The 57,002-nt window shown below is 52.1% G+C and carries 54 protein-coding genes and 1 riboswitch (2 of these 55 cut by a window edge); of the genes, 22 read left to right on the top strand and 32 right to left on the bottom strand.

Going from position 1 to position 57,002, the window contains the following annotated elements; genetic code table 11:
• A protein-coding gene (yegS, locus tag WFK85_RS04840) for a lipid kinase YegS (RefSeq protein ID WP_166991182.1) crosses the window boundary here: on the top strand, positions 1 to 206 show its 3' portion. Its footprint begins 694 nt before the window's first position; the window shows 206 of its 900 coding nt (coding positions 695–900); its start codon lies beyond the left edge, outside the window; the stop codon is at positions 204 to 206.
• A gap of 133 nt (positions 207 to 339) precedes the next feature.
• Here yegS and fbaB read toward each other — a convergent pair whose 3' ends face one another.
• Positions 340 to 1,392, bottom strand: a complete 1,053-nt coding sequence (gene fbaB, locus WFK85_RS04835; RefSeq protein WP_166991180.1) for a class I fructose-bisphosphate aldolase — start codon at positions 1,390 to 1,392, stop codon at positions 340 to 342.
• Between the two features lie 259 nt (positions 1,393 to 1,651).
• On the opposite strand from fbaB, the gene WFK85_RS04830 reads away from it, so the two are divergent.
• The 3 genes from WFK85_RS04830 to WFK85_RS04820 are packed head-to-tail and all read left to right on the top strand — an operon-like array spanning position 1,652 to position 4,927.
• On the top strand, positions 1,652 to 2,944 hold the full coding sequence (locus tag WFK85_RS04830) for a nucleoside permease (protein ID WP_166992893.1): 1,293 nt from the start codon (positions 1,652 to 1,654) through the stop codon (positions 2,942 to 2,944).
• A gap of 2 nt (positions 2,945 to 2,946) precedes the next feature.
• Positions 2,947 to 3,960: an ADP-ribosylglycohydrolase family protein gene (locus WFK85_RS04825; protein ID WP_166991177.1), complete on the top strand. Its 1,014-nt coding sequence runs from the start codon at positions 2,947 to 2,949 to the stop codon at positions 3,958 to 3,960.
• Complete coding sequence (locus WFK85_RS04820; RefSeq protein ID WP_166991174.1) at positions 3,947 to 4,927, top strand: PfkB family carbohydrate kinase; 981 nt, start codon at positions 3,947 to 3,949, stop codon at positions 4,925 to 4,927. Before WFK85_RS04825 ends, WFK85_RS04820 begins: the two co-directional genes overlap by 14 nt.
• Here WFK85_RS04820 and WFK85_RS04815 read toward each other — a convergent pair.
• The 4 genes from WFK85_RS04815 to WFK85_RS04800 all read right to left on the bottom strand — a co-directional run bounded on the left by WFK85_RS04815 (position 4,901) and on the right by WFK85_RS04800 (position 7,612).
• Entirely contained in the window at positions 4,901 to 5,647 is a 747-nt protein-coding gene (locus tag WFK85_RS04815; protein ID WP_336707462.1) for a GntR family transcriptional regulator, read from the bottom strand. The genes WFK85_RS04820 and WFK85_RS04815 overlap by 27 nt on opposite strands.
• An 86-nt stretch (positions 5,648 to 5,733) precedes the next feature.
• On the bottom strand, positions 5,734 to 6,534 hold the full coding sequence (gene thiD / locus WFK85_RS04810; RefSeq protein WP_166991168.1) for a bifunctional hydroxymethylpyrimidine kinase/phosphomethylpyrimidine kinase: 801 nt from the start codon (positions 6,532 to 6,534) through the stop codon (positions 5,734 to 5,736).
• On the bottom strand, positions 6,531 to 7,319 hold the full coding sequence (thiM, locus tag WFK85_RS04805; protein ID WP_166991164.1) for a hydroxyethylthiazole kinase: 789 nt from the start codon (positions 7,317 to 7,319) through the stop codon (positions 6,531 to 6,533). The genes thiD and thiM overlap by 4 nt, the downstream gene beginning before the upstream one ends.
• A 38-nt stretch (positions 7,320 to 7,357) precedes the next feature.
• Positions 7,358 to 7,454: riboswitch (TPP riboswitch) on the bottom strand.
• Positions 7,451 to 7,612 (bottom strand): hypothetical protein, encoded by a 162-nt coding sequence (locus WFK85_RS04800; protein WP_166991161.1) that lies wholly within the window; start codon positions 7,610 to 7,612, stop codon positions 7,451 to 7,453. (Overlaps the previous riboswitch by 4 nt.)
• A 235-nt stretch (positions 7,613 to 7,847) precedes the next feature.
• Here WFK85_RS04800 and WFK85_RS04795 point away from each other — a divergent pair, with 235 nt between their 5' ends.
• Entirely contained in the window at positions 7,848 to 8,783 is a 936-nt protein-coding gene (locus WFK85_RS04795) for a YadA C-terminal domain-containing protein (RefSeq protein ID WP_336707460.1), read from the top strand.
• A 137-nt stretch (positions 8,784 to 8,920) separates the two neighbouring features.
• Complete coding sequence (gene lpxO / locus WFK85_RS04790) at positions 8,921 to 9,823, top strand: lipid A hydroxylase LpxO (RefSeq protein ID WP_336707459.1); 903 nt, start codon at positions 8,921 to 8,923, stop codon at positions 9,821 to 9,823.
• Between the two features lie 65 nt (positions 9,824 to 9,888).
• On the opposite strand, the gene WFK85_RS04785 is transcribed toward lpxO, so the two are convergent.
• On the bottom strand, positions 9,889 to 10,500 hold the full coding sequence (locus WFK85_RS04785) for an FMN-dependent NADH-azoreductase (RefSeq protein ID WP_336707458.1): 612 nt from the start codon (positions 10,498 to 10,500) through the stop codon (positions 9,889 to 9,891).
• A gap of 254 nt (positions 10,501 to 10,754) precedes the next feature.
• Between WFK85_RS04785 and WFK85_RS04780 the strand changes: the two genes are divergently transcribed.
• The gene (locus WFK85_RS04780) at positions 10,755 to 11,690 is read left to right on the top strand and encodes a LysR substrate-binding domain-containing protein (protein ID WP_166991152.1); all 936 of its coding nucleotides are present in this window, start codon (positions 10,755 to 10,757) and stop codon (positions 11,688 to 11,690) included.
• Here WFK85_RS04780 and WFK85_RS04775 read toward each other — a convergent pair.
• Together WFK85_RS04775 and hopBF1 are read right to left on the bottom strand one after the other, a co-directional pair.
• The gene (locus tag WFK85_RS04775) at positions 11,677 to 12,132 is read right to left on the bottom strand and encodes a GNAT family N-acetyltransferase (protein ID WP_442892259.1); all 456 of its coding nucleotides are present in this window, start codon (positions 12,130 to 12,132) and stop codon (positions 11,677 to 11,679) included. The genes WFK85_RS04780 and WFK85_RS04775 overlap by 14 nt on opposite strands.
• An 11-nt stretch (positions 12,133 to 12,143) precedes the next feature.
• Entirely contained in the window at positions 12,144 to 12,755 is a 612-nt protein-coding gene (gene hopBF1 / locus WFK85_RS04770) for a T3SS effector protein kinase HopBF1 (RefSeq protein WP_336707457.1), read from the bottom strand.
• Positions 12,756 to 12,944: 189 nt separating this feature from the next.
• Between hopBF1 and WFK85_RS04765 the strand changes: the two genes are divergently transcribed.
• A complete protein-coding gene (locus tag WFK85_RS04765) occupies positions 12,945 to 14,075 on the top strand; it encodes an ABC transporter substrate-binding protein (RefSeq protein WP_336707456.1) in 1,131 nt (376 codons plus the stop codon).
• A gap of 190 nt (positions 14,076 to 14,265) precedes the next feature.
• Entirely contained in the window at positions 14,266 to 16,398 is a 2,133-nt protein-coding gene (locus tag WFK85_RS04760; protein ID WP_336707455.1) for a TonB-dependent receptor family protein, read from the top strand.
• A gap of 83 nt (positions 16,399 to 16,481) precedes the next feature.
• Here the strand turns inward: WFK85_RS04760 and WFK85_RS04755 are convergent, their stop codons facing one another.
• Positions 16,482 to 17,912 (bottom strand): 6-phospho-beta-glucosidase, encoded by a 1,431-nt coding sequence (locus WFK85_RS04755; RefSeq protein ID WP_336707454.1) that lies wholly within the window; start codon positions 17,910 to 17,912, stop codon positions 16,482 to 16,484.
• A 12-nt stretch (positions 17,913 to 17,924) separates the two neighbouring features.
• Complete coding sequence (gene ascF, locus WFK85_RS04750; protein ID WP_336707453.1) at positions 17,925 to 19,382, bottom strand: PTS cellobiose/arbutin/salicin transporter subunit IIBC; 1,458 nt, start codon at positions 19,380 to 19,382, stop codon at positions 17,925 to 17,927.
• A 201-nt stretch (positions 19,383 to 19,583) separates the two neighbouring features.
• Between ascF and WFK85_RS04745 the strand changes: the two genes are divergently transcribed.
• Positions 19,584 to 20,597: a LacI family DNA-binding transcriptional regulator gene (locus WFK85_RS04745; RefSeq protein ID WP_442892262.1), complete on the top strand. Its 1,014-nt coding sequence runs from the start codon at positions 19,584 to 19,586 to the stop codon at positions 20,595 to 20,597.
• A 40-nt stretch (positions 20,598 to 20,637) separates the two neighbouring features.
• On the opposite strand, the gene WFK85_RS04740 is transcribed toward WFK85_RS04745, so the two are convergent.
• From WFK85_RS04740 to WFK85_RS04730, 3 genes are read right to left on the bottom strand one after another with little or no spacing between them, the layout of a single operon-like run.
• Entirely contained in the window at positions 20,638 to 21,054 is a 417-nt protein-coding gene (locus tag WFK85_RS04740) for a GlcG/HbpS family heme-binding protein (RefSeq protein WP_336707451.1), read from the bottom strand.
• 10 nt (positions 21,055 to 21,064) lie between these two features.
• Positions 21,065 to 22,288 carry an MFS transporter gene (locus tag WFK85_RS04735; protein ID WP_336707450.1) on the bottom strand — a complete coding sequence of 408 codons (1,224 nt, stop codon included), beginning with the start codon at positions 22,286 to 22,288 and terminating at the stop codon, positions 21,065 to 21,067.
• Entirely contained in the window at positions 22,276 to 23,361 is a 1,086-nt protein-coding gene (locus tag WFK85_RS04730; protein ID WP_336707449.1) for an aldo/keto reductase, read from the bottom strand. The genes WFK85_RS04735 and WFK85_RS04730 overlap by 13 nt, the downstream gene beginning before the upstream one ends.
• A gap of 71 nt (positions 23,362 to 23,432) precedes the next feature.
• Between WFK85_RS04730 and WFK85_RS04725 the strand changes: the two genes are divergently transcribed.
• The gene (locus WFK85_RS04725; RefSeq protein WP_008455185.1) at positions 23,433 to 24,362 is read left to right on the top strand and encodes a LysR family transcriptional regulator; all 930 of its coding nucleotides are present in this window, start codon (positions 23,433 to 23,435) and stop codon (positions 24,360 to 24,362) included.
• A 68-nt stretch (positions 24,363 to 24,430) separates the two neighbouring features.
• Here the strand turns inward: WFK85_RS04725 and WFK85_RS04720 are convergent, their stop codons facing one another.
• Entirely contained in the window at positions 24,431 to 24,904 is a 474-nt protein-coding gene (locus WFK85_RS04720) for a DUF1456 family protein (RefSeq protein WP_166991130.1), read from the bottom strand.
• 168 nt (positions 24,905 to 25,072) lie between these two features.
• On the opposite strand from WFK85_RS04720, the gene WFK85_RS04715 reads away from it, so the two are divergent.
• Positions 25,073 to 25,498 (top strand): GNAT family N-acetyltransferase, encoded by a 426-nt coding sequence (locus WFK85_RS04715; protein WP_336707446.1) that lies wholly within the window; start codon positions 25,073 to 25,075, stop codon positions 25,496 to 25,498.
• Positions 25,499 to 25,564: 66 nt separating this feature from the next.
• On the opposite strand, the gene apbC is transcribed toward WFK85_RS04715, so the two are convergent.
• On the bottom strand, positions 25,565 to 26,677 hold the full coding sequence (gene apbC, locus WFK85_RS04710; RefSeq protein ID WP_336707444.1) for an iron-sulfur cluster carrier protein ApbC: 1,113 nt from the start codon (positions 26,675 to 26,677) through the stop codon (positions 25,565 to 25,567).
• A 163-nt stretch (positions 26,678 to 26,840) separates the two neighbouring features.
• Here apbC and metG point away from each other — a divergent pair, with 163 nt between their 5' ends.
• Positions 26,841 to 28,877 carry a methionine--tRNA ligase gene (gene metG / locus WFK85_RS04705; RefSeq protein ID WP_336707443.1) on the top strand — a complete coding sequence of 679 codons (2,037 nt, stop codon included), beginning with the start codon at positions 26,841 to 26,843 and terminating at the stop codon, positions 28,875 to 28,877.
• Between the two features lie 37 nt (positions 28,878 to 28,914).
• Here metG and WFK85_RS04700 read toward each other — a convergent pair whose 3' ends face one another.
• The gene (locus tag WFK85_RS04700; protein ID WP_166872413.1) at positions 28,915 to 30,147 is read right to left on the bottom strand and encodes an MFS transporter; all 1,233 of its coding nucleotides are present in this window, start codon (positions 30,145 to 30,147) and stop codon (positions 28,915 to 28,917) included.
• A 193-nt stretch (positions 30,148 to 30,340) separates the two neighbouring features.
• Between WFK85_RS04700 and WFK85_RS04695 the strand changes: the two genes are divergently transcribed.
• The 3 genes from WFK85_RS04695 to deoR all read left to right on the top strand — a co-directional run bounded on the left by WFK85_RS04695 (position 30,341) and on the right by deoR (position 32,506).
• A complete protein-coding gene (locus tag WFK85_RS04695) occupies positions 30,341 to 31,063 on the top strand; it encodes a phosphatase PAP2 family protein (RefSeq protein ID WP_336707441.1) in 723 nt (240 codons plus the stop codon).
• On the top strand, positions 31,060 to 31,668 hold the full coding sequence (ybjG, locus tag WFK85_RS04690) for an undecaprenyl-diphosphate phosphatase (protein ID WP_166992884.1): 609 nt from the start codon (positions 31,060 to 31,062) through the stop codon (positions 31,666 to 31,668). Before WFK85_RS04695 ends, ybjG begins: the two co-directional genes overlap by 4 nt.
• A 73-nt stretch (positions 31,669 to 31,741) precedes the next feature.
• The gene (gene deoR, locus WFK85_RS04685) at positions 31,742 to 32,506 is read left to right on the top strand and encodes a DNA-binding transcriptional repressor DeoR (protein ID WP_008455203.1); all 765 of its coding nucleotides are present in this window, start codon (positions 31,742 to 31,744) and stop codon (positions 32,504 to 32,506) included.
• A gap of 4 nt (positions 32,507 to 32,510) precedes the next feature.
• On the opposite strand, the gene dacC is transcribed toward deoR, so the two are convergent.
• Complete coding sequence (gene dacC, locus WFK85_RS04680; protein ID WP_442892260.1) at positions 32,511 to 33,716, bottom strand: serine-type D-Ala-D-Ala carboxypeptidase; 1,206 nt, start codon at positions 33,714 to 33,716, stop codon at positions 32,511 to 32,513.
• A gap of 248 nt (positions 33,717 to 33,964) precedes the next feature.
• On the opposite strand from dacC, the gene WFK85_RS04675 reads away from it, so the two are divergent.
• Complete coding sequence (locus WFK85_RS04675; protein WP_166991115.1) at positions 33,965 to 34,591, top strand: glutathione S-transferase N-terminal domain-containing protein; 627 nt, start codon at positions 33,965 to 33,967, stop codon at positions 34,589 to 34,591.
• Position 34,592: 1 nt separating this feature from the next.
• On the opposite strand, the gene WFK85_RS04670 is transcribed toward WFK85_RS04675, so the two are convergent.
• The 3 genes from WFK85_RS04670 to WFK85_RS04660 form a co-directional block, all read right to left on the bottom strand.
• The gene (locus tag WFK85_RS04670; RefSeq protein ID WP_336707438.1) at positions 34,593 to 35,714 is read right to left on the bottom strand and encodes a PQQ-dependent sugar dehydrogenase; all 1,122 of its coding nucleotides are present in this window, start codon (positions 35,712 to 35,714) and stop codon (positions 34,593 to 34,595) included.
• Between the two features lie 111 nt (positions 35,715 to 35,825).
• Entirely contained in the window at positions 35,826 to 36,209 is a 384-nt protein-coding gene (locus tag WFK85_RS04665) for a biofilm formation regulator BssR (RefSeq protein WP_336707436.1), read from the bottom strand.
• Positions 36,210 to 36,609: 400 nt separating this feature from the next.
• Positions 36,610 to 36,831, bottom strand: coding sequence for a DUF2188 domain-containing protein (locus tag WFK85_RS04660; RefSeq protein ID WP_336707434.1), 222 nt, complete (start codon positions 36,829 to 36,831; stop codon positions 36,610 to 36,612).
• Positions 36,832 to 37,099: 268 nt separating this feature from the next.
• On the opposite strand from WFK85_RS04660, the gene WFK85_RS04655 reads away from it, so the two are divergent.
• A complete protein-coding gene (locus WFK85_RS04655) occupies positions 37,100 to 37,315 on the top strand; it encodes a hypothetical protein (RefSeq protein ID WP_152680137.1) in 216 nt (71 codons plus the stop codon).
• 192 nt (positions 37,316 to 37,507) lie between these two features.
• On the opposite strand, the gene WFK85_RS04650 is transcribed toward WFK85_RS04655, so the two are convergent.
• Complete coding sequence (locus WFK85_RS04650) at positions 37,508 to 38,308, bottom strand: abortive infection system antitoxin AbiGi family protein (RefSeq protein WP_048979669.1); 801 nt, start codon at positions 38,306 to 38,308, stop codon at positions 37,508 to 37,510.
• 130 nt (positions 38,309 to 38,438) lie between these two features.
• Positions 38,439 to 39,014, bottom strand: a complete 576-nt coding sequence (locus WFK85_RS04645) for a recombinase family protein (protein WP_048979667.1) — start codon at positions 39,012 to 39,014, stop codon at positions 38,439 to 38,441.
• A gap of 387 nt (positions 39,015 to 39,401) precedes the next feature.
• Between WFK85_RS04645 and WFK85_RS04640 the strand changes: the two genes are divergently transcribed.
• The 3 genes from WFK85_RS04640 to WFK85_RS04630 are packed head-to-tail and all read left to right on the top strand — an operon-like array spanning position 39,402 to position 42,810.
• The gene (locus WFK85_RS04640) at positions 39,402 to 40,586 is read left to right on the top strand and encodes a dsDNA nuclease domain-containing protein (RefSeq protein WP_336707428.1); all 1,185 of its coding nucleotides are present in this window, start codon (positions 39,402 to 39,404) and stop codon (positions 40,584 to 40,586) included.
• Positions 40,583 to 41,062 carry a hypothetical protein gene (locus WFK85_RS04635; protein WP_047664452.1) on the top strand — a complete coding sequence of 160 codons (480 nt, stop codon included), beginning with the start codon at positions 40,583 to 40,585 and terminating at the stop codon, positions 41,060 to 41,062. Before WFK85_RS04640 ends, WFK85_RS04635 begins: the two co-directional genes overlap by 4 nt.
• Positions 41,059 to 42,810 carry a hypothetical protein gene (locus tag WFK85_RS04630; protein ID WP_336707424.1) on the top strand — a complete coding sequence of 584 codons (1,752 nt, stop codon included), beginning with the start codon at positions 41,059 to 41,061 and terminating at the stop codon, positions 42,808 to 42,810. Before WFK85_RS04635 ends, WFK85_RS04630 begins: the two co-directional genes overlap by 4 nt.
• A gap of 398 nt (positions 42,811 to 43,208) precedes the next feature.
• Here the strand turns inward: WFK85_RS04630 and WFK85_RS04625 are convergent, their stop codons facing one another.
• From WFK85_RS04625 to WFK85_RS04605, 5 genes are all read right to left on the bottom strand, one after another.
• The gene (locus WFK85_RS04625) at positions 43,209 to 43,565 is read right to left on the bottom strand and encodes a hypothetical protein (RefSeq protein WP_336707422.1); all 357 of its coding nucleotides are present in this window, start codon (positions 43,563 to 43,565) and stop codon (positions 43,209 to 43,211) included.
• A 22-nt stretch (positions 43,566 to 43,587) separates the two neighbouring features.
• On the bottom strand, positions 43,588 to 44,148 hold the full coding sequence (locus WFK85_RS04620; RefSeq protein ID WP_336707420.1) for a hypothetical protein: 561 nt from the start codon (positions 44,146 to 44,148) through the stop codon (positions 43,588 to 43,590).
• A 728-nt stretch (positions 44,149 to 44,876) separates the two neighbouring features.
• Complete coding sequence (locus WFK85_RS04615; protein WP_336707418.1) at positions 44,877 to 46,433, bottom strand: type III restriction endonuclease subunit R; 1,557 nt, start codon at positions 46,431 to 46,433, stop codon at positions 44,877 to 44,879.
• A gap of 31 nt (positions 46,434 to 46,464) precedes the next feature.
• Positions 46,465 to 46,839, bottom strand: a complete 375-nt coding sequence (locus tag WFK85_RS04610) for a hypothetical protein (RefSeq protein WP_336707416.1) — start codon at positions 46,837 to 46,839, stop codon at positions 46,465 to 46,467.
• Positions 46,840 to 47,183: 344 nt separating this feature from the next.
• Positions 47,184 to 49,073 carry a recombinase family protein gene (locus tag WFK85_RS04605; RefSeq protein ID WP_336707414.1) on the bottom strand — a complete coding sequence of 630 codons (1,890 nt, stop codon included), beginning with the start codon at positions 49,071 to 49,073 and terminating at the stop codon, positions 47,184 to 47,186.
• 43 nt (positions 49,074 to 49,116) lie between these two features.
• On the opposite strand from WFK85_RS04605, the gene rimO reads away from it, so the two are divergent.
• Positions 49,117 to 50,424 carry a 30S ribosomal protein S12 methylthiotransferase RimO gene (rimO, locus tag WFK85_RS04600; RefSeq protein WP_336707412.1) on the top strand — a complete coding sequence of 436 codons (1,308 nt, stop codon included), beginning with the start codon at positions 49,117 to 49,119 and terminating at the stop codon, positions 50,422 to 50,424.
• A gap of 680 nt (positions 50,425 to 51,104) precedes the next feature.
• Here rimO and WFK85_RS04595 read toward each other — a convergent pair.
• The 5 genes from WFK85_RS04595 to gsiA all read right to left on the bottom strand — a co-directional run.
• Complete coding sequence (locus WFK85_RS04595) at positions 51,105 to 51,845, bottom strand: MipA/OmpV family protein (RefSeq protein ID WP_336706998.1); 741 nt, start codon at positions 51,843 to 51,845, stop codon at positions 51,105 to 51,107.
• A gap of 36 nt (positions 51,846 to 51,881) precedes the next feature.
• Positions 51,882 to 52,793 carry a glutathione ABC transporter permease GsiD gene (gene gsiD, locus WFK85_RS04590; RefSeq protein WP_008455211.1) on the bottom strand — a complete coding sequence of 304 codons (912 nt, stop codon included), beginning with the start codon at positions 52,791 to 52,793 and terminating at the stop codon, positions 51,882 to 51,884.
• Positions 52,794 to 52,795: 2 nt separating this feature from the next.
• Positions 52,796 to 53,716 (bottom strand): glutathione ABC transporter permease GsiC, encoded by a 921-nt coding sequence (gsiC, locus tag WFK85_RS04585; RefSeq protein WP_166991100.1) that lies wholly within the window; start codon positions 53,714 to 53,716, stop codon positions 52,796 to 52,798.
• 123 nt (positions 53,717 to 53,839) lie between these two features.
• A complete protein-coding gene (gene gsiB / locus WFK85_RS04580; protein ID WP_166991096.1) occupies positions 53,840 to 55,378 on the bottom strand; it encodes a glutathione ABC transporter substrate-binding protein GsiB in 1,539 nt (512 codons plus the stop codon).
• Between the two features lie 12 nt (positions 55,379 to 55,390).
• On the bottom strand, positions 55,391 to 57,002 hold the 3' portion of the coding sequence (gene gsiA, locus WFK85_RS04575; protein ID WP_336706995.1) for a glutathione ABC transporter ATP-binding protein GsiA. Its footprint extends 263 nt past the window's final position; 1,612 of the gene's 1,875 nt are visible here — the last part of the coding sequence; its start codon lies off the right edge, out of view; its stop codon occupies positions 55,391 to 55,393.

Here is a 57,002-nt window from a genome sequence, read left to right as displayed (position 1 = left end):
TTCCTGCGCTGTTGACTACGCTCACGCGCCCGGATGAAAACCCAAACATTATTGAAGGGAAATCGGCCTGGTTTGAGATTTCGGCCCCGCACGATATTACCTTTAACCTGGACGGGGAACCGCTGAGCGGACGGCATTTTCGCATTGAAGTGCATCCGAATGCGCTGGCCTGTCGTTTACCGCCTAATTGCCCGCTATTGGGGTAAGCCAGCACGGTGAAGCCTTTTCGCCTCTCCCTTCCAGGGAGAGGGTTAGGGTGAAGGTAATAATGCCACAGTATAAAAATCCGCATAAAAAAGCCCTCATAAAAGAGGGCCTTATAATCTTACTTAACAGAGCTTAAGCGATGGTCACTTTCTCATTCAGGTAAACATCCTGCACGGCGTTGATCAGCCTCACGCCGTCGACCATTGATTTCTTGAACGCTTTGCGCCCCAGAATCAGCCCCATACCGCCCGCACGTTTGTTGATCACCGCCGTACGCACCGCATCTGCCAGGTCAGTTTCACCGCCTGCGGCACCGCCGGAGTTGATAAGGCCGGCGCGGCCCATATAGCAGTTAGCCAGCTGGTAGCGCACCAGGTCGATAGGGTTGTCGGTGGTCAGCTTGCTGTAAACTTTTTCGTCGGTATAGCCAAAGTTTACCGCTTTATAGCCGCCGTTATTCTCCGCCATTTTTTGCTTTACGATATCGGCCCCGATAGTCGCCGCCAGGTGGTTAGCCTGCCCGGTTAAGTCGGCGCTGACGTGATAATCCACCCCGTCTTTTTTAAATGCGGAGTTACGCAGATAGGCCCAAAGCACGGTGACCAGGCCAAGTTCATGCGCACGCTCAAAGGCGGCGGAGATCTCTTCAATCTGGCGGCGGGATTCCGGTGAACCAAAGTAAATCGTGGCCCCGACAGCAACGGCGCCCATGTTGAAGGCCTGCTCTACGCTGGCGTACAGCGTCTGGTCGTAGGTGGTCGGGTAGCTCAACGTCTCATTGTGATTAAGCTTCACCAGGAACGGAATGCGGTGGGCATAGCGGCGTGAAACCGAGGCCAGTACGCCATAGGTAGAAGCCACGCAGTTACAGCCTGCCTCGATGGCCAGTTCAACGATGTTTTTCGGATCGAAGTAGAGCGGGTTCGCGGCGAAAGAAGCCCCCGCCGAGTGTTCAACGCCCTGATCGACGGGAAGAATAGAGAGGTAGCCAGTCCCAGCCAGACGCCCGGTGTTGTACAGCGTCTGCATGTTTCGCAGCACCGCAGGCGGGCGATTGTTGTCTACCATCACCCTGTCAACGTAGTCCGAGCCGGGCAGATAAAGCTGGTCTGCCGGAATAGTCATACAACGATGCTGTAACAAGCCGTCGGCATCTTTGCCAAGCAACTGCGCAATATCAGTCATAATACGCTCCCGTAAAGGCAGCGAGCCCCCTGCCCGCTGCGCATGAAGAATCCTGTTCTGCCGGGTCGAAAAAACCGGCCGCACTAATCCTGGTACCGACGGCGGGGATTTGCCAGTTCAAGCGCACTTTTGCCTCCTTTCCAGGAGTAAAGCCAGGTGGCCACCCCGGCTATTTTTGCAAAGGCGATCATAGAATCGACGCAAAGGTATTTAAAAGGTATTATTAATTGGTATGGTTAAGGCACACCCTACACCTGTCATGAAGGTCCTGAGCATGAAACGTACAACGATTAGCCTTTCGTTCATGATGTTTATGGAATGGTTTATCTGGGGCGCCTGGTTTGTGCCCCTGTGGCTGTTCCTCAACAAAAGTGGTTTTACCGCCGGTGAAATCGGCTGGTCCTACGCCTGCACCGCCATCGCTGCTATTCTGTCTCCTATTCTGGTCGGCTCGCTGACCGACCGCTTCTTTGCCGCACAAAAAGTACTGGCGCTGCTGATGTTTGTCGGCGCCGGGCTGATGTATCTGGCCGCCCAGCAAACGGAGTTTGTCTATTTCTTCCCGCTGCTGCTGGCTTACTCGCTCACCTATATGCCAACCATCGCGCTGACCAACAGCATCGCGTTTTCCAACGTCGACGACGTGGAGCGTGATTTCCCGCGTATTCGTGTGATGGGCACCATCGGCTGGATTGCCTCCGGGATCGTGTGTGGCTTCCTGCCGCAGATAATGGGCTTTAGCGATATCTCGCCAACCAACGTGCCGCTGCTGATCACCGCCATCAGCTCGGTTATGTTAGGCGTATTCGCTTTGTTCCTGCCGAACACGCCGCCGAAAAGCACCGGCAAGCTCAGCCTGAAGGTGATGCTGGGCCTGGACGCGCTGGTGCTGCTGAAGGACAAAAACTTCCTGGTCTTCTTCTTCTGTTCCTTCCTGTTTGCGATGCCGCTGGCGTTCTACTACATCTTCGCCAACGGCTATCTGACCGAAGTCGGGATGCACAACGCCACGGGCTGGATGACGCTTGGCCAGTTCTCGGAAATCTTCTTTATGCTGGCGCTGCCGTTCTTCACTAAGCGCTTTGGTATTAAAAAGGTTCTGCTGCTGGGCCTGATCACCGCCGCCATCCGCTACGGCTTCTTTGTGTACGGCGACGCATCGCACCTGTTCACTTACGGCCTGCTGTTCCTCGGCATTCTGCTGCACGGCGTGAGCTACGACTTCTACTACGTCACCGCCTACATTTACGTAGACAAGAAATCCCCGGTGTACATGCGCACCGCGGCGCAGGGGCTGATCACCCTTTGCTGCCAGGGCTTCGGCAGCCTGCTCGGCTACAGCCTTGGCGGCAAAATGATGGAAAAAATGTTTGCTTACTCCTCACCGGTGAACGGTCAGACCTTTAACTGGGCGGGGATGTGGGGCTTTGGCGCAATAATGATTGCCGTCATCGCCGTGCTGTTCATGGTCTTCTTCCGCGAGTCGGACAAAGAGATTGCTGCCATCGCCGTTGCCGGTGATGAATCTGAAAAAGTATTAAAGGAAGCGTAACAATGGAAAATCGTATTCTGGGAGCCTTTTACGGCCAGATGTTAGGTGATGCGATGGGGATGCCGTCCGAACTGTGGCCGCGCTCGCGGGTGAAGGCCTACTTCGGCTGGATAGACAAGTTCCTGCCGGGTCCGGCAGAAAACAACGCCGCCTGTTATTTTGCCCGCGCTAAGTTTACCGATGACACCTCAATGGCGCTGGCGCTGGCGGACGCCATCATCGAGCACCACGGGGTTATCAACCCGGACGCCATTGGCCGCCATATTCTGGCGTGGGCAGAAGGGTTCGACGCGTTTAACAAAAACGTGCTCGGCCCGACGTCGAAAATAGCCCTGAATGCGATTAAACAAGGCACGCTGGTAAGCGAGCTGGAAAACAACGGCGTAACCAACGGGGCGGCGATGCGTGCCTCCCCGCTTGGCTGCCTGCTGCCCACGGCCAGTCTCGATGAGTTTGTGGACGAGGTCGCGCTAGCTTCGAGCCCGACGCACAAATCAGATCTGGCCATTGCCGGGGCAGTCGTTATTGCCTGGGCCATTTCCCGCGCTATCGACGGCGCAAGCTGGGCCACAATTTGCGATGAGATGCCCTCCATCGCCCGCCACGCGCAGGAAAAACGCATCACGACATTTAGCGCGTCCCTCGCGGCACGCCTGGAATTAGCGCTGAGCGTGGCAAGAAAAGCGCGCGGCACCGAATCCGCCATGGAAGAGATTTACCAGCTGGTCGGCACCGGTACCAGCACCGTTGAGTCGGTACCAGCGGCGATTGCGATGGTCGAACTGGCGAAAACCGACCCTAACCGCTGCGCCATCCTGTGCGCCAATCTCGGCGGAGACACCGACACCATCGGCGCTATGGCCACCGCTATCTGCGGCGCGCTGAACGGCGTGGAAAGCATCGATCCGGCGCTGAAACAGGAGCTGGATGAAGAGAACCAGCTCGACTTCACGCGCTACAGCCGCATCTTTATGGCCTATCGCCAGCAAAGAGAGGCCAGCCATGAAGCCAAATGAACTGCTGAGCAAACTGCCCCAGCTGCAGGCTCAACGCCCGGTTTGCGTGCTCGGTTCGGCGGTGATTGACGTCATCGCCGACGCCTACGCCCTCCCGTGGCGCGGCTGCGATATCGAACTGCATCAGCAGGGCGTGAACATTGGCGGCTGCGCGCTGAACATCGCCATCACGCTTTCGCGCCTCGGCATTGACTCGCAGAACGCGCTGCCAATTGGCCAGGGCACCTGGGCCGACATTATTCGCAACAGCCTGGAAAAACAGCACATCCGCAGCGAGATCCACACCGATACGGGAGACAATGGCTGGTGCCTGGCGCTGGTCGAACCCGACGGCGAACGCACCTTTATGTCGTTTCGCGGCGTCGAGCATCAGTGGAATCAGGCCTGGCTTGACGGCCTGACCATCCCGCCAGGTAGCCTGCTCTCGCTCTCTGGCTACCAGCTTGCCGGGCCGTGTGCGGAACTGCTCGTTGGCTGGCTGGAGTCGCTGCAGGAAATTACCCCGTTCATCGACTTTGGCCCGCGTATCGCAGATATCCCGCAGCCGCTGCTGGCGCGGATTATGGCCTGCAAACCGATTGTTTCGCTCAACCGTCAGGAAGCGGCGATTGTTGCCGAATGGCTTGAAGTGGAAGCGGAAAATATTGAAGCGATTTGCCGTGCATGGCTCACCCGCTACGGCAGCCCGCTAATCGTTCGTTTAGATAAGGACGGCGCGTGGTTTGCGGCCGGCGATAACATAGGGATCGCTGCGCCCTTCCCGACTACCGTCGTGGATACCATCGGCGCGGGCGACAGCCATGCGGGCGGCACAATTGCGGGCCTGGCGGCAGGCTGGAGCCTGGAAGAAGCAGTCAGCCTCGGGAATGCGGTAGCCAGCTACGTGGTCGGCCACCGGGGCGGGGACTGCGCGCCAAAACTCGCGCAGCTCGAGCAAACCTTACTCCTCGCAGACGAAAACGTATAAGTCGCTGCGGCAATGGCTGATGCTGTACTCGATGGGCCGGTTGTGCGGGTCGAACGCCACCTGTTTGATGATCAAAACCGGCACCGGCGTTTCCAGTTTGATGTGTGACTGGAATTCGCTGTCCGGCATTCTGGCGCTGACCCGGCTGCGGGTGCGCTGCGGAATAATGTTCTGGCTGCGGAAGTAGTCGTACAGCGAAACGCCAATCTCATCCGGGTCGGCAATCAGCCCGGTCGGCACGTAAGACTCTTCGATAGACACCGCATCTTCATCCACGTAGCGAATGCGCTTGAGCAGGAAAACCTCGCTTTCCGCCGGGATCGCGAGTTGTTCAGCCACGTCTGCCGGGCATTTCACCACGCGTTTGTTCACCCACAGCGTATTTGGCTTTTTACCCCGAAGCACAACCTGCTGCGAAAAGCCCCTGGCCTCTTTCAGCGAATACTCAAACGTCGCATTAATTTGCGTCCCGTAGCCGCGCGAACGCGTCACCACGCCGTCATCTTCCAGCGCCTGCATCGCCTTGCGCACGGTAATGCGTGACACCCCCGTGAGCTGGCTGAGATCGCGCTCCCCCGGCAGGATATTGCCCTGCGGCAACAGGCCCGCGCGCACGGCGTTTTTCACCGTTTCGGCAAACTTGAGGTACAGAGGAGCGTTATCCGGAGCGGAAAAGCGCTGTTTGAGCTGTTCAACTAACTGGTGATGAGCCTGTTCCATGGTACGCAATTGTCCGGCAGGGAAGATGAAGCCAGTATAGTACCACTGGTATTACGCTGGCTAAAAACTTCTCTTTTAACCGACAGTTACCACCATTCGTGAAAATGATGTACCGGGCCGATACCGTGCCCGACCTCCAGCGAATCCGCCTGAGCCAGCGCCTTCGACAACCAGATTTTTGCGGCAGCCACGGTTTGCGCCCAGTCGTCATGGCGGGGGCGGAGCGCAGCCAGCGCGGCAGATAAAGTGCAGCCAGTGCCGTGGGTGTTTTTTGTTTGCACGCGCGGCGCGGTAAAGCGCTGGACATCGTGGCTAGTAAATAGCCAGTCCGGGCTTTCTGCGTCGTCGAGGTGCCCGCCTTTCATCAGCACGGCCTCGCAGCCCATTGCCAGCAGCGCTTCACCCTGTTCGCGCATCTCTTTTTCACTGCGCGCGTGGGGCGCATCCAGCAGCGCTGCCGCTTCCGGGAGATTGGGCGTGATCAACGCGACATGCGGCAATAGCTTCCGACGTAAGCTTTCTACCGCCGATGGGGCCAGCAGCGGATCGCCGCTTTTCGCCAGCATCACCGTGTCCAGCACCACGTTTGGTACCTTATAGAACGCCAGTCGCTCTGCGACGGCTTCAACGATATCGGCCTCTGCCAGCATGCCAATTTTTGTGGTGTCGATGCGCACGTCGCTCAAGACAGAATCTAACTGCGCCGCCACAAACTCAGGCTCAATACGATAAACGGACTGCACGCCACGGGTATTCTGCGCCACCAGCGCAGTGATCACGCTTGTGCCGTAAGCGCCAAGCGCGGAGAAAGTTTTCAGATCGGCCTGGATCCCCGCGCCACCGCTTGGATCGGTTCCGGCAATAGTTAATGCGTTGATGCGTTTCATGCCAGCCCCTCCGCGTTAAGCAGATAAAGGGCGTCGAGGAAGGCTGGGGTAAAACTGCCCGGCCCACGGCTGGCGGCGATGGCCTGCTCGCCGGCAAGCGACATAAAGCGGCAGGCGCCGGCGACGTTGTCCAGCCTGTCTCCCGGTAAAGCACAGCACGCAGCAACCACGGCGGAAAGCGCGCAGCCGGTGCCGACCACACGCGTCATGAGTTCTCCCCCGCCGGTCACGGCAAACGTTCGTTCGCCATCGGTGACGTAATCAGTTTCTCCGGTTACGGCAACCACTGCACCGGTTTCGCGCGCCAGCTTTTGCGCCGCCGGGATCGCCGAAAGTGCATCATCGGTGCTGTCTACGCCACGGCCTCCGGCCTGCTCCCCTGCCAACGCCATGATTTCAGACGCATTACCGCGAATGGCGGCGGGTTTCAGTTGAATAATTTCGCGAGCGAAGCGCGTGCGGAAAGCCAAACCACCCACGGCGACCGGGTCTAGTGCCCACGGCGTTTCGGCGCTATTGGCGGCGTGAATAGCAGCCAGCATCGCCGTCGCGCGTTCTGAAGTCAGGGTGCCAATGTTGATCAGCAGCGCGCTGGCAAGCCCGCTAAATTGTGCCGCTTCTTCGGCTTCAATCACCATCGCCGGGGCAGCCCCAAGCGCCAGCAGCACGTTAGCGGTAAAGGTTTGCACTACGTCATTGGTCATGCAGTGAACCAGCGGCGAATGCTGACGGAGGTGGTGTAAAACAGAGGCGGCGGTTGCGCCGGGTAGCAGGTCAGGTTGCATAACGGTAAGGCTCCTGTCCGGCGTGAAAGAAGGGACGCCGGACAGGCATCTGACTTCCCTACGCTGGCATTATCCAGATCAGGTGGTACGGGTATTTCTCAGCCTTCACAAAGAAGGGCACCCCGAGTCATTTACAGCAATATGTTGTGATTAATGCAGGTCATTAATCCGTGCAGAGGATGGTAATGCCAGCGGGAAGTCTTGTAAACGGCAAAAACGGTCATCATCCCGTCGAATTTAGCCGCTCCACGCCCTTCTGCCATCAAGCGGCCCGCGAGTAACTGCACTTTCAAACGTAAGCGCCTTACCCCTTTTCACCCCGATTGTAACAACGGTGTGAGCAGCCTGGCACCAGCGCAAATAATGAATGTGAACGGCCTGTTTTATCGCTTTTAAACACTCTCCACTAAGAATTTTCTTATGATTTAGTTCAAGGATTGCATTGTCACATTTCGGGATAGTTCATCGCCGTTATTAGTGCACTCAATAATGCATTGGAACGTTCAATTTATTTATGGTGAGAGAAAAATGAAATCCTTTAACTTTGGTCAATCAATGGCTTTGGTGTTTGGTATTTTGGTCCTTTCGACTTCAGCCAGGGCTGATGTGGTAAGCGACTTCTATAATAATATGGTGAATAAATCTATTACCTGGCAGGAAGCAAAGGCCAGTTTTGAAAGTATGGATGCGTCGCAGCAGCAGGCTGTACGGGATTACGATCGCGCCCATCAGACAAACTATACCAGCGATTTTGTGAGTGGGACGGTGACGACCCCGCATATGGACTGGAATCATTCAGAGCCCGTTCCGCCGCATCTCGATGCTCCCCACTCAATCGTCGCCAGCACGCTTACCCCTTCAACGGCGATAATTATGGGTCCGGTTGTACCGTCCACAGCCGATAAAAGTTCACACCTGGACAGCCCGGAGACAGATGCCGACCACCAGGCAGCCAAAGATAAAGCGATGATCGAATATGTCCAGTCTCAGGTTAAAAACGGCGCTGATGGTAAAAACGGAACAAATGGTATTAATGGCAAAAATGGCCTGATAACCGCCGAAACGAAACTTGATACGGCAACGCAGGCACGCGTATCCACTAACGCTAACAATATTTCTTTAAATACGGAACATGCAGAAAATAATACCCGCCTGATTCAGGCCAACAGCCTATCGATAGCCAAATTAAATAATGCATTTTCTGCATTAAAAGATGAAGTTAACAATAATCAAAAAGAGGCCAACGCGGGTATCTCTGGCGCGATGGCAATGAGCAATATACCGCAGGTGATGAATAATCAAACCGTGGCTATAGGGGCAGGGATTGGCGGCTATGAAGGTGAAAATGCTTTAGCCGTGGGCGCCTCTACACGTATCGGAAATGCTGTTGTTGTGAAAGCCACCGTCAGTGATGATACAGAAAACAATATGGGTTACGGCGCGGGGTTATCTGTAGGCTGGTAAGTTTTCCCAGGCAACATTTACTTCGTTAAAACCACTGCTATGCTCTATTTCAGCGCCTTTTCAAAGGCGCATTTTGGGCAGTCGGGGCTTTGGCCCGGCAGGGAATGAGCAAAAAAACACAGTGGTCAGATAACAATATGAAATATATTATTTTACTCATCATTATTATTTCAGTGGTCTATGTGCATTATCGCGGCAAGATTCGCTTTCGTTTCTGGCGGCAGCTGTCGGACCATTCCACGTTTACCGCCCCGCTTAACGGTTTTATGTATCTTTTCTCCAGGGTGCCGAATACGCCCTATTTAACACCGGAAACCTTTCCCGAGCTGACAACGCTGCGGGAAAACTGGGAAGAGATTCGCGACGAAGGTATGCATCTGCAACAAATGGAGCAGATAAAAGCCGCGGATAAATTTAACGACGCCGGTTTCAACTCCTTCTTTAAAACAGGCTGGAAGCGCTTTTACCTGAAATGGTATGAAAACGCCCACCCGTCGGCCAGCATACTGTGCCCGAAAACCACCGAACTGCTGCGCACCATTCCTTCCATCAAAGCTGCGATGTTCGCCACCCTGCCCGACGGCAGCCGCCTGCCGAGGCACCGGGATCCGTACGCCGGTTCGCTGCGTTTTCACCTTGGACTTGCGACCCCGAATGACGATCGCTGCTTTATTGAAGTGGACGGGAAGCGCTATAGCTGGCGGGACGGTGAAGGCGTGCTGTTCGATGAAACCTATATTCACTACGCGGAAAACACCAGCGGCGAAAATCGCCTGATTCTGTTCTGCGACGTGGAAAGACCGATGCGCTACCGCTGGGCTCAGGCGGTTAACCACTGGCTGGGGCGCAACCTGATGAGCGCCGCGTCGGCACCTAACGATGAAAACGACCGCATCGGTGGGATCAACCGCGCTTTCCGATACATCTATCAGATTCGTATCGTCGGCAAGAAGTTAAAAAGCTGGAATAAAACGGTGTATTACATCGTGAAATGGATCCTGTTTGGCGGGATTGCCGTGCTTATCTGGCGGGCGTTTTAGTTCACTTCCGCGAAATAAACGAGCCTTTGCAGTAATAGCCAGGGCTCGTTATTCGTTATCCGTAATCAGGCCAGTGACGCAATCTGGTTTTTCGCATCGGCGAGTGCGGCGCTTTTCGCTTCGTCGCCACGGCTCAGGTTTTCTGCGCGAATAATGGTCACATCGGTCAGGTCAATGAAGCCCAGTACCGCTTTCAAATAGGATTCCTGATGCTCCAGGAATGCCGCCGGGCTGTCGCCGGTGTACTGGCCGCCGCGCGAAGAAGCGATAAACACTTTTTTGCCTTTTGGCAGCAGGCCTTCCGGGCCGTTGGCGCCGTACTGGAAGGTGCGTCCAGCCACACAAACTCGGTCGATCCACGCCTTAAGCTGGGATGGAATAGAAAAGTTGTACATCGGCACGCCAATGACAATCACGTCTGCGGCGAACAGGTCGTCAATAAACGCCCCACCGGCCGCGAGATCTGCGCCCAGCTCAGCGTCGGTCACTTCCGCGCCCTGGAAAGCGGCAATGTGCTTGTCGGACAGGTGCTGAGCCGGGGACTGCACCAGGTCGCGGTAAATCACGGTGGCACCGGGGTGCAGCGTTTTCTGGCGGGCAACAATCTCCGCCGACAGCTGGCGGCTGACGGAATAACCGCCCAGAACACTGGTATCAATATGCAGGATAGTCGACATCGTTTTAGCCTCTGAAATGGAGTCTGATTTAGGGGATAAGCGCGTTAAGAGTTTTTTTAGAGCCGTTAACATAGGTGTGCTCAATCTTTAAGATTCGCGGAACATGGCAGCCACTATGCCACCGCCTCTCTCACCCGAATAGCCGTTATATTTCGATGCAATCCATCGCCATGTCCGATACATCATCGCCAATGACAAACCCATGCCGAAGGGCTATATTGCGCTTCTTCCTTAACAGCCAGGCAGGAACCACAATGCTGGACGGTATTTCGCTGGACCAACTTCGCACGTTTATTGCCGCCGTCGACGAAGGCAGCTTCTCTGCGGCTGCTCGCAAGATGTACCGCGCCCAGTCGGTGATCAGCGATTTGATTAAGGGGCTGGAAGCCCAGATCGGCGTGCAGCTGTTCGACCGTTCCGGCCGCTATCCAAAGCTAACGCCAGAAGGTGAAGTGCTGCTGATCGACGCCCGCTGCATTGTTTCTGGCGTCGATTTTATGAAGGCGAGAGCGCGCGGTATGTCGTTGGGGCTGGAATCTGAACTTTCGGTGGTGGTGGACGTTTTCTTCCCGCTGGAGGCGATGACTTCGGCGGCCAAAGCCTTCCGCGAACAGTTTCCCGGCACGCCGCTGCGTCTGTTTGTAGAGGCGCTGGGTGGGGGCTACAAACCGGTGCTTAACGGCAGCGCGGGGATTGGTATTCTGGGCTCACTGCCGGATATGCCGGCCTCGCTGACCGGGGAGCGTCTGACCGGCGTTTCGCTGGTGATGGTAGCCGCGCCCGATCACCCGCTGGCGCAGTTCGAAGGCATCATCCCAAAGTCCGAACTGACCAAACACGTTCAGCTGGTGCTGACCGACCGCTCGGAGCTTTCCAAAGGGAAAGAGTTTGGCGTGATGTCACCTTCCACCTGGCGGCTGGGCGATCTGCTGGCCAAACACGCCTTTTTGCTCGATGGCCTCGGCTGGGGCAGCATGCCGTCACACGTTGTCGAACGAGATATTCGCGAGGGGCGGCTGGTGCGGCTGAACATTGAGGATGTTCCGCCGGCAGGGCTCGCACTGCCGATGTTTGGCGTCTACCCGATTGCCTCCCCGCCCGGACCGGCCGGACGCTGGCTGCTTGAACGGCTTAAAAACCTCTGCCCGGCAAAACTGGCCGCCAGTTCGCCCAAAACTAGCGGCGAGTAAGCAACCGGTGAGTCACCCTCTCCTCACCGGAAACGGCCTGAAACCCGGCGGCTTCATAAAAGCGAAAGGCGTGTTCGGGAGCATGGGTGTTATAAAAATCAAACCAGTGGTCTCCGCCGGCAACCAGGGCCTGCAGCAGTTGCTGCCCTGCTCCTTTTCCCCGCCAGGCCGGGCTAAGGTACAGGTGTCGAATACGCCCCGCGCGTTCGTCTGCTGAAAACGGGTCGCGATTAAGCCCGCCAATGCCGACCAGTTCCTCACGGGCAAAGACACCCAGTAGTTTTTCTCCGGGCAAGTCAAAACGGTTTTCTCCGCTAAGCCAGTTGGCTTCAAGCCGGCGCAGCATATTGTACTGTTCCTCAACGCTTTGCGCTTTGAGTGAGGCAAAGCCTTTGTTATCCGGCGTCACCAACATTATCCGCAGCACGGTTATCCCTCCCATTAATCCCACTGCTAGTCGCTATCAATATCCAGCAGGTTATTTAAAGCATGAGCCCGCAGCTCGTTAACTTTACTGATGCTTTTCTCCGGCGAGGAGCGAATCACATCGCGCGGATCGTTAATCAGCACGCGGCCATGGCTGTCGACTAGGAATTGCAGATCGTCGATGTGCAATTCATGATTTTTCAGCTTGTTAATAATGGCGTTACAGTCGGCCAGGACGTTTTGATTGAATTTCTTATCGTCCGGCAGGCTTTTCTTATTATTCACGATATCTTCGGAATCAAAAGCGTTGTGAATGTAGTCTTTCTCCACGCCCACGAGACCGCCATGTTTAATCAATGCATGAGCATCCACCACGGGAAAACCGAGATGCTTAAGCTGTTTGGTCGTTTCCAGCTCTTTTAAAGCGTACTGCTCCGCTGAAATGGTGCCGGTGGTGCCGGGTCTGAACAGGCACAGGCACTTGCGCGGATCCTGTCGTGAGTGAAAAACATCTTTTTGACTGCCTGCGCCAATTTTCTGTCCCAGCGACGGTACATCCTGAAACGCCGTGGCCGGTGTCTGTACATTAGACGTATGAAAGTGCCGCCCCTGGGCTGCATTGTTTGAAACGCTATACACGATGGACTCTCCTGTGTGGTTCAACACCACGGTTCAGTAAAGCCCTTGAGTGGCCAAAGCAGACGACAGGTTCCCGTCAGCCTCGCCCTGGCACCTTTCGTAACCAGAAAAATTCCCGCGTCCCCATTCCAAACGCTATGAGATCGATTATCATTCCCTTCCTAAATTTTCCCGTTCTGAAGGTCATCCATGTTCACAGTGTTTACCGCCAAAGCTCGCTGGCTGCTCGCCGCCGTTGCCCTGCTGAGCTTCGCCACCCAGGCCGCCCCGATTGTTGTTACCGACGTAGCGGGCCGGGAAGTGACGCTGCCCCATCCGGCAAAGCGCGTGATGCTGGCCGATGCGCGCGCCCTGCTGGCGCTGAATATTATTCACCCGAAGGATCCGCTGGAAAACATCATTGCCTGGGATAACTCGCTGAAGACCAAAGCGCCCGATCTGGCGGACGCCTATGCGCGAAAATTCCCCCAGGTAAGCAAAATCACGATGTTTGAAAATCCGTACTACACGGATTTCAGCGTTGAAAAAGCGGTCACCTTACAGCCGGATCTGATTATTTTTGACATCGGCGTGCTGGCCAAACTGAAGAACAGCGGCGTGCTGAGCCAGCTGGAAAAAGTGGGTATTCCGGTGCTGATTATCGACTTCCGCCAGCAGCCGCTGACCAACACTTTGCCCAGCATTGAGTTACTCGGCAAAGTGTTTGATGAGCAGAAAAACGCAGACGCCTTTATTCAGCACTACCAGCAGAGGATGAACCTGGTGCGCGAGCGCGTGGCGACGCTGAAACCTGAGCAGCGCCCGAGCGTGTTTATTGAACGCGCGGCGGGCATTCGCGGCGACGAATGTTGCCAGACTTTCGGCAAGGGCAGCTACGGCCAGTTTATTGATACCGCCGGTGGCAACAATATTGGCAGCAAGCTGTTCCCTGAAATGAGCGGCCAGGTGAATACCGAGCAGGTGATCACCAGCAACCCGGACTTTTACCTGATGACGGGTGCCGACTGGAACCGCGGCAACCGTTCGCCAAAAGCCGTGCCGCTGGGCTATATGGCCGATAAAGCCGTGGCCGAACAGAAGCTCAAAGGGCTGATGAGCCGGACCGGCATTAACGTGCTCACGGCGGTGAAAGAGAAGCGCGTGATGGCGATTTACCATCAATTCTACGACTCTCCGCTGAACTATATTGCGGTGGAAACCATCGCTAAGTTCCTGCACCCGGATTTGTTCAAAGACATCGATCCACAGGCCGACATCGAGCAAGCTCACAAGCAGTTCACCGCCCTGGATTACAGCGGCGTGTTCTGGGTTACCCCTTAACAGCCTGAATTCCCGGTCTGTTCATCTGTACTGCCGAGCGGTCATCCAACCACTCGGTTTTTTTTGCTTACTTTTCGCCTTATCCCGAATTATTCCGCAACAAAACTATTTACTTGAAAATAATTATCATTAAGATTGTCATTTCCAAAAAAACTCATAACGACAAACCCATAATTCTATAGGAATGATGATGCGCCCCCTTTTTCGTGTCTCTCTCCTGGCAAGCGCGATAGCATTTGCGCTGCCAGCGCTCGCCGCTGATAACACACAAACAGATAAAGCTCCCGCAGATAAAAAAGCTGACGACATTACCGTCGTCGGCAACTGGCTCGATAACCCAGACACCAGCACCGTGCTGCTTAACCACCCCGGCGCACGCTCGATCGTTACAGATCAGCAGCTTCGTGAGCAAGGTTCAGAGACGCTAGCCGATGCGCTAAAAGGCATTCCGGGCGTGCAGGTGCGTGACAGCAACGGCACCGGCGGCAGCGACATTTCCCTTAACGTTGGCGTGCGCGGCCTGACTTCTCGCCTGTCCCCACGTTCAACCATCCTGATGGACGGCGTGCCGCTCGCGGTTGCCCCTTACGGCCAGCCACAGCTTTCCATGGCGCCGCTGGGCATGGGCAACATTCAGTCCGTTGACGTGGTTCGAGGCGGCGGCGCAGTGCGTTATGGGCCGCAAAACGTTGGCGGCGTGATTAACTTTGTTACTCGCGACATTCCGAAAGAGTTTGGCGGCACCGTCAGCGCGCAGACCCAGGGCGCCAGCCACGGTGGCCTGAAAACGCTGACCAGCGCGTCCGTGGGCGGCACGGCGGATAACGGCTTTGGTGCAGAACTGCTCTACTCCGGCCTGCACGGCCAGGGCTACCGTGAAAGCAACGACAATACCGACATCGACGATTTCATGCTGAAGACCAAGTACAACTTCACCGATCGCGATGAGCTGCAGGCTAACTTCCACTATTACGAAGCCCAGTCAGGTATGCCAGGCGGCCTGACGACCGCACAGTATGCAAAAGATCCGTTCCAGTCGGACCGCCGCTGGGACAGCTTTGAAGGCCGCCGCAAGGATATGTCCTTCAAATATAAGCACACAGAAGACGATAAAAAGCTGGAAGTCCTGACCTACTTTACCGACAGCTACCGCAGCAGCGATCTGGAGTATTTCAAGGGCAACAAACGTACCCTGAACTCAGCGCCTCGCAACTACTCCACCTGGGCGATTGAGCCAACCTATTCTCAGCTGTTCCGCTTCTGGGATATGTCTCATGAAGTCACCCTGGGCTACCGCTACCTGAACGAAACGTCGGACGAGAAAGGTTACCGCACGCCAAAAGCGTATGATCCTGCGACAACCTTCACCAAACCGGACATGACCGAGTACTACCAGCACAGCTCGGGCGGTACTGCAGCGAACGCTTTCTATATTGATGATGCCATCAACGTCAGCGACTGGACGATTACGCCGGGTCTGCGCTATGAAAGCATCAAAACGCACACCAGCGACTCCTTCCAGAACATCGATCGCGAGAAGACCTACAGCCAGCCGCTGCCTTCTATCAGCGTGATGTACCATATGTCTGATGCCTGGAAACTGTTCGCCAACGCCAGCACCTCCTTCGGCAGTATGCAGTACTTCCAGCTGACCCGCGGCGGCAGCGGCAATCAGCCGGCAGCCGGCCTGACCCCGGAAAAAGCGCATACCTATGAGTTCGGTACCCGTTATGACGACACCGCGCTGAAGGCTGAAGCGACGCTGTTCTACATCGACTTCGACGATCAGCTGCAGTACATCAACAACATTGTGGGCTGGACGAACCTCGGTGCAACCAAACACCAGGGCCTTGAACTGGCGCTAAATTACGATCTAAGCGAAGTCGACCGCGCACTGGACGGCGTGAGCGTTTACACCACGTACACCTACACCAAAGCCACCAGTGACAAAGGGGACTTCGCCGGGAAAGATCTGCCGTTCTACTCTCGCCAGGTGTACACCGTGGGCACCCGCTACGCGACCGGTAACTGGGTATGGAATCTGGACAGTTATGCACAGTCTAAACAGAGCTCTCCGGGTACCGGGCCGAACTACATCACCGACGAAAGCGCGGACGGGCAGTTTGGTAATATCGCAGGCTATATGGTGTGGAATATGCGCGGCGAGTACGACTTTGGGCCGTCGCTGTCTCACCTGAAGCTGGGTGCCGGGATTAAAAACCTGTTCGATCAGCGTTATTACACGCGTTCGAATGACAATAACTCCGGGAAATACGTAGGTGAGCCGCGTACCTACTTCGTACAGGCTTCGATGGCGTTCTGATAACGACCCTCACCCTCTCCCTAAAAGGGAGAGGGGATAAAACGGTATTTCTCCCCTGCCTTCTGGGGAAAGAGAGGGGAAAATTACGCCAGATCCCCGCCGTTACTGGCAATCACCTTCTTATACCAGTAGAACGACTTCTTCGGCGTGCGCGCCAGCGTTCCCTGCCCTTCATCATCACGATCGACATACACAAAGCCGTAGCGTTTGCTCATCTCGCCGGTTGACGCTGACACCAGGTCAATGCAGCCCCACGAGGTGTAGCCCATGACCGGAATACCGTCCTCAATTGCCTCACCCATAGCTTTAATGTGTTCCCGCAGATAGCTGATGCGGTAGTCATCATTGATTTCCCCGTCGGCATTCACCTCGTCCTTCGCGCCCAGCCCGTTCTCTACCAGGAACAGCGGTTTCTGGTAGCGGTCGTACATCATGTTCATGGTGATACGCAGGCCGAGCGGGTCGATGCCCCAACCCCACTGGCTGAAAGTAATGTGCGGGTTCTTGAGCGATTTAATGATGTTAGCCGGGTTGGTATTCCCCTCGTTCATGTCTGCCGAAGCGCAGCGCGAGGCGTAATAGCTGAAGGAGACAAAATCGACGGTGTTCTTCAGGATCTCGTCGTCGCCAGGCTCGGTGACAATCTCAATCCCTTTCTCACGGAACATTCGTGCCGCGTAAGCGGGATAAGCGCCGCGCGCCTGCACGTCAATAAAGAACAGATTCTCGCGGTCTTTCTCGAGCGCCGCCCAAACGTCCTCCGGCTTGCAGCTGTACGGGTAGAAGTTCCCCCCCGCCAGCATGCAACCAACCTGATTTACCGGGTTAACCTGATGGGCGATTTTAGTGACCAGCGCGCTGGCCACCAGCTCGTGGTGCGCGGCCTGGTACATCACCTGCTCTTTGTTATCGCCAGCTTCAAAGACCAGCCCCGCGCCAGAGAACGGGCTGTGCAACATGATGTTGATTTCATTGAAGGTAAGCCAGTATTTCACCAGGCCGTCAAACGCCTCAAAGCAGGTGCGCGCGTAGCGGCTGAAAAACTCCACCATTTTACGGTTGCGCCATGAGCCGTATTCCTGCACCAGGTGCATCGGCACATCGAAGTGACACAGCGTCACCAGCGGTTCGATGTTGTATTTCTTGCACTCGGCAAACAGGTCGCGGTAGAACGCGATCCCTTCCGGGTTCGGCGTCGTTTCATCCCCTTTGGGGAAGATACGGCTCCACGCAATGGAGGTTCGGAAAACGGTGAAGCCCATTTCTGCCAGCAGCGCGATGTCGTCTTTATAGCGATGGTAAAAATCTATGGCCTCGTGGCTCGGGTAAAATTCATCGTCGCGCAGCGCAAACCGCTTTTCCACCCCGAGCTTTACCCCAAGGCGGTTGTCGCCATGGGGGATCATATCGACGGTGCTTAACCCCTTGCCGCCGGCCTGGTACGCGCCCTCAGCCTGATTAGCCGCGATAGCGCCGCCCCACAAAAATCCTTTTGGAAAAACTGTCTCAGCCATGCTTACCTCTGCTTAAAGTGTTTTTACTGCATTATCTGGTCGTACAAACGCCGTGCTGCTGCCCTGCTCTTTGGCTTTCGGCTCCTCGACGGGAATATCGTCAAAGCCGAGAATAAGCGTAGTAATAAACGACAGCACCACGGCCAGAATCATCACCGCCCCCACCCAAACGATGCTCATCGGGTTGGCAGGATCGAAGAACTGCACGCTGGTGAACAGCCCCGGTGAAGCCATGGAATGGCTGGCGAGCCCGCCAATACCGGCGACGGCACCGCAAATAAAACCGCTGATAAGGCAGGCAACCAGCGGGCGTTTCAGCCGCACCGCGACGCCGTAAAGCGCAGGCTCTGAAATGCCAGCCACGATTGCTGAGGCTGCGGCAGCAAGCGCCGTCTGACGCAGTTCAGGGTTTTTCGTTCGCCAGGCGACGGCCAAAGACGACCCGCCGAGGGACAGGTTAGCGCCAATTTCCGACGGCATAACCATGCCTTCTTTGCCTGTTTCGGCGATGGTCTGGATAATCGTTGGCGTAAACACGCGGTGCATGCCGGTCATCACCAGCAGCGGCCAGATAGCCCCCATGATGGCGACGGAAAGCCAGCCCAGATAACCGTGAACGGTGTACACCAGCGAGGAGATCCCGCTGCCAATCCAGATACCTAACGGCCCAATCAGTAAAATCGCTATCGGCGCGGAAACCAGCACAATCAGCATCGGCTTGAGGAAGTTTTTGGTCACCGCTGGCGTAATGCGATCCACGCCTTTTTCGATGTACGACAGCAGCCAGGTCATCACCAGCGCGGGGATCACGGTGTAGGTGTATTTCACGGCGGTGACGGGTATGCCCATAAAATCAACCGCCTGCCCCTGGGCCGCCTTCGCCATCAGGTCAATAAAGGCCGGATGTACCAGCACCCCGGCGATAGCAATCGCCAGCGACATGTTGGTTTTAAATTTCACGGCGGCAGAAGCCGCCACCATCACCGGCAGGAAAAAGAAAGCGCCGTCGCCGATGAGGTTAAGAATGGTAAGCGTCGAGGAGGTCGTTTCAAATACTCCGGTCATCGCGAGGATCATCGCCAGCAGCTTCACCATCGAGCCGCCGATAATCGCCGGGATAAGCGGCGACATGGTGCCAATCAGCGCATCCAGGATGCCCGCGCCGATGCGTTTCAGGGTCAGTTTGCCCTTTGCCGCCTGCGGCCTGTCGCCAGCCCCTTCGGGGAGATGTTTCAGCACTTCAGCGTAGGCCTGAGACACCGTGTTACCGATAATGACCTGACATTGCTGGTCGTTTTTCACCACGCCCAGCACGCCGGAAATGGCCTTCAGCCGAGCAATGTCCACCCTTGCATCGTCCTGTAATACAAAGCGCAGCCGCGTCATGCAATGGGTTACCGCCACCACGTTTTCCGCGCCGCCTAAAGCCTCAACAATCTGTCGGGATACTGCCTCGTACTTGTTAGCCATGAGGTGAAACTCTCTTGTTATGATTTTGTAGGTAACCGGTTCCACATAATCATGTGTAGTTGAAAATTAGATAACAATGATTATTTTTATTGAGATCGATTTTTGTGATTTACATCGAAATACAGGCTACGCTGCGCCCTGGCCGCGAAAAGTGTAAAATGGTCAGAAATGACGAACTTACGAGAAGCCTTTATGTCGACGATGCAGGAAGTGGCGAAAAAAGCAGGCGTATCAAAGGCGACCGTTTCGCGCGTGTTGTCGGGCAAGGGCTACGTGAGCGAGGCCACTAAAACGCAGGTGTACCAGGCCATTCAGGAAACGGGATATCGCCCTAATCTGCTGGCACGCAATCTGGCGACCAGCAAATCAGGCTACATCGGCCTGGTGGTGACCAACACGTTGTACAGCGGGAACTATTTTAGCGAACTGCTTTCCCAGGCTGCGCTAAAGCTCGAAGCCAGCGGGCGGCAGCTGATTTTGGTCGACGGCAAACACAGCGCTCAGGAAGAGCAGGCTGCCGTGCAGTTTCTGCTCGATTTGCACTGCGACGCGGTGATCATTTACCCGCGTTTTTTAAGCGTGGATGAGATGGATGCGCTGATTGAGCAGCATAAGCAGCCGATCATGGTGATGAACCGCAAGCTGCGTAAACACCAGAGCCACTGCATTTGCTGCGATCACAAAGGCTCCAGCTTCAAGGCCACGCGCTACCTGATTGACCAGGGGCATCGGGATATCGCCTTTATCACCGGCGTCCTCGACTCTCCCACGGCGAGAGAGCGTCTGTCTGGCTACCGCGAAGCGCTGGAGCAGGCCGGGCTGCCGGTCCGGGACGAGCTTATCGCCACCGGAAAATGGACGCCTGTCAGCGGGTCGGCGGCGGTAGAAACGCTGCTCTCAGCGAAACAGGATTTTAGCGCCCTGGTCGCCAGCAACGATGACATGGCTATCGGCGCTATCAGCAGACTCGGCCAGTCGGGCCTGTCGGTGCCGCGCGATGTGTCGGTTATTGGCTTTGATAATGTCCCGACCGGGACTTTTCTCACCCCGCCGCTGTCGAGCGTGAAAGAGCCGGTGAGCGAGATGATCCATGAAGTGATTAACCGCCTGACGGCGATGCTGGACGGCGGCTATTTCTCACGGGATAACTTGTACAGTTCTGAGATGATCGTGCGCGATTCTGTGACGAAAGGACCGTATTTTCAGCCAAAATAGGGTAAAAGCAAAAGGAGCGAATTTCGCTCCTTTTCTGTCATTACGCTCGGCAGCCAAACACCGCTTCTACGGCAAAGGCAGCGATTTGCCCATCCTGCTCTTTTGTCGCACCCGACACGCCAATCGCGCCAATAACCGCGCCCTCCGCGTTGCGCAGCGGGATACCGCCGTCAATGCCCACCAGCCCACCGTTGCTGTTCTCCAGCGAATACGCCGGACCGTTCGGGTGCAAATTAGCGCCGACATCTTCGCTATTGGCCTGGAACAGCACCGCCGTACGCGCTTTGCGAATGGCGATATCAATGGTGGCCAGGAATGTCCCGTCCATGCGGGCAAAGGCCGTTAGGTGGCCGCCGCTGTCCAGCACCACCACGGAAACAGGAGGAAAGCTGTGGGCCTCCACCGCCGTTTTGACGCCGGCGATCAGCGCTTCTGCAAGCACTAAACTGACTGTCACGATGAAAACCTCAATGTGCTAACGGCGGATGTTTTTTGGCGTCAATAACCGCCCAGGTGTGGATCAGCAGGCCAAATACCGCCAGAATTGCCCCAACCCAGCCGGTGGACTCCCAGCCAAAGCCTGCGGAAATGGTCACCCCACCAAGCCAGGCGCCTAACGCGTTGGCAATGTTGAACGCCGAGTGGTTCATCGCCGCCGCCATAGTTTGCGCGTCACCGGCCACGTCCATCAGGCGAATTTGCAGCACCGAAGAAAGCGACACCATTGTGCCCACCAGCATCACGGTGACCGCGCCCAGCCACGGATAGTGCGAGGTGTAAACGTAAGCGCTGAGCACCAGAATCGCCCAAATCAGCAGCAGGCGAACGGTTTTCTCCAGCCCTCGATCCGCCAGGCGGCCGCCGACGATATTGCCGACAATCATGCCCAGGCCGAACATCGACAGGATCACCGGGATCATGCCTACCGACTGGTGCGCCAGCTCCAGCATCGTTGGCTTAACGTAGCTGAAGACGGAGAACATTCCGCCGCTGCCAATCGCGCCGATAGCCAGCGTCAGCAGCACCTGCTTGCGGGTCAACGCGGTCAGCTCACGCAGAGGGCTGGCGTCTTTATCCCCGGCATGCCACGGTACCCAGATCCACACCAGAATCAGCGTCAGCACGGCAAGCCCGCCCACGATAGCAAACGCGCTGCGCCAGCCGAATAGCTGCCCAATGGCCGCCACGGCGGGCACGCCCAGTAAGTTGGCTATCGTCAGGCCGAGCAGCACCATCGACACCGCCTGCGCCCGCTTCGAACGCTCCACAAGGCTTGCCGCCAGCAAAGCCGCGACGCCAAAGAACGTGCCGTGCGGGAAACCGGCCAGGAAGCGCGCCAGCATCATGGAGTAATAGCCTGGTGCAAAAGCGCTCAACAGGTTGCCAACGGCAAACATCGCCATCAGGGCAATCAGAAAGTCACGCCTCGCCATGCGGGCACCCAGCACCGCCAGCAGCGGAGCGCCAACCACCACGCCCAGCGCATAAATGCTGATCAGGTGGCCTGCAGAAGGTATAGAAACGTGCAGCCCGTTTGCGGCATCGGGTAGCAGTCCCATGATGACGAATTCGCCGGTACCGATGGCGAAGCCGCCCATGCCGAGCGCGAACAGCGCTTTTAGCAGCCCCGCTCGCGACAGGGAAACCGTCTCGGCCCCCTGTTTCAGGGGTTGTTCATTCAGTGATGACATAGTTTTTTTGACTTGTGCAGGTGAACAACAAAATACGCCCCGGCGCGATTCAGCGGGGCGCGGGAGAGAACTAAAGCGATGTTTTTCCGGTGCGGAGGTGCCATAAATTCGGCCCCCAGCGGGGTGCTAATATGCCTGGCTAAAATGTGATCAATATCGCATTTGTCTTCGGCGGTCAACGTCCAGCCGGACACGTCTTCCACCCCGTTGAGCTGTTCAGGACGACGAGCGCCCCACAGCGCAATGGTTGGGCCGGCATCCAGCACCCAGCGCAGTGCCAGGGCCATCACGCTCTTGCCGTAACGCTCTGCAGCAAACGCTTTCAATGTTTCGACTGCGCCCAGATACTGCGCAAAGCGCGGCGGCTGGAATTTCGGATCAAAGCTGCGCAGGTCGCCTTCGCCAAACGCGGTTTCCGGCGTCATGCGACCGGACAGCAAGCCCCGGCAAATCGCGCCGTAGGCCAGCACCACCATCTGATGGTATTTCGCATAGGGCAGAAGGTCCGTTTCTGTCGCGCCGCGTTCAAACAGGTTGAGCGGTGGCTGCATGGTTGCCAGCGGCGCGGCGCTGCGGAATCTGTCCATTTGCGCTGGGGAATAGTTGCTGACGCCGAGGGCGCGGAATTTCCCCTGCTGATGCAGCGTTTCCAGCACGCGCGCGGTTTCGTCTATCGCCACTAAATCGTCCGGCCAGTGTACCTGGTACAGGTCGATATAATCCGTTTGCAGGCGGCGAAGCGAATCTTCAATTTCCTGACGAATGCGCTGCGGCGTGGAATTACGCGTCACCCGCCCGGCGTCGTCCCAGTCCAGCGCCACTTTGGTGGCAATAATCGCCTTGTCCCGGCGGCCCACCAGCGCTTTGCCCACCACCTCTTCGGAATGCCCAAAGCCGTACACCGGCGCGGTATCAATAAGGTTGATGCCGCGCTCCAGCGCCTCGTGCAGCGTCGCTATCGACTGCCCGTCGTGGCTGCCGCCCCACATGCTGCCGCCAATGGCCCACGTGCCCAGGCCGATACGGCTGACGGGCTCAGAGATGCCCGCGATGTGAATTGTTTCGATTGCCATGATTTACCCCTGTCTGTTCTGTGAACCAATTGTAACTCATGTTAAGTTGAATTAATTTCAACGAACCCTTGATGACAGAGGCCCCTTTTATGCCGGTTCCGGTCCGTGGTGAACTCGCCGATCTCAACGTTTTTTTGACCATCTGCCGCCGGAAAAGCTTCCGCCTCGCCGCCTCTGAGCTGGGCGTGTCTACCTCTGCGCTAAGCCACACGATGCGCGGGCTGGAGGAGCGACTTGGGGTGCGCCTGCTCAACCGCACCAGCCGCTCCGTTGTGCCTACCGACGCCGGTGAAGCGCTGCTTGGGCATCTGGAAACGGGGTTTTCCCATATCCGTATGGCGCTTGATGAGCTGGATCATTACCGCGAATCCCCGGTCGGACGGCTGCGGATCAATATCCCGCGAGACGCCGCCCAGCTGCTGTTTGCGCCCGTACTGGCAAAATTTATGGCGATGTACCCCCGGCTGCAGATGGAGATTACCGTCGATAACACGCTGGTTGATATTATCGGCAGCGGCTACGACGCAGGGATTCGCTACGGGGAGAGCGTCCCTAAAGACATGATTGCGATGCCCGTGACGCGTAAGCTTAGGTGGATTGTGGTGGCCTCACCGCAGTATTTAACCTCTACCGCGCACCTCCCACTGAACCACCCGGACGATCTCTTTCAGCACCAGTGCATCCGGATGCGGCTCGGCAACGGCACGCTGTATAAATGGGAGCTTAACCGGGGCAAAGAGGCGCTGGCGCTGGATGTACCCGGCTCGCTGATCCTCAATGAAAGCGAAATGATCATTGATACCGCCCTGAACGGCTTCGGGCTGGCTTATTGCCTGGATGTGCGAGTGCGGCCGTTGCTGGAAAGCGGGCAGCTGGTGCAGGTTATTCCGGAGTGGGTGTGTGAAGATGAACCGATGGTGATGTATTACCCCAGCCGCAGGCAGCTCCATCCCGGCTTGCGGAGACTTATCGAGATGATGCGGGAGGCCACGCTGTACTGATTTTTATCGGATAGAAGAAACAACGACTAGTTATGAAGCGGGTGAGAGGCGCTCACCCGCCCAACGTCTTATTCCGCTTTCGCAGGCTTCAGGCGCTGAGTCAGACCACGCAGGAAGTAGCGCAGGAACTGATCGCCGCACTCGCGGTAGTTTTTATGATCAGGGTTACGCATCATGGCGGTAATTTCCGGCATAGAAATGCGGAACTGCTGGGCGGTCAAGATCTCCAGCACGTCGTCAGACTTCAGCTCAAAGGCGATACGCAGCTTTTTCAGAATAATGTTGTTGGTCATCCGACGCTCAAGCTTCGGCTCCGGCTTGCTTTCGTCTTTGCCGCGTTTGAAGTAGATCAAACCGTTAAGAAAGTTCGCCATGATCAGATCCGGGCAGGCTTTAAAGCCTTCTTCGTCTTCTTTCTTTAACCACGGAGCAATCTGTTCCGCAGGGACGTCGGTGCCGGTCAGGGCAAGGATCTTAACGATTCCATCGTTATTCAGGTTCAGCATGTAGCGAACGCTAAGCAGTACGTCATTATTCAACATGGGGCAATCTCAGGGCTCAAAAGCGGGCAGTATATAGAGAAGCGAACGCGTTGTAACAAAAACCGCGCGGATTTGTCCGCCGGAGCTAAATTTACCGGCGGTGAATTGGCACTCTTCAGGCTTAAGGGTAGACTCAATGGGCTAACTTTCATCCTAAAAGGCAATCATTTGATCCTACGACTTTGGCAAGAATCCGATCGTCCCTTCTTACGCACCCTTTACCTTCACGCCCGCCGCAAAGCCTGGCCCTGGCTCGACGGCAACGCCTGGCAGCTCGAAGACTTTGACAGCGCCACTCAGGATGAACGCATCTGGGTAGCCGAAGATAACGGCCACCGCATCGGCTTCGCTTCCGTCTGGGTGCAGGATAACTTCCTGCATAACCTGTTCGTCAGCCCGGAACATCAGGGAACGGGCGCGGGAAAGGCGCTGCTGAAGAAAGTGCAGAGTGAATTTACCGCAACGGGTTCGCTAAAGTGCCTGGCGAGAAATGAACACGCGATTGAGTTTTATCGGCGTAACGGCTGGCATATTGAGGCTCCGGGAGAGGGGCCGGACGGTGAATACTATTTGATGCATTTTGTGTTGAGGTAGCTCCCTCACCCCGGCCCTCTCCCTGAGGGAGAGGGAAAAACAAGAAACGGAGCTACGGCTAAGTTTTTACACCGCTCTGAAGGCGATCTCGCTAGGGATCACGTCTCCGTTCCAGTAGAGCTGGGCCGCCACGCGCCCCGCCAGGTCGCGGTACAGCGTAGTGATGTCGCTTTCCGGGCGATTAATGACCGTCGGCTTACCGCCGTCGAGGTCTTCACGCAGGGTAATGTGCAGCGGCAACTGCCCCAGCAGCGTGGTGTGATACTGCTGCGCCAGCTTCTCCGCGCCGCCGGTGCCGAAAATCGGCTCCTGGTGACCGCAGTTGCTGCAGATATGAATACTCATATTCTCGACAATGCCAACCACTGGCACCTCAACTTTCTCGAACATCACGATCCCTTTACGGGCGTCAATCAGCGCGATGTCCTGCGGCGTGGTCACGACCATCGCCCCGGTAACCGGAATGTTTTGCGCCAGCGTCAGCTGAATGTCACCGGTGCCCGGCGGCATATCGATCACCAGGTAGTCCAGATCCGGCCACAGGGTTTCCTGCAGCATTTGCATCAGCGCTTTGCTGGCCATCGGGCCGCGCCACACCATGGCGTTTTCGTCGGTAACGAGGTAACCGATCGAGTTAGTTGCCAGGCCGTGCGCCACGATCGGCGCCATGTGCTTGCCGTCCGGGGACGTTGGGCGCTCGTGTTCAGCTCCCAGCATGGTTGGGATCGACGGGCCGTAAATATCGGCATCCAGAATGCCGACTTTGGCCCCTTCGGCCGCCAGCGCCAGCGCCATGTTTACCGCGGTGGTTGATTTCCCCACCCCGCCTTTGCCGGAGCTGACGGCAATAATATTTTTAACGCCGTTAATGCCGGGCTGGTTTTTCACTCGCTTCAGCGTGGCGATGTGATGGCCTAGCTTCCAGTCTACTGCTTTCGCGCCGGTGATCCGCAGCAGGTCTGAACTGCAGGTCTCTTTCAGGGCGTCAAATCCGCTTTGCCAGGCGAACGGCATCTGCAGCTCAACGTGCAGCGTGTCGTCAAGCATGGCGACATGGTGCAGCGCTTTCAGCGCGGTGAGGTTGTGTTTCAAGGTAGGGTGCTGAAAATTAGCCAGGGTCCCGGCAACCATCGCGCGTAGCTGTTCCGGGGACTTGCTGGACGGGGATTGCGAATTCATCCCGACTCCTTATGTTTTTATCGGACATTGCAATCCGCTAAGCATACCAGAAACCACACCACCGATTCATATACGGTTATTGCGGGCTTTGGGGTTACTAAACAATTGCCAATCCGGTAATATCAAGTCCCCTTTTTTAAAATCAGAAGATGCAATTCCCACTATGACTCAACCCGCGAAGAAAATATTGGTAACGTGCGCCCTGCCGTACGCAAACGGCTCAATCCACCTCGGTCACATGCTGGAGCATATTCAGGCTGATGTCTGGGTCCGTTACCAACGAATGCGCGGCAACGAGGTTAACTTCATCTGCGCAGACGACGCCCACGGCACGCCTATCATGCTGAAAGCGCAGCAGCTGGGTATCACCCCAGAGCAGATGATCGCCGAAATGAGTCAGGAGCATCAGACTGATTTTGCAGGCTTTGACATCAGCTATGATAACTATCATTCCACCCACAGCGACGAAAACCGCGAGCTGTCGGAGCTGATTTATGGCCGCCTGAAAGAGAACGGTTTTATTAAAAACCGCACTATCTCTCAGCTCTACGATCCGGAAAAAGGCATGTTCCTGCCGGACCGTTTTGTCAAAGGCACCTGCCCGAAATGTAAAGCCCCGGATCAGTACGGCGATAACTGCGAAGTGTGCGGCTCCACCTACAGCCCAACTGAGCTTATCGATCCAAAATCCGTGGTGTCCGGCGCGACGCCTGAAATGCGTGATTCCGAGCACTTCTTCTTCGACCTGCCCTCCTTCAGCGAAATGCTGCAGGCGTGGACCCGCAGCGGCGCGCTGCAGGAGCAGGTGGCGAACAAGATGCAGGAGTGGTTCGAATCTGGCCTGCAACAGTGGGACATCTCCCGCGATGCACCATACTTCGGCTTCGAAATTCCGAACGCACCGGGCAAATATTTCTACGTCTGGCTGGATGCGCCAATCGGCTACATGGGCTCCTTTAAGAACCTGTGCGACAAGCGCGGCGACACCACCAGCTTCGACGAATACTGGAAGAAAGATTCTACGACCGAGCTGTATCATTTCATCGGCAAAGACATCGTGTACTTCCACAGCCTGTTCTGGCCGGCCATGCTCGAAGGCAGCAACTTCCGCAAGCCAACTAACCTGTTTGTTCACGGCTATGTGACGGTTAACGGCGCGAAGATGTCCAAGTCTCGCGGCACCTTTATCAAAGCCAGCACCTGGCTGAACCACTTTGACGCCGACAGCCTGCGCTACTACTACACCGCGAAGCTCTCTTCCCGCATCGACGATATCGACCTGAACCTGGAAGACTTCGTGCAGCGCGTGAACAGCGACATCGTCAACAAAGTGGTTAACCTGGCGTCCCGTAACGCCGGCTTCATCGCCAAGCGTTTTGACGGCGTGCTGGCCGCAGAGATTGCCGATGCAGAGCTGTATCAAACCTTCACCGACGCGGCAGAAAGCATCGGCGAAGCGTGGGACAGCCGCGAATTCGGCCGTGCTATTCGCGAAATCATGGCGCTGGCGGACATTGCTAACCGCTACGTGGACGAGCAGGCTCCGTGGGTGGTGGCTAAGCAGGAAGGTCGCGATGCCGATCTGCAGGCCATTTGCTCTATGGGCATCAACCTGTTCCGTGTGCTAATGACCTACCTGAAGCCGGTTCTGCCGTCGCTCACCGAGCGTACAGAAGCCTTCCTGAATGCTGAACTGAGCTGGGACAGCATCGCTACGCCGCTGCTGAACCACAAGGTAAACAGCTTCAAGGCGCTGTATAACCGCATCGAAACCAAACAGGTGGAAGCCCTGGTGGAAGCGTCTAAAGAAGAAGTGAAAGCGCTGAATGCGGCGCCGGTAACCGGCCCGCTGGCTGACGATCCGATTCAGGAGACCATCACCTTTGATGACTTCGCGAAAGTGGATATGCGTATTGCGCTGATTGAGAAAGCAGAATTCGTGGACGGCTCCGACAAGCTGCTGCGCCTGACGCTGGATCTCGGCGGCGAAAAACGCAACGTCTTCTCCGGCATTCGTCCAGCTTACCCGGATCCGTCTAAGCTGGAAGGTCGCCTGACCGTGATGGTGGCCAACCTCGCTCCACGTAAGATGCGCTTTGGCGTGTCTGAGGGGATGGTGATGGCTGCAGGTCCTGGCGGGAAAGATATCTTCCTGCTGAGCCCGGACAGCGGTGCTCAGCCCGGCATGGCGGTTAAGTAACCGAGAAAAAACCCCGGAAATCCGGGGTTTTTTCTTATTAGGCGTCTCTTGCCTGCCCGACAGTTTTATCCTTCAGGAACAACACCATCAGGCCAAGCCAAACCACCCCGCCAAGCAGGTTAAACAGGCTGAACAGACCGTTGCCGCCGAACTGGTAGGCGTGCTTGCTCAGCTCAATACCGACGGTAAAGATCAGCATTTGCAGCATGCCCATCGCCGCCGACACCGTGCCTTTACTCATCTCGCTGGCAAACAACGTCAGGCGCACCAGGCCCGCATTCGCCAGGCCGATGCCAAAGGCGTACAGACTCAGGCCAGCGGTCATCCACAAATAAGCATGAGAAGAAACCACCGTAGCCACTGCCGCCACAATCAGGCCCGGCACAATCCACCAGCCGCCCATGATGATCAGGCTGCGCACGCTGCGCCGGGACGTCAGTTTGGCCAGAACCAGGTTACCGAGGATCAGCGCGCCAAAGATGGGTACCTGCAGCAGACCGTATTCATAAGTGCTGAGATTCTCCCCGCTGATGATGATCACCGGCGACTGAGCAATCCACGCCAGCAGCGGCAGGCTTACAAAGCCCGTAGCCAGCGCGCCCGAGACAAAACGCAGGTTTTTCAGCACCAGCTTGTAGTCATGCCCAAGTTCTTTCAGCGAAAGCTTTTCGCCAAGACGCGTCGCGGTTTCCGGCATCGCCTTGTGCAGCCCAAAGAAAGAGATAGCGGCCAGCAGCGCAAACAGCACGAACATCGTTTCCCACGGAGCGACGTGGATCCACGCTGCACCCACCAGCGGCCCAAGCAGCGGCGCGATGAGCGCCACGTTAGCCATCAGCGCGGTTATCTTGATGCAAACCGACTCTTCGAACGACTCCTGAATAGCGGCGTAGCCCACCGCGCCAATAAAGCACAGGCTGACGCCCTGCAGGAAACGCAGGAAGGTGAACTGCTGAATATCCTGGGCCAGCAGCGTTGCAAGGCAGGTGACAATAAACCAGACTACGCCGGTCAGCATCACCGGGCGGCGGCCAATACGGTCAGACAGCGGCCCGAGCAGCCACTGCAGGAACATCCCGCCCGCCAGGTAAGCCGTCATTGAGGTCGGCACCCATTCCACGCCCGCCTGGAACTGATCCACCACGGCCAGCATGCCCGGCTGGATCATGTCATTGCCGATGTAAGTTGAGAATTCGTAGAGCACCAGGCAGAGCGGGAACAGCAGCGCCTGACGGCCTAACGTTTTGTTAGCTATCGTATTATGTTGCATTAGGAACTCAGAAGATAAAGAAACGCGCAGAGTGTATTCAATTGCCCGTACCAGCGGTAGTCAGCGGCTGACAAATAGCACGGGGTGTAAAGCCGCGCACATCATACCTCAATTCTATTAAGGATTTCTTAATCTGTGATGAATATTCTGCTGCCATGCATTTAAGGTCAGTACGGTCTTCGCCAACTACAAGATGAAATGTTTTCCTAAACCAACGGTAAATAAGACAAAACTGCTTTACCGACTACCGTCCCGCTTCTATCTTTTCCAGCTTTGCATCCTGATAATACTGGCTGCCGTTTTTAGCTGGCTTTCCCGGAATGAAGAGCTGGATCGCTGGCTGACCGGGTTCTGGTTTGATGCCGTCAGCCACAGTTTTCCGCTGCAAAACGATCGGCGGCTGGATTTGCTCAACCACCGCCTGTTAAAGGACCTGGTGATTGCAGGCGGGGTTATCGCGCTGCTATGGGGACTCTGGCGTCGTCAGCCGCGGCTGGTCGTAGTGGCGTTGCTCATCGGGCTTGGGGCATTAACGGTCGGCGTCCTGAAAGGGTTTAGCCACCACTCCTGCCCGTGGAGCCTGGTGGAGTACGGCGGGAATGCCGCCTCGTACCCGCTTTTCAGCCCCGCTCCGGCAGACAGCGGGCCAGGAAGATGTTTTCCCGGCGGCCATGCTTCCAGCGGCTTTGGCGTTATGGCGCTGTTTTTTTTGTTTTACCGTGAACGCCCGCGTCTGGCGTGGTTTTTCCTCGGCCTTGGCGTTTTTCTCGGCCTGGGAATGGGGTACGGCCAGGTGATGCGCGGCGCGCACTTTTTCAGCCACAACCTGTGGGCAGGTTGGTGGGTATGGTTAACCCAGGTGGTGCTTTACGGCGCGATATCCACCTGGTCAGTTAAAGCACAGGACAAGTCATAATGGAAACGCTCAACCAGAATCTGTTTTTGCTCATAAATGCCACCCCGTCATCACCGGAGTGGATGATAAAACTGGCGATCTTCTTCGCCCGGGATCTGATCAGCATCGTCCCGCTGCTGATCGTCGCGCTCTGGCTGTGGGGCCAGCGTAAGCAAATGCCGGCCCAGCGCAAGGTGGTGATCAAAACCGGCATGGCGCTGGTGATTAGCGTGGCGCTGTCGTGGATCATCGGTCATGCGTTCCCGCACCCTCGCCCTTTTGTGGTCGGGCTGGGCTACAACTTCCTGCATCATGCGCCGGATGATTCTTTCCCGAGCGACCACGGCACGGTAATCTTCACCTTCGCCCTGGCATTTTTGTGCTGGCACCGCATCTGGTCGGGCGTGATGCTGTTTGCGATCGGCTGCGCGATTGCCTGGTCCCGCGTCTATCTCGGCGTGCACTGGCCGCTGGACATGCTCGGCGGCCTGCTGGTCGGCATGAGCGCCTGTCTGCTGTCGCAGATCGTCTGGAACCTGCGCGGGCCGCAAATCCACCAGCGTCTGCATCAGATTTACCGCTACTGTTTCGCGCTCCCCATCCGTAAAGGCTGGGTGCGTGACTAAGCTGTGCGCCACAGGTAATATGCATTAACTAAAGCCCTGCCTTAGCGGGGCTTTTTAATGTTCAGAGGCCGCTATGGAAACCCGCCGTGAAGAGCGCATTAACCGCCTGCTACAGGCGCTGAAGCGCAGCGATAAAATTCATCTCAAAGAAGCCGCTCAGCTGTTGGGCGTCTCCGAAATGACCATCCGCCGCGACATTAACAGCGAACCGGGTCAGGTTGTTCTGCTGGGGGGATACGTGGTGCTGGAGCCTCGCAGCGCCGGGGCCAGCTACTATCTGCTTAGCGATGAAAAAACGCGCCAGGTTGAAGAGAAACGCCACGCCGCCAGGCTCGCCGCGCAGCGTGTTCGCCCGCGCCAGACCGTGTTCTTCGACTGCGGCACCACCACGCCTTACATTATTGACGCCCTTGACGACGATCTGCCTTTCACTGGCCTGTGCTATTCCCTCAACACTTTTCTGGCGCTGCAGGAGAAGCCGAACTGCCGGGTGATTTTAAGCGGCGGCGAGTTTCACGCCAGCAATGCGATTTTCAATCCGATTAACTTCCAGGAGTGCCTGGGGAATATCTGCCCGGATATCGCCTTTTTATCCGCGGCCGGCGTCCACCTGCGCTACGGCGCAACCTGCTTTAATTTGAATGAGCTGGCGGTGAAGCATTGGGCGCTGAGCATGGCCCAGCGTAATATTCTGGTGGTGGATGACACCAAGTTTGGCAAGGTTCGCGCCGCCTGCATGGGGCCGCTGACGGCGTTTGATACGATTATTACCAACCGGCCTCCCGCCGCGGAGTTTATAGACTATGCCGCGGCGGAAAACCTGACGCTAACGTGGTAGGCGCTTAAGAGAACCAGCTCCCGAACCAGCCGTGGAGCTTCATCAGCACAAAGTCCCACATGCGGCTGAAGAAGCCACCCTCTTCAACCGGCTCCATCACCAGCAGCGGGCGCTGCTCAATGGATTTGCCGTTCAGCAGGAAGTCGATGGTACCGACGGCCTGGCCTTTCTTCAGCGGCGCGGCTAGCTGAGGTTCATTCAGGGTAAAGCTGGCTTTCAGGTTTTTCAGCTGGCCACGGGGAATAGTCACCGAGCCGCCCTCGCCTGCCCCCAGATTGACTTCGCTCTTATCGCCAAACCAGACACGCTGGGTCACAAAAGTCGCGTCAGGTTTGATTGGCGTTACGGTTTCGAAGAAGCGGAAACCCCAGGTCAGCAGCTTTTCGCTCTCGTTGAAGCGAATGCGGTCAGTTTTTGTCCCCAGCACCACGGAAATCAGGCGCATATCGCCGGAGGTTGCCGACGCGACAAGATTATAGCCCGCGCCCACCGTGGTGCCGGTTTTCATGCCGTCAACGTTCAGGTTGGAGCTCCACAGCAGGCGGTTGCGGTTCGGCTGCTTGATATTGTTAAAGGTGAACTCTTTCTCTTTGTGTACCGCGTACTCGTCCGGCACGTCGTGGATCAGCGCCTGGCCCAGCAGCGCCATGTCGCGCGCGGTGCTGTACTGCCCCGGAGCATCCAGGCCGTGAACAGTTTTAAAGGTGGTGTTGGTGAGCTTGAGCTTCTGCGCGTAGTTGTTCATCAGGCTGACAAACGAGTCCTGGCTGCCCGCCACATAGTCGGCAATCGCAATGCTGGCGTCGTTCCCGGACTGAATAATGACGCCTTTATTCAGATCTTCCACCGAGACTTTATCGCCGGGTTTCAGGAACATCAGCGAAGAGCCGCGCAGCACCGGGTTACCGGTGGCCCAGGCATCTTTCCCGATAGTCACCATATCCGTCAGGTGAATCTTGCCTGCTTTCAGCGCCTGCCCTACCACGTAGCTGGTCATCAGCTTGGTCAGACTTGCCGGATCGAGCTTTTCGTCGGCATTTCCTTCCGCCAGCACCTTCCCGCTGGCGTAATCCATCAAAATCCAGGCTCTGCCATCGACCTGGGGCGCATCTGCGGTCTGCTCAGCGCTTAGCGCAGGAGCCGCCATCAGCAGCAGGGTTGTCCCTGCGACTAAACCACGTAGTGTTGCAGGCATTTGCAAGATCGTCATAAAACCACCTGAGTATCCATTCTTAAAAAATTCACGGTGCGCACCGCTACCCAAAAGTCAGGGTGTGAGTAATAACGCACGAATCCACTTAAAGAAACATAGAGTTGGTAAAGTTTTTTAAGTTTATTCGATATCTGCGCGAGTTGCCGCCGTCACGCCATTTTTTTTAGCTTCGGTTGAGAAACAGTGGTGTTTTCGTGACCGGAGCCTGGCATACTCGATGTCCACCTGCAAAAAAAGGAACCACCATGATTACCGTTTGGGGCAGAGATAACTCCACCAATGTGAAGAAAGTGCTGTGGTGTCTGGAAGAGCTGCAACTGCCGTACCGCTCCGTGCCCGCGGGCGGGAAATTTGGCCTGACGCACGACGCTGAATACCTGGCGATGAACCCGAATGGCCTGGTGCCGTGCATTCACGACGACGCACACGGGCTGACGCTGTGGGAATCCAACACCATCGTGCGCTACCTGGCGGCTGAATATGGTCGCGATTCGCTGTGGGTAAATGCCCCGGCGGAACGTGCCAAAGGTGAAAAATGGATGGACTGGTCCGCTACGGCGGTCGCTGGCCCCTACCGTGGGGTGTACGCCAGCCTGGTCAGAACCCCGCCGGAAGCGCGCGATCGGAAGCTGATTGAGCAAAGCATTGTGGCCTGCAACAAGCTGTTTGCGATTGCAGATGCGGAACTGGCTAAACAGCCCTGGCTGGGTGGCGAAGCCTTTGGCCTGGGCGACCTCGCCTTCGGCCCGCAAATCTACAGCCTGCTCAACCTTGATATTCCGTGGGATGCGGTGCCAAATCTTCAACGCTGGTATCAGCAACTGACCCAGCGCCCGGCGTTCAAGAAAATTGTGATGATCCCGCTGACCTGATTTAGTCTTCGGCCGGGCTGATTTTTAGCAGCTCGCCGTCAGATTCGTCGGTCAGGACATACAGATAGCCGTCCGGGCCGACGCGCACATCGCGAATACGCTTTTTACGATCCCCCAGCAGCCGCTGTTCGGCCGTCACCTTGTCGCCGTCCAGCGTTAGCTCAATCAGATTCTTTTCTTTGAGTGCGCCGATAAACAACTTGCCTTTCCACTGCGGGAAGGTATCAGCCGAATAAAACGCCATGCCGCTTATGGCAGGAGAGACTTTCCAGTAATGAATCGGCTGCTCGGTGCCTTCAACTTCCCCTCCTTTGGCTTCGGGGATCTTAAGCCCGCTGTAATTAATGCCCCAGGTCGCCAGCGGCCAGCCGTAGTTTTTCCCGGCTGCCGGGATATTGATTTCATCGCCACCTTTCGGCCCGTGCTCGTTTAGCCACAGCTCCCCGTTGGCCGGATTAATGGCTAATCCCTGCGGGTTACGGTGCCCGTAAGACCAAATTTCAGGCCGGACGCCTGGTTTGCCTATAAACGGGTTATCCTGCGGGACGGAACCATCGGCATTAAGCCGCACCACTTTGCCCTGCAGCTTATCGAGATCCTGAGCCGTAGCGCGCTCGTTGTTTTCCCCCAGCGCGATAAACACATGGCCTTGCCCGTCAAACGCCATGCGTCCGCCGAAATGGTTGCCGGTGGAGAGTTTTGGCGTCTGGCGGAACACAACCTTAAAGTTTTCCAGCCGCTTCAGATCCCGGCTTAACGTTCCATACCCGACGGCAGTACCGGCTTTATTGTCGCTGCCGCCTTCGGCAAAGCTAAGCCACACGCGGCGGCTACTGGCAAAGTCCGGGGCCAGCACAACATCCAGCAAACCGCCCTGTCCGTGGGCCCAGACAACGGGCACGCCGCCGATCGGCGCGGACAGTCTCTTGCCCTGCTGCCACAGATGCAGCTCCCCGCCACGCAGGGTAATCAACATGCCCTGGTTATCCGGTAAAAAGTCCAGCGCCCACGGGTGGGGCAGGTTGGTTTGCAGGACTTCAACGTTGGTTTTGGCAGCCAGGGCATAAGAGGCAGAGAAAAGTAGCGCGGCGGCAATAAGCGTGCGGGACGGGAACGGCGGCATGGCAATCTCCTGGTTTTGTCTATTCCTTAAGGGTAGCCGCCGGAGATAATCGACTGCCTGGTTTTACATAACATTAAGAACGGGGAGCCTGGCAGACTCCCCGCGCTCGGGTCAGGCTTCAATGGCCTTTCCGCGTTCTGCCAGTGCATTCAGGCTACGGGTGAGCTGCATCAGGCTGGTTTCAAGCTTTGCCGCATCAACCGCGATGTATTGCGGGCAGTCTTTACGCCCGCTCATCAGGCAAAGTGCGGCGGATGAACACGCCTCAACGGCATGGCGAAAATCATCTTTTTCATCGTCGGCCAGGCTCGCCTGCAGCACAAAGGCAGCATCGCGGCTCCGGTGGCAGACATCCAGCAAGCGGGTCCGCAGCTGTTCGCTTTCGCTGATAGACATATACCCTTTGGCCTTTCTCAACGCCAGGTAGGCGGCGATCTCCCCCCTCGCGACCTGCAGCTTTTGCAGCAGGTCGTGTTTGAGCGTACGTCCGGACATAGCGCATCCTCCTCGTGGGTTACCCATTAACCCACAGAGTAAGTATGGTCAAGGGGTGGGGATTCGCAGCGAATATCTTTCGCATTTGATGCTATTTATCGGGCAAGCCGGGGTATACGGTGGGTAAACCGAAGCGGAATAAATCACGTCTAACGCAAACTGCAATTCTCCAGTACAAATTCCCGCCCAACCTCTGTAGAATCCCTGCCCTAATCTTTCTAATAATTGAACACTTTTTAAGCTATGAGCAATGTGACCCAACAACCCCGTATCGGGTTTGTCTCCCTCGGCTGCCCTAATAATCAAAAAATAAATTACGCCCTATAAACACACCAATTGCTTTACTCACTGATTTTTATAAAAAAAGAGGCCGTTAGCCTCTTTTTTCCGTTAACAAGCATCATCCCTTTGGAGGGAATGGATCTTTACCGTGTGAATCGCTATCACGAATTTGTCCATTGGGACGATGAATTACAAGTTCACTGCCTTGATTTCGGGCAATTGCACGACCAGCATCTATTGCCTTCTGCTGTGTGCTATGGGTCGAAGTAACCTTCCCATTTCCTGCCCCTCTTACAGCCCAAGCCCCATTGTGGGGTACAACATGTTGGTTCTTACCCATACAAGTTACCTGCTGTGTAAAATACACCATATGGTGCAATTTATAATTATACACACAATATATTGTATCTCACTTGTACGCTGTCACATTTTTAATCTTCAACCGTAGCTACTTCACAAATCTTCTGCGTATCAAGCTATTCACCATCTTGAGTTAGTTGTTTATCTGAAAAGACTTGTGTCATCACCTTTACGTCCATTCCATGTTACTTTTTTGTAAATCTTGTCATAAAATACCTTTGTACGGTTTGTGTACCGGGATTAGGTGAATGGCTATGACTGAAGAACAATTCGAGCGAGACTACCCGAAAGATCAGTACAACTACGTTCATAAAAACAGTAGAACTAAAGGATCAATGGGTGAAACTGAAATTGATGTTTATGACATTGTTTCAAAGGAAACAGGGAAAGTAGTTATTACGGCGACACGTACAGAGCACACTAGACATAGGCCCCTTAAGACAACCACCTCTTGGGATTGGTAAGTACGCAGGGTAAGCCAAAATGAAAGATAAACGAAACATCGGTAATACAATAGTGATTTTGCTGATAGTCCTTCTTTTGGCTTACTGTTCATCAGGGCATGATGGTGGCTATGGGCGTTATGATATTAATTTTATGGATGAATAATAATTAAAGCCCGCTTTGTTTTGCGAGCTATTATAGATTCTCAGTTCCTATAAATCTTTATAGATTTGCCTTGAATCGAAAATTTTGGATATCAAATAGACATATTGGTCTTCAGAAACAAACTCTTTGAACCCCTCAATAAGATCGAAGGCCATAAAGTTTGTTGGTACAAGTATATATTTTATATCGTTATAATCAAATCTAAGACGTGAAGCCTCAGATTTCCACAACGCATCGTTTGCTTTTTTCTTCCAATCCTTCTCTCTGGCTCTAATTATCTTAACAGGTATAACATCATCAGTAGTGATATCAGGGACATAACGCCACTCACTTTCATTAGCGAACCGGTAATTCTTATGATATTCATCGCCTCTAGTGAGCTCACCTTCGTAATTTTTCATATATCGCATTACATTTTGAAGGTTACGATACTTCTGCCTAGCTATTTTACGCTCTTCAATTGAATTAATATTTAATAATTCGTCACTCATGTCTCTTAGCTGTTCATCAAAATACTCAAACATAGAACAATTATGGTTAAGATAACTTACTGGATTAAGTCCTTTATTTATAGCCCAACTTTTCTTTAATCCAATACCATAATAGCCATATTTTTTCATATGTTCGTGCAGGTTAGACAATCGAATATCGCAAAATGATACCATTGGTATCCCAAACTTACGTTTAGAACCATTAGGCCCCACTATAATTTCTTTCGCATAAGAAGCCTTGAAAAATTTATCCTTGAGAATATTTAATAGGATATCATTATCATCGGTGAAATGAAAAACGGTGTTAGGATATAAACTTCTTTCAGATGGAATAGTAATTTTTTTTGTCATTTTCATTGATTTCCTAATATTGCCATAATTATAATGCTTTTTATCTCAAAAATCGATATGAAACAGTATATTGATATCGAAAGGATTCAATCAGTTACAGTAGGAAAGTATGCGTTCTAAGCCCCCTGCCATTATATCAGTTCTTAACGTCAACCATATTGGTAAGCATTTCTTTCTTCACGCGAAACACGGTAGCCCTTCCGCAGTCGCATAACTTAGCGATTTCATCGGGGGTGTTCTTCCCTGCCTGTAACATATCGATAATTTTACTATGAAGTTCTTTGTTCTTTTGCTTGCCTTTATACTTTCGGGCTTCCTTGGCAAGAGCAATCCCCTCGTTTCTTCGTGATGCGATCATACCTCGCTCAAATTCTGCTACTGCCCCCATCATTGTCAGGATCAGACGAGATTGCGGGGAATTGTCAAAGCTCATGGTGTTAGCAAGAAACTTAACAGTGATCCCACGTTCAACGAGGTTATCGATCATTTCAAGTAAATCGCGAGTATTACGAGCAAGGCGATCAATTGAATGAGTAATGAGAACATCACCTTCACGAAGGTGTGAAAGCAGATTCAATAGTTCAGGTCTTTCGCTGGTGGACTTAGCTGATTCTTTCTCAGAAATGATTTTGTCGCAAACAGGTTCCAGTGCTGCCAACTGACGCTCAAGATTTTGATCCTTTGTCGAGACTCTCGCGTAACCAAAAATCATTTTCCTGCCCTCACTGCCTTTAAGTATCATTTGAATTAACTAAATGATACAGTATCTTTTAAGTACAAACAACGGGTAAATGATACTAACCGAGGCAATGAAACAGAGTATCGCTAGGGACTACCTTATTGAGATTAAATGAATCCAGCCATTACTATCCTGCTTAACTTTCCTCTTGAAGAGCTCTATAGCCATATTGACTAAGGAGTGTTGGGATGTTGCTCAGCACGACTCCTCGCTTTTAAGTCAAAAAGCCAACAAAATACTGGATAAAAAAACAGTACTTAGTTATGATACAAATGTTCACTTTTAAAGCCTTTCTTGTTTTCAAAAAAGGTGACTGCATTTACATTATCTCTATGTTTCTTTAAGACAATGTGGAATGTTATGGCCGAGTTACATGAAGTAAAACCAAGAGAACAAGCAGGAAGAGATACCTTAGAACGGTATAATGCTCAGATTAGAGCGGCGAGTATCGCATGTTTGTCAATCTTAGAGGGCAAAGACGTTAAACGTGTTTTTTGCGAATTTCACGATGATTTTGTGATTGAAAAAGTTGTCGCTAATGATATTCATTACACATTTGTGCAAGTCAAAACTAAGGAGAAGCTTCGTGAAATATGGAAACTTCGAGATGTTTTTGGAATCTTAAAAAGGAAAAGTGCAAAAAACCCTCAAACCAATGAAATGATCAGAGATAGTTTTGTTGGGAAATTATTGCAGCACACGACTAATTTTGAGGATTCCTGCAAAGAGGTTGTTTTCCTTACAAATACGCATGTTGACGAAGATATAGAGAACATTATTAATGACATATCATCTGAAACTTTTTCAAACGCACATTGCAAGCTAATTATTGACTCATTTAATAACTGCTTTATCTCAATTCAGAATGAACAAAAAGAGTTAGGAATTGACGCAATAAAACACAAGCTTAAGAAATTAAGATTCGAAACTGATGTAGAATATATAAAGAGCAAACATGAAACATTTGAGATACTTGCAAAAGAGAAGATTTTTAAATTTAGCGAAATAGAGCTATCGCATAGTGAAGCTAAAGAAATACTTTTTTCCCTCTTAGCTCTTGTAAATTCTAAGTCTAGTGTAAAAATCAATGACTGTTCAAAAGAAAATATAGAAAAACTCGCAGGAGTTGATATTAATGACCTTCTAGAAGTTTTAAGCATCTCTAAACGTGCTTATTATGATTTCTTAGAGAATGGTGATGAACATGCTTTAAAATCAGCATCAGTAATTGAACGATTACTGAGAAAAGCAGGAGCCAGCGACATCGAAGTGGATTTTTTTACCAGATGTAAGATCAAATGGGATCAGTGGCTAAGGAATAACAGACACATTATATCTGAATTAGATTACATCACACTTGAAAGAGAAATTAATTCAACTTTGGATAAACTAACCTTCATGCATGGAAATTTATTTATTTCAAACTTGAGAACATTCATAGATGAATTATATGATTCATTACATAAGCATAACTTACTTCATTCTTTAGATAAAGAGACTTTAATAGGAAGTCTTTTTTCCAGATTAGTAGAGCGTTCAAAATGAACTATGATGAATTTTTTGACACTATATCCCATAAAGAGATTAGAATTGATATAAAATACATTGATAAGCAAGAGAGCACAGGACTAAACAATGAAGCTCTATTTCAATTGCCTTTAATAGCTCTGATTATACTTCTTTTATCTAAAAATCGTGTTAAACCTCGTGCTAGCGAAGTCGGTAGCTTAATAGGTATACTTTTAGAAGATGTGATGCTGGGGTTTAAAGGATCATCACAACTATTAGGTTGGTCAGCTAATCTTAGAATACGTACAGTTACTGCATTACAATTTCTTGAATCTGTACAACTAGTTATATTAGATGAGAGTAGTAAAAAGTTAAATATTACCAAGTTAGGGAAGAAAGTTATCGATAAAGCATTTTTATATGAAAGCGATTTATCTTATAATCTCGCATTAATAGAAAGGTCATATAGAAATTACTGTGTTGATTCAAAATTGGACGGTGAATTATTATGAAGCTGATAAGTATAAAAATTAAAGGTAGAGATATAGTCGGCCTTGAATCCGAAGAGCTAATCTTTGGGACAAACATAACTGAATTTTATGGCCCCAATGGATGTGGAAAGACACCATTATTACAATCAATCTCTTATTGCCTAGGATACCCGTGCAAATTTAGGGATGATATTTATAAACTATGTAAATCTGCCACTCTTACGTTCACTATAGCTAATAATATTTTTCGTGCTACAAGGGACTTTGAAAATACCGACTTCATTTTAACCTTAGAACAAAATGAAGAGACATTAAGATTTTACAACCAAGCTGATTATTCAAAACATATCTTTGAATTGTTATCACTCAGTTATCCATCGCTTCTTACAACGCAGAATAAACAGTCTTACCCCTATTTATCGACTATTCTTCCTATATTCTATCTTGATCAAGATTTAGGTTACTCAAAATTTTATTATTCACCAGGTAATTTCATAAGAGATCAATTTTCTGAAATGCTCAGAATCGTATTTTCGTTGCCTGAAAAACACTCTTTTGACGCTAAAAAGAAAGCAATTAATATTACAGAAGAGATAAAATATCTTGATAACTCATTAGCAGTACAAAGGAGAAATATTGAAATAGCTAAAGAAACTCACAAAGATAAAAATATTGTGGCAATTGATAGCTCTATTGATAATTTAAAAAATGAACTTTCTGAATTAAAAAATAGTAAATCATTAAAAAATGATTCTCTGTTTAGCATAGAGGCGGTAATAAAAAAACAAAAAGAAAATTTAAATGATCTGAAATCCAAACTAAACTTCATGGAAAGGAGAGAGTCTTCATTGTTACAGATAATGAAGGAGATCAATACTGAAATAGAAACTCTAAACCTTAATGAAGAAGCCAAGAGAATATTCCGTTCTTTCGAGGAAATTTGCCCATCTCTTGATTGCAAAATGTTCTCCCGCAGCTCTGAAAGCTACGCAAAACATCTGTTATATCTAAAAGATCAAATTAAAGACATTGAAAGAAGTTTAAATTTAGATAGTGATCGCCATGACAAGATAGAACAAGAAATCATATACACCAGTAAGACCATTGAAGATCTTAGTACTATGAGAAATAACATCATTGAAGAGGAAGACATATCATCAGTAATTGATGCGATTTCCGAAATATCATCTATGCTATTTAAGTTGCAATTAGAAAAAAATGAGTTAAATAAAATAACAATATTAGAAGACAAATATATTGAAATGCTTAATAAGCGTGAATATGCTTTAGATGAATTAGCTGGACTCGAGAAAAATAGGCAATCAATACCGAGACTGGCAAAAATAAAAACGACTCTTAGAGATAAATTCATCAACTGGTTGAAGGTTTTAAAAACTCCAAATATTGATTTCAATGTTACATTTGAAAATGACTTCAGCCCTATCATGGGCTATGAAACATTGGAACAATTAAAAGGAAGTACTAAAGTTAGAGCTATACTTGCATATAGAACAGCATTGATAGAAAGTATGCTTGAACTGGATTGTAAGTCCTTCATGTTTGCGATATTTGATACACCAAAGCAACATGAAATACATTATGAAGACATCGACAATTTTATCATGAATTTGAAAACTCTTTCTAAGAGATACAACTTCCAGTTTATTTTTTCATCAACCGAATACAAATATGAAGGTGATACAGATGATGTCTTATTAACCCCTAAATATCCTGGAGAGCAGCATAACATGTTTTTAATGAGATATTAGTTAATATTTTGCCCATGTTTATTCTTATAAGCATGGGCTGTTTTACATCCAAAATCATGCATAATTCAAAACACCAATCACAATATAATATCAAGCAAAAACATTCTTCGCCTACGTTATTAATTATATTACGAAAAATACATACTTCGTGAAAAAAATTGTTATGCTTTTCGAAAAAAACGACAATAAATTTTTTATGCCTAAACTTTTCAATATTTAAATCATAGAGAAAAAAACAGCGTTCGCTTTTATCTCAGTAAACAATCCCTTCACTTTTATCCTTAAAAAATGTTTTGTCAGAGTATGGAATATTTCTTACTCTAAAGACAAGTACCTTTGGCACAGTCGTATTTCTAGTGTATAAGGTCGCGGGTGCGACCTTATACCTGTACAGGCAGTTATTGAGAACGATCAAGTACCATGTACACTGGTTGGCACATGCTTCCACGTTCATGCAGCCAGTAGTAGTCCAGCTCTGCTATACGCACATCTAGCCCAGAATCCACACGGTTGATATGTAGTCGAAGTCCTACAGTATCCTTATACAATAAACCAGATTTAACATTGTACTTGTACTTAACCCCGCTTTCTTCTTCAAAAGATTTGAGATAAGGGGTGATTTGCTTCTGAATTTCTTTCAAACAAATAACTTCCCCATCAATTACGAACGGTTTTTCAGTTTTACCGTCAGGAATAGTAGCCGCAATTGTGGTTAATGGAACTATCGACACCAGTACTGATAATGCTCTTTTCATCTGTTCTTCCCCTTGAATATAATCATTGTTTAGAACAAATTTGTGTAATGGTTGCATTATGGTTAAATTCAACATCAATTACTTTTATAGTATTATCATTAAGTACAGATACAAAATAATTACTTGACGAATTTCCGTACTTCCTTGAACCATCTGCTGCAATCTTGTTGAATTTAGCAGTATACACACTATCTTTATCGCCGGGAATTGGCATTCGACTGATTAGTTCTTTATCGGAGATAGTATAATAAATTGAAATTCCTTTATCTGAATAGTAACCAGAATCGCGGTTGGTTCCTTGTCGAGTTTGTGTTATTGCATCGAACTTATCACATTTATAAACACTGGTTTTGGCCTTTTCAGTACTGGCAGACGTTGAAGCCTTCGCATCAGTACTTTTATCTTGTGAAACAATCCCAGAACCGATGCCTATCGAAACGACAAAGACAATAAAACTCATACCTAACGACGTAGTTAAAGTACGGAACTTTCCCCGACCTTTATTTCTGGAATAGTTTGAAACTTTCCTGAAAGTAAGTACTGCAAGGATCACACAAATGATGAAAACAACAAGCCCGGCCATAAAATCCCTCAAAGGTTGTGTATCAAAGGTAATCAGAATATCACTTCACAACAAATCGATCGATAAAAACGATCAATAAATCAATTTTCGATCGATAAAAACTATCAAAATCTATTAATCGCAGGCAAATCAATAGGTAAAAACGATCAGACGTTGGTCAGTACTTCGAAAGCATCTGAAGTACTTGGGCTTGACATTTAAACGCCCTCAGAAAGCCGCCAAGGCTGTTTGATTGCTTATGGATTGGGAGTATCTGCATTTAGTTAAAATTTCGTTCTGGGGCTTTCTGTGCGTTTTGTCCGAAACACCATCATGGAGGGGGATTAATCGGATCGGGTTCGCTTCGCTCTGAGCAGTACTGACAGGGCTTTTTCCAGCAACTGAAACAGCAGATACCCCACGAAGTACAAAATGATTTTTTGTATAATAAGTACTGAAATAACAGCAAATTATGTACTTACTGACAGAACAAAAAACGCGATTGGGTTCGCTCTGCCAGTGACCGAAGGGAACGCAGTAGTAGAACCGAATCCAGCGAACAGTACACGCAAAGCGGGTGCTGTTTAATCATTTTATCTATATAAACAATGGGATTGCCATCAAGTACTCACTGCGTGAGTACTCTCACTAACTATCCGAAACAGTTCGCTTGCTTCGCCGCTCCTGCTTTCAGATAGTTAATTCGCTTTCGCTCTTTGATTGCTGTCCGTTTTTCCCTTAAGTATATATTATAAGGGATTATTTTTGGACATACTGTTGCTTTGCATGTCGGTGTATTGGACTGAGTTTGCGTCTCTTTTTTGTACTGCTTTCTGGTATCTGCCCCACATAGCCGTAATATCGTTAGGACTGAGATCCGAGTTGACAGTACTTGCAAGAAACGCTTTGAATGCCTCTAACTCAAGCCTCGGATTATCCTTTTTCCAGCGACTGAAACGCTTTGATTTTGTATCACTCAATGCAGGCAATCTCTTAACGTTTGTGGCTCCCTTTGGCCTTCCCGATACACCTGGTTCAACGTTTTCTAGTACTTCAGGAATATGTTCAATATTTGTACTGAATGATTCAGCCTGCCATTTATCGAACACATAGACAATCTGTGTTGCATCATTGTCGAAATCACGTGATATCCCTCTCAAAGCGAACTGATGAAGGCTCTCGTATTCTCTAGCCTGATGGATATCTTCACCTGTAATCTTTAATAGCAACTCACACAGCTTCGCTTCTGTGTCGTCAGAACGCATACAGGCTAACCAGACGCATGTATGTCGATCTTTGTAGTCGTTATGCCCCCTCGCATCAGGGCTGATTCTGTAAGCCTCATGCAGCTTCTGTTTATCGGTATTGTTGTTCGTCCAGTAGTACTTCTGACCGTCGAGTACTTCAGAGAGGTAATCATAAACACGCTGGAGTTGGTCGGGATTCCTTTCCTTCCATGTCTTTGATAATTTGATATTTTCTGAGAAATAGTATACTTTAAGGCGTTCAGTTAAAGGTACTTTTCGTTGTCGCAGATTATCCAGACTGATTTCTTCAAACATCCCTTGATTTGCCTTATAAATCAATGAATTCTCGAAGTTCGCTCCCATGAAAGTAACAGGTAATCCGAGATACTTACTGAGATCTTTCCATCCAAGAATGCTCAATTGCACTTTCTCTGGATCGACAAAGTAATCGTTGTTCATGATGAAAATATCATTCTCAGCTATAACAGAAAGCTCTTGGGCGATTTTGTTCATTAAATCCCCTTTTACTGCTTTCTTTTTAGCTGTTAAATATCGTTCCTTTTCCTCGTCGACAATCTCATGCTCCTGCATCAGTTCATGATAAATCATATCTTTGATTCTCTGATTATCATCATTAACGTTTTTGAATGAATGGAAATTAGTCACATCATCAAGCCATATTTGCCACCCCTGTAGTAACTCAACGGGAATTCTAAAAAAAGTTTTGTCGCTAATTATTAGCACTCGCTCGGTAGGTGATTTTAAAAATTCCAGTACTGTATTAATGACATTTTTACTCCTAGGCATTAAATCGCTAATCAGTAACTTGCAGTTGTTAATTTTTTTAGCTGTTTTTGTAGCGAGTTTCTGTGTATTTTGTACGATAATAAACTTTTCAGTAATGCCTTTCGTCTTAAGTGCTTTATTGATATTCTCACATAATTGATATGTTTTACCTGAACCACACTCAGCAGATACGTACTTAAATTTATTATAAATAGGTGTGGAATTAATCATTTGTACACGCTCCATATTGATTAATTTAGAAAGGTCAGCCATTCCAGTGTCTGGCCTTTCGTCGTTTTAGTTATTAGTATTTAGGAGTTGCGACAACTACAAGACCATGCTTATCAACAAGTGAAAGAAGCTGCTTCATCGCCTCAAAAGCTACAGGAAGTTTCATAATTAATGTTGAATACATCGCAAATTTTACTTCGTTATCTTCTATATCGACTTCTGTTATATTGCCGCTTTCTAAATTTAGGCCACGATAACGTATTTTATCGTCCTTTAGGTAAATGGTGTGAATCCTCTCATTCCCCTGATATTCATCCAAAACCTGGATGTAGGCTTTTGTACTACTTTGCTTACGTTGAACTATAACGCCAAAAGCAGCTAAATCATTGAATAGATGATTGATTTCATTGACAATCACGAAAGGTATCTTACTGTTTTTCTTTGACATTTCGTTACTCCTCTAAATTAAAAGTCATCTCATGGTTAACCTCCTGCGGCTGCTGTTTATGTTCGATTGGCTATATGTTAACGGGCAAAATTGCCCCAATCAAGAAATAGTTGCAACTTTTTCTTGACAATCTCATTACTATTCAAGTCAAAAAATCATATATTATTTAGGCACTATCTTTGTACTTTCTAACTGATACATTCTTCAATGGTTTCACTAGTATCTTTGTACTTTCTTAGTAGTACATTTATTAAAAATTTCGAGAGTTCTCAGTTTTTATGCGGCCATTGCCGACTTAAAAAAGCATCCTTTGATGAGCCTGCAACACTACAAGCTCTTTGGCTTCATACCTTATAACGCTCTATGAATTCTTTACGCGACAATCCAGTAGCTTCCAATGCTGCGGTTATTGCCTTAGGAACCCGACCATTCATGGCAATGCTATAAGTAATACCCTCATACTCAACATTCGCACGTTCATACTGTCCAGTATTAGGCCAGAATGATGACCCTCTAATATCACTATAACCAACGACTCCTAACATAGTGTTGGCAGTCTCGAAAAGATTTAGATAACTCTGTTTGATACGATCCAGTTGCTCGACTGCCTTCTGAAATAGCGGATTACTAACAAAATTTGAAGAGTCTTCACTTTCAACATCTTTTGCATCATTAGTGGAATACTCGATAGTAAAAGCCCAAAAAGGTTTTCTGTTGACTCCACCAAACACTAGCCATTCATCTTTATGATGACACTTTATCTTTATAGTTATACATCCATCTGTTTTGTCAATAATAATGCTTTCGATAATAGAGCTAATAATTTTCCTTATTTTGTTTCTGTCAGCATCCTCCATATTTGTAAACACCGACCACTGAATAAGCATCAGGAAATCAGTAATATCTACTTCTAAAGATCCTTTACCTTTCAATGAATGTAAGCGTTCTTTCAATTTATCAACTTCCAGAACAGCCTTTTTACGTTCTAAATCAAACGCATTTAGTTGAACTGCTAACTCACTTACCTCAGGAGCAATAGCTATTGCTTTCGCCATGTTTGATATGCGTGATTCCAGATCAGTTATCAATGTTGCTTTTCTACTGATTTCTTCTTCTATAGCAGTAGTGTCAATACCATCCTTGCGACTCTTGTCCATGTAACCTATCAGTAGTGAAATCATGGTACAGTGTTCAACCAATTGTGCTGATATAGACCAGCCAGAACAGTTTTTTTGTAAGTGAACCCCATTCGTACAGATATAGCGAGCAATACCATGATTCATGAAAGAATGCATAGTTCCTCCACACTTACTACACCGTAACACCTGTAATCCTGACAGCAATTTGATTTCTTCTACTTTGTCTTTCTTAGCCTTGTAGTTGTTTTGCTGCTTACGCTCAGCCAAGGTTAAATACTCTGCTTCATCTTTGCATAGCCATGGGTAGTAGTTATCAAGTTTGTAAGTAGCACCACCGACATTGATAGTCCTTTCCCCAACCAACGCACGGTTATCACGCATTTTCTTTAAAACTTGATAATCCCATTCCTTCCCCTTCAACCCATTAGGGTACTTATCATCAAGATATCGCTTTACTGTATATATACCATTCCCAGCCAGAAACATGTCTATAGCTTCACGGGCGATACTCCAGTAAACAGGATGCTCTTTGACCGCCTCATATTGTGAACCTGAATCATCTATCCAAAATGGATGGCGACCAACTGACTTAATGTTTACTGGCAATCCAGCTTTATGACGTTCGACCAAAGCAACAACATTCCCTATAGTCCTGTTAGATTTCGTTGCTGACTCTTCATTGCCACGGATGAACATCAGAATAGAAATCATCAAATCAGTAGGGTGTTGTCTAATGGATTCCCTGTTATAAACCTTCCGATCCATTCCTGTGACAATCGTCAACCCTAAACCTATTAACTCAAGGAAGAGAAGCAATGCTTCATCTACCTGATCACGAGATAGACGGTCGAGGTTTTCGCAGTAAAGCCAAGAGTCGGACGGTATCGCATTATTTTTTACAGCGTCTATGAAGTCGCCCAATTTACCCGCCCGATTCTTCCCGCGGAATGCACTTACACCAGGATCAATAATTTCAACCATTTCAAGGCCAGCTTCTTCAGCATAGGCCTTCGCCGCCGCTACCTGCCTGTTCTTGGTTGTCCCTTTATCCTGGCGATCACTTGACCACCTGATATAGCTATAAAGTTGCGGCATCTATATAATCCCCGGCATTGTGAGCAACTGATTGTACAAAAAAATGTCTAAGATTGGATTTATATCATTAGGGTGCCCAAAAAACCTCGTGGACTCCGAACGCATCCTGACTGAACTGCGCACCGAAGGCTATGACGTGGTGCCAAGCTATGACGACGCCGACATGGTCATCGTCAACACCTGCGGCTTCATCGACAGCGCCGTCCAGGAATCGCTGGAGGCCATCGGCGAAGCGCTGAATGAAAACGGTAAGGTGATTGTCACCGGTTGCCTGGGTGCAAAAGAAGATCAGATCCGCGAAGTGCATCCGAAGGTACTGGAAATCACCGGCCCACACAGCTACGAGCAGGTTCTGCAGCACGTTCACCATTACGTGCCCAAACCGCAGCACAACCCGTTCCTGAGCCTGGTGCCGGAACAGGGCGTGAAGCTGACGCCGCGTCACTACGCGTATCTGAAAATTTCCGAAGGCTGCAACCATCGCTGCACCTTCTGCATTATCCCGTCCATGCGTGGCGATCTGGACAGCCGCCCAATCGGCGACGTGCTGGCAGAGGCAAAACGTTTGGTTGAAGCAGGCGTGAAAGAGCTGCTGGTGATCTCCCAGGATACCTCCGCTTACGGCGTGGACGTTAAGCACCGCACCGGGTTCTGGAACGGCGCTCCGGTCAAAACCAGCATGGTTAGCCTGTGTGAACAGTTGGCTAAGCTGGGCGTCTGGACTCGCCTGCACTACGTTTACCCGTATCCACACGTTGACGATGTGATCCCGCTGATGGCGGAAGGCAAGATTCTGCCGTACCTCGACATCCCGCTGCAGCACGCCAGCCCGCGTATTCTGAAGCTGATGAAGCGCCCAGGTTCTGCGGATCGTCAGCTGCAGCGCATCAAGCAGTGGCGTGAAATCTGCCCGGATCTGACCCTGCGCTCGACCTTTATCGTCGGCTTCCCGGGTGAAACCGAAGAAGACTTCGAGATGCTGCTCGACTTCCTGAAAGAAGCGCGCCTGGATCGCGTGGGCTGCTTCAAATACAGCCCGGTTGACGGCGCAACCGCTAACGAGCTGCCTGACCAGGTGCCGGAAGAAGTGAAAGAGGAGCGCTGGAACCGCTTTATGCAGCTGCAGCAGAAAATCTCTGCCGAGCGCCTGCAGGAAAAAGTGGGCCGCGAGATCCTGGTCATGGTGGATGAAGTGGACGAAGAAGGCGCCATCGGCCGCAGCATGGCGGATGCCCCTGAAATCGACGGCGCGGTTTACCTGAATGGCGAAACCAAGCTGAAACCAGGCGACGTTGTCCGTGTGAAAGTTGAAAACGCGGATGAGTACGATCTGTGGGGTTCAGTGGTTTAGTTTGCCCGTCCTGCATAACAAAGGGCTCTTTGTGAGATCGGTGAATATCCCGTTCACTTCCAACCCTGTTTTATATGTAACCCGGCATAGGTGAACGTCTTAGGGGAGTCACCGTCACTCCCCTAAGAACCCGGACTCCCGGCCAAATAAATCGACCGCTGAAGCGGCAGACCTCCGTTTTATCTCCCAGTCCTGGGTCGGCTGAGATGCGTTCCCGACGCTCTCAGCCTCCGGCCGTTCCCGACGTCCGGACCCTGGCCAGTCGGAGAGAAAACGCAGGCGATTTAAGCCGGAACCGTGCCTCGCTTTAAACCCGCAGCCACACGGAACGTTAACGTTGCTGCAAGTCCTACAAGCCACTCCCTTATTCCCGGCTCTCATCGCCCCCGGCTATGACCCAACTCAGGCGGGGTTGAGCTGTCGGGAACAGCGAAAGAGAGCGATCGTCGGGAACGAATCGCGAACGACCCCGAATGTTTGGGTGATAGCCGGTGGGTTTACCGCTTCAGCGGCGATGAGCTCGCCGGGCGCCGGGGGTTGTCAGGGGGCATGGCGTAATGCCCCCTGACACGTTCACCGTTTCAGTAGCTACATGTAAAGATGGACTTGAAGTGAACGGAACCTTATCCAGCCCTTCAGAAAGAGTTTTTTTAAATACGAAATCACCATTGAACACACGCCTAAAACGTATAACTCATCCCCACCGTTAACTCCCGCAGGTTATTTTTATTCACCATTGGGCTGTCGCTGATAGTACTCGGATAAAAACGCTGGGTGAACTGCGCCCAGGTGTTCCAGAGCGGCGTCCAGGCGTAGTTCATTGCCAGCTGCGCGTAAGGCACTATGCTGCCCTGTGGCCGCCATGCCGCAAGGCCTGTTTTTGCCGACTCTTTCTCTGAAACGCCATAGTAATAGCGCGTGTTTTGCGCATTCGAGAAGTCCATTCCCGCTTCCGGCACCAGCGTAAAATTACCCCACTGCGCCATTGCAATATAGGCCGTATTCGCCGTTAGGCCGTTGCTGACGCCCAGCGTGTCGCCCGCAATTGTCGCGCTGAACGCGCCTATCGGCGTGGTGTATTGCATCGTCATGCCGCCCATCATCGTGCTATGGCGATTATTCAGCCCCCGCAGCGCGGACGTCTGCCCGGTATCTGCCTGATACAGGGTATCGTAGTAATAGACTTTAGCGCGCAGCAGCAGCGTGTCGGTATTGATGAAGTTATAGCCCGCTTCGGTGCCGTCGAGGTACCAGGTTTTGCCGTCGTAGCCGACGTAGGGCAACGCCCAGCGAAGCTGGTGCCGGGTTTGGTAAGGGGTTTGATACAGGCCCCCCTGCGCGCCAAGCGACCAGTTGGCCGCAGGGCAGGCAGTGGCAATCAGCAACGGGCTTAGCAGAAGTGCCCCGGTTATTTTTCTCATTTCTTCACTCCAGGGCAACGAATCTACTGCCTCAGCTTAGCCTTTAATTTTCGGATCCAGCGCGTCCCGCAGTCCATCCCCCAGCAAGTTGAACGCCAGCACGGTCAAAAAGATGGCAAGACTCGGGAAAATAGCCACATGCGGGGCAATCACCATATCCGCCCTCGCCTCGTTCAACATAGCGCCCCACTCCGGCGTAGGTGGCTGAGCCCCCAGGCCGAGAAATGACAGACTTGCGGCGGAAATAATCGAGGTCCCGATGCGCATCGTGAAATACACCACAATCGACGAAACGGTTCCCGGCAGAATATGCCGGAAGATGATAGTCGCATCCGGGGCACCAATGCTACGAGCAGACTCAATAAAAGTTTGCTGTTTCAGCACCAGCGTGTTGCCGCGCACCAGGCGGGCAAAGGCCGGAATACTGAAAATCGCCACCGCAATAATCACGTTGGTCATGCCGCTGCCCATCACCGCCACCACCGCAATTGCCAGCAAAATACCGGGGAAAGCGAACAGCACGTCGCAGATTCGCATGATAATGCGGTCCCACCACCCTTCGTAATAGCCCGCCAGCAGGCCAAAGAAGGTACCGATTAGCGCGCCGATAAGCACCGAAAAGACGCCAGCGGCCAGCGAGATTTGCGCCCCGACCAGCACACGACTAAAAATATCCCGCCCGAGCGAATCAACGCCAAACCAGTGCAGCATCGACGGCCCGTCGTTCAGCCTGTCGTAATCGAAATAGTTTTCCGCATCAAAGGGGGCAATCCACGGTGCTATGAGCGCAATCACTATCAGCAAAAGCACAAACAGCCCGGCAGTCATCGCCACGGGCTGCTGGCGAAAACGCCGCAGAAACTCGCTCCACGGGGTACGAATTTGCCCGGCACGTACCACGGGCATCGCGTTGACTATGGCCTGGCGTCGCCAGTTTAAAAGTCGCATCCTTATTTGTACCTGATGGCCGGGTTAATGGCGGCATACAGCAGATCCACCACTAAGTTGATCACAATAAACTCCAGCGAAAACAGCAGAACCTCGGCCTGAATAACCGGGTAATCACGCATCTCCACTGAATCCACCAGCAAACGCCCTAATCCCGGCCAGTTAAACACTTTTTCCACCACAATAGACCCACCGAGCAGGAAGCCGAACTGCAACCCCATCATGGTGATCACCGGGATCATGGCGTTACGCAGGCCGTGTTTTACCACGATCAGCGTTTCGCTCACGCCTTTCGCCCTGGCGGTACGCATGTAATCTTCGTGCAGCACCTCCACAAACGACGCGCGGGTGAATCTCGCCATGACCGCCGCCACTGCCGCCCCAAGGGTAATGGACGGCAGAATGTAGTGCTGCCAGCTGTCGGCCCCCACCGTGGGCAGCCAGCCCAGCTCAACCGAGAAAACCTGCATCAGCAGCATTCCCAGCGCGAAGGCCGGGAATGAAATGCCGGACACGGCAATCGTCATGCTCAGGCGATCCGGCCAGCGGTTGCGCCAGACGGCGGCCACAATGCCGGTCACCAGGCCAAACAGCGTCGCCCATGCCATGCTGGTCAGCGTCAGCCACAGCGTGGGCATAAAGCGGCTGGCAATCTCTTCAGACACAGGGCGGCGCGAAACCAGCGAGGTGCCAAAGTCCCCCTGCACGACGTGCGTGATGTAATGCAGGAACTGCCGCCACAGCGGTTGATCCAATCCCAGCTGTTTGCGAACAAGTTCGATGACCGTGGCATCCGCTTCCGGCCCGGCAATCAGCCGCGCCGGGTCGCCGGGCAGCAGATGCACGAACAGGAATACCAGCACCGCCACGATGAACAGCGTCGGGATCAGGCCCAAAAGGCGTTTGAGGAAATAGTTAAACATCGCAGCCCCTCACTCTAACCCTCTCCCTGAGAAGAGAGGGAATCAAGAGACAAGGCACCAACAGGCTTAGCTTTCCCCCTTCTCCCTTTTAGGGAGAGGGCCGGGGTGAAGGTCATTATCACGCTACTTCAAATCCGCATTATCAAAACTAAACCCGGTATCCGGCATCACATAGAAGCCGGTGAGATTTTTGCTGTGGGCAGAAACCAGTTTTTCCACCACCAGCGGCACCCACGGAGACTCTTTCCAGATCGTATCCTGCGCGTCTTTGTACAGCTTCGCCTTCTCTTCCGGTTGAGTAGTTTTCAGCGCATCGGCCAGGTCTTTGTCCACCTGCGGATTGCTGTAAAACGCGGTGTTAAACAGCGTTGGTGGCCAGTTCTGGGAAGCAAACAGCGGCGACAGCGCCCAGTCAGCTTCACCGGTTGACGCCGACCAGCCGGTGTAGAACATTCTCACGCCGCTCTCTTTCTGCCCTTTTGCTTCCACTTCGGCAGCACGCTGCCCGGCGTCCATCGCCGTCACTTTCACCTTGATACCCACCTGCGCCAACTGCTGCTGGGTAAACTGCAGCACTTTCTGCGCGGTACTGTGGTTGTGCGAGGACCAAAGCGTGGTTTCAAAGCCGTTCGGGAAGCCCGCTTCTTTCAGCAGCGCTTTGGCTTTGGCTGGGTCATAAGGCCAGGGTTTGAATTTCTCGGCATAGGCAAGCGACGGCGGCACCACGCCTTCTGCTGGCGTAGCGAAGCCGGAGAACGCCACTTTCACCAGCGCCTGGCGGTTAATCGCATAGTTGATGGCTTCGCGGACTTTCGGGTTATCAAACGGTTTTTGGGTGACGTTCATGCTGATGTAGCGCTGCATGATCGACGGCGAGGCAACCAGCTCAAGCTTGCTGTTTTTCTCCAGCACGCCCGCCTGCTCGTAAGGGATCGGGAACGCGAACTGCGCCTCGCCGGTTTGCAGCATCGCCGCACGGGTATTGTTATCCACGACCGGGCGCCAGGTAATGCTGTCCAGCTTCGGCAGGCCTTGCTGCCAGTAACCGGCGAATTTCTTCACCTTCACAAAATCGGTCTGGTTCCAGGTATCCAGCTGATACGGGCCGGTACCTACCGGATGGAAGCCGATATCTTTGCCGTATTTTTGCAGCGCAGCCGGGGAGATCATCGCCGTCGCCGGGTGGGCCAGAATATTGATGAACGCCGAGAACGGCTCTTTTAAGGTGATTTTCACCGTGGAAGGATCGACCACCTCCGTTTTGGCAATGGTTTTATACAGGTTGTAGCGCTTGAGGTGGTTGTCCGGGTTGCTGGCGCGATCGAGGTTCGCTTTTACCGCCTCGGCATTGAAGTCAGTACCGTCCTGGAACTTCACGCCAGTGCGCAGCTTGATGGTGTACACCAGGCCGTCGTCAGACACTTTGTAGCTTTCTGCCAGCACGTTCTGCAGCTTCATGTCTTTATCAAGCCCGAACAGCCCCTGATAGAACGATTTGGCCACCGCCTGGGACAGTGTGTCATTCGCATCGTAAGGATCGAGCGTGGTGAAGTTTGAGGCCACCGCTACGACGACATCTTTAGCAGCGAAAGCGGGCGTGGCGATAACGGCGGAGGCAAGTCCCGCCGCCAGCAGCCATTTTTGCGTTGTGTTAGCTGTCATTATTGTTTTCCTTTATAGGCGATTTTCACTGCTGCCGATGGGGTGGCGGGCGACAAAATGCCCCGGCCCCACCGCAACCAGCGGTGCTACGTGCGGTTCATCCCCCAGGCTGCGTGTGGCGCTGGGGATCTCATCAGACACTAAAACAGGCTTGCGTCCCTTGCGGGTTGGGTCAGCCACCGGTACCGCCGCCATAAGTTTGCGGGTGTACGGATGCTGCGGGTTTTCAAACACGGCGCGGCGCGGGCCAATTTCAACAATCTGGCCCAGATACATCACCGCCACGCGATGGCTGATGCGTTCCACGACGGCCATGTCGTGGGAAATAAACAGAAAAGCGATGCCAAATTCGCGCTGCAGGTCGAGCAGCAGGTTAACGATTTGCGCCCGAATCGACACATCCAGCGCCGAGACGGACTCGTCGGCAATCACCACCTTCGGGTTCAGCGCCAGCGCGCGGGCAATACAAACCCTCTGCCGCTGGCCGCCGGAGAACTCATGCGGGTAACGCCACGCGTGCTCAGGCTGTAAACCGACTCGCTCAAGCAGCCAGGCGACGCGCTGCTGGGCCTCTTCTTTAGGCATCGCATGGTGCACCAGTAGCGGCTCCATAATGGAGTAGCCGACGGTCTGGCGCGGATCCAGCGAGGCATACGGATCCTGGAAAATAAACTGAATGTCTTTGCGAACGTGCTGCAGCTCGCCGTTAGGCAAATTGTCAATACGCTGACCGTTAAAGGTGATGGTGCCGCCCTGGGTTTCCACCAGCCGCAGCAGCGAGCGCCCGGTGGTCGATTTACCACAGCCGGACTCGCCCACCAGCGCCAGCGTTTCGCCGGGCAATAAATCAAAACTCACCTTTTCAACGGCATGCACCTGGCGCGTCACCCGGTTGAATATTCCGCTACGCAGCGGGAAGCGGGTCACCAGATCGCGAACTTCAAGCACCGGCTTCGCGCCGGGAGGAATCGTATCCTGCTCGGTTTCGGGCTCTTGCTGATTCGGTTGGCCTGGGACAATCAACGGGAATTTGCGCGGTAAATCGCTGCCGTTCATGGCGCCAAGCCTTGGCACGGCAGCCAGCAAAGCCTGGGTGTAGGCGTGCTGCGGGTTCTGGAATATTTGCTCCACGGTACCGGTTTCAACCGCTTCCCCCCGGTACATCACCAGCACCCTGTCGGCGATGTCCGCCACCACGCCCATATCGTGGGTGATGAAAATGACGCCCATCTGCATTTCATCCTGCAGAACGCGAATAAGCTGCAGGATTTGTGCCTGAATAGTCACGTCGAGGGCAGTTGTCGGCTCATCGGCGATCAATACGGCCGGGCGGCAGGAGAGCGCCATAGCAATCATCACTCGCTGGCGCATCCCCCCGGAAAGCTGGTGCGGATAGCGGTTCAGGATGGCCTGTGCTTCAGGAATACGCACGCGTTCTAACATGCGCTTTGCTTCCGCCAGCGCCGCACGTCCATCAAGCTTTTGATGTAAACGGATGGACTCAGCGATTTGTTCGCCCACGGTGAACACCGGATTAAGCGAGGTCATCGGCTCCTGGAAAATCATGGCCACATCCGCCCCGCGCACGCGACGCATCTGGGCGTTGCTCAGCTCGGGCAGGTTC

The sequence above is a fragment of the Cedecea sp. VD22 genome, from assembly GCF_037150195.1.
Classification (GTDB): domain Bacteria; phylum Pseudomonadota; class Gammaproteobacteria; order Enterobacterales; family Enterobacteriaceae; genus Cedecea.
This window is presented reverse-complemented; position numbering and strand designations above follow the sequence as displayed.

Bases quoted from the DNA above. Each gene is read 5' to 3' on its own strand.
- fbaB (WP_166991180.1), bottom strand. From the start codon at position 1,392: ATGACTGATATTGCGCAGTTGCTTGGCAAAGATGCCGACGGCTTGTTA.
- WFK85_RS04830 (WP_166992893.1), top strand. From the start codon at position 1,652: ATGAAGGTCCTGAGCATGAAACGTACAACGATTAGCCTTTCGTTCATG.
- WFK85_RS04825 (WP_166991177.1), top strand. From the start codon at position 2,947: ATGGAAAATCGTATTCTGGGAGCCTTTTACGGCCAGATGTTAGGTGAT.
- WFK85_RS04820 (WP_166991174.1), top strand. From the start codon at position 3,947: ATGAAGCCAAATGAACTGCTGAGCAAACTGCCCCAGCTGCAGGCTCAA.
- WFK85_RS04815 (WP_336707462.1), bottom strand. From the start codon at position 5,647: ATGGAACAGGCTCATCACCAGTTAGTTGAACAGCTCAAACAGCGCTTT.
- thiD (WP_166991168.1), bottom strand. From the start codon at position 6,534: ATGAAACGCATCAACGCATTAACTATTGCCGGAACCGATCCAAGCGGT.
- thiM (WP_166991164.1), bottom strand. From the start codon at position 7,319: ATGCAACCTGACCTGCTACCCGGCGCAACCGCCGCCTCTGTTTTACAC.
- WFK85_RS04795 (WP_336707460.1), top strand. From the start codon at position 7,848: ATGAAATCCTTTAACTTTGGTCAATCAATGGCTTTGGTGTTTGGTATT.
- lpxO (WP_336707459.1), top strand. From the start codon at position 8,921: ATGAAATATATTATTTTACTCATCATTATTATTTCAGTGGTCTATGTG.
- WFK85_RS04785 (WP_336707458.1), bottom strand. From the start codon at position 10,500: ATGTCGACTATCCTGCATATTGATACCAGTGTTCTGGGCGGTTATTCC.
- WFK85_RS04780 (WP_166991152.1), top strand. From the start codon at position 10,755: ATGCTGGACGGTATTTCGCTGGACCAACTTCGCACGTTTATTGCCGCC.
- WFK85_RS04775 (WP_442892259.1), bottom strand. From the start codon at position 12,132: ATGGGAGGGATAACCGTGCTGCGGATAATGTTGGTGACGCCGGATAAC.
- WFK85_RS04765 (WP_336707456.1), top strand. From the start codon at position 12,945: ATGTTCACAGTGTTTACCGCCAAAGCTCGCTGGCTGCTCGCCGCCGTT.
- WFK85_RS04760 (WP_336707455.1), top strand. From the start codon at position 14,266: ATGCGCCCCCTTTTTCGTGTCTCTCTCCTGGCAAGCGCGATAGCATTT.
- WFK85_RS04755 (WP_336707454.1), bottom strand. From the start codon at position 17,912: ATGGCTGAGACAGTTTTTCCAAAAGGATTTTTGTGGGGCGGCGCTATC.
- ascF (WP_336707453.1), bottom strand. From the start codon at position 19,382: ATGGCTAACAAGTACGAGGCAGTATCCCGACAGATTGTTGAGGCTTTA.
- WFK85_RS04745 (WP_442892262.1), top strand. From the start codon at position 19,584: ATGCAGGAAGTGGCGAAAAAAGCAGGCGTATCAAAGGCGACCGTTTCG.
- WFK85_RS04735 (WP_336707450.1), bottom strand. From the start codon at position 22,288: ATGTCATCACTGAATGAACAACCCCTGAAACAGGGGGCCGAGACGGTT.
- WFK85_RS04730 (WP_336707449.1), bottom strand. From the start codon at position 23,361: ATGGCAATCGAAACAATTCACATCGCGGGCATCTCTGAGCCCGTCAGC.
- WFK85_RS04725 (WP_008455185.1), top strand. From the start codon at position 23,433: ATGACAGAGGCCCCTTTTATGCCGGTTCCGGTCCGTGGTGAACTCGCC.
- WFK85_RS04720 (WP_166991130.1), bottom strand. From the start codon at position 24,904: ATGTTGAATAATGACGTACTGCTTAGCGTTCGCTACATGCTGAACCTG.
- apbC (WP_336707444.1), bottom strand. From the start codon at position 26,677: ATGAATTCGCAATCCCCGTCCAGCAAGTCCCCGGAACAGCTACGCGCG.
- metG (WP_336707443.1), top strand. From the start codon at position 26,841: ATGACTCAACCCGCGAAGAAAATATTGGTAACGTGCGCCCTGCCGTAC.
- WFK85_RS04700 (WP_166872413.1), bottom strand. From the start codon at position 30,147: ATGCAACATAATACGATAGCTAACAAAACGTTAGGCCGTCAGGCGCTG.
- WFK85_RS04695 (WP_336707441.1), top strand. From the start codon at position 30,341: ATGAAATGTTTTCCTAAACCAACGGTAAATAAGACAAAACTGCTTTAC.
- deoR (WP_008455203.1), top strand. From the start codon at position 31,742: ATGGAAACCCGCCGTGAAGAGCGCATTAACCGCCTGCTACAGGCGCTG.
- dacC (WP_442892260.1), bottom strand. From the start codon at position 33,716: ATGACGATCTTGCAAATGCCTGCAACACTACGTGGTTTAGTCGCAGGG.
- WFK85_RS04675 (WP_166991115.1), top strand. From the start codon at position 33,965: ATGATTACCGTTTGGGGCAGAGATAACTCCACCAATGTGAAGAAAGTG.
- WFK85_RS04670 (WP_336707438.1), bottom strand. From the start codon at position 35,714: ATGCCGCCGTTCCCGTCCCGCACGCTTATTGCCGCCGCGCTACTTTTC.
- WFK85_RS04665 (WP_336707436.1), bottom strand. From the start codon at position 36,209: ATGTCCGGACGTACGCTCAAACACGACCTGCTGCAAAAGCTGCAGGTC.
- WFK85_RS04660 (WP_336707434.1), bottom strand. From the start codon at position 36,831: ATGGGTAAGAACCAACATGTTGTACCCCACAATGGGGCTTGGGCTGTA.
- WFK85_RS04655 (WP_152680137.1), top strand. From the start codon at position 37,100: ATGGCTATGACTGAAGAACAATTCGAGCGAGACTACCCGAAAGATCAG.
- WFK85_RS04650 (WP_048979669.1), bottom strand. From the start codon at position 38,308: ATGAAAATGACAAAAAAAATTACTATTCCATCTGAAAGAAGTTTATAT.
- WFK85_RS04645 (WP_048979667.1), bottom strand. From the start codon at position 39,014: ATGATTTTTGGTTACGCGAGAGTCTCGACAAAGGATCAAAATCTTGAG.
- WFK85_RS04640 (WP_336707428.1), top strand. From the start codon at position 39,402: ATGGCCGAGTTACATGAAGTAAAACCAAGAGAACAAGCAGGAAGAGAT.
- WFK85_RS04635 (WP_047664452.1), top strand. From the start codon at position 40,583: ATGAACTATGATGAATTTTTTGACACTATATCCCATAAAGAGATTAGA.
- WFK85_RS04630 (WP_336707424.1), top strand. From the start codon at position 41,059: ATGAAGCTGATAAGTATAAAAATTAAAGGTAGAGATATAGTCGGCCTT.
- WFK85_RS04625 (WP_336707422.1), bottom strand. From the start codon at position 43,565: ATGAAAAGAGCATTATCAGTACTGGTGTCGATAGTTCCATTAACCACA.
- WFK85_RS04620 (WP_336707420.1), bottom strand. From the start codon at position 44,148: ATGGCCGGGCTTGTTGTTTTCATCATTTGTGTGATCCTTGCAGTACTT.
- WFK85_RS04615 (WP_336707418.1), bottom strand. From the start codon at position 46,433: ATGGCTGACCTTTCTAAATTAATCAATATGGAGCGTGTACAAATGATT.
- WFK85_RS04610 (WP_336707416.1), bottom strand. From the start codon at position 46,839: ATGTCAAAGAAAAACAGTAAGATACCTTTCGTGATTGTCAATGAAATC.
- WFK85_RS04605 (WP_336707414.1), bottom strand. From the start codon at position 49,073: ATGCCGCAACTTTATAGCTATATCAGGTGGTCAAGTGATCGCCAGGAT.
- rimO (WP_336707412.1), top strand. From the start codon at position 49,117: ATGTCTAAGATTGGATTTATATCATTAGGGTGCCCAAAAAACCTCGTG.
- WFK85_RS04595 (WP_336706998.1), bottom strand. From the start codon at position 51,845: ATGAGAAAAATAACCGGGGCACTTCTGCTAAGCCCGTTGCTGATTGCC.
- gsiD (WP_008455211.1), bottom strand. From the start codon at position 52,793: ATGCGACTTTTAAACTGGCGACGCCAGGCCATAGTCAACGCGATGCCC.
- gsiC (WP_166991100.1), bottom strand. From the start codon at position 53,716: ATGTTTAACTATTTCCTCAAACGCCTTTTGGGCCTGATCCCGACGCTG.
- gsiB (WP_166991096.1), bottom strand. From the start codon at position 55,378: ATGACAGCTAACACAACGCAAAAATGGCTGCTGGCGGCGGGACTTGCC.